The organism is Paenibacillus sp. V4I7 (genome assembly GCF_030817275.1).
GTDB lineage: Bacteria > Bacillota > Bacilli > Paenibacillales > NBRC-103111 > Paenibacillus_E.
Genome location: NZ_JAUSZD010000002.1, coordinates 115,343 through 173,013, shown reverse-complemented (window position 1 = coordinate 173,013; position 57,671 = coordinate 115,343). Strand labels below are relative to the sequence as shown.

Sequence of the window (57,671 nt, the reverse complement as noted above, 5' to 3'; positions counted from 1 at the left end):
AAATGAGCAGCATAACCAGCAACGGACTTAGTGAAACCAATATTGCTGCCTTTATTCGTGAGCTTCCAGTTAATCCTTTGATTTTGTAAGAAGCTATAAAGGGGATGATAAAACTGAGTGTCATGCTAATATAGCCAAATAAAAGCGCATCTCCACCAAGATACGTACGCATCAGCAATATCATAATATAATTAATAACACCTGCTAAGGGCCCCCAATAAATACTTGAAATGACAAGGGGAACATAGCGTAAGTCCCAAAACAAATCAAGTTCATAGTAAGAAAATAATAAGCAAAGTGAGGAGGCTGTTCCATAAAGTAAGCCCATCACAATCGGTGACGGATCGTTGCGCCATCGCTCTCCAAAGACGTTTTGTAATAAGACAGGAGCAAGGACGATAAGGATGTTCAAAAATAACTTTTCTATTAACATAGCTTACTCTGCTCTCCCCTCAATCCATTCCTTTCAATGTTTCTGCAAGGGTAAGCGTTATCCTTTTTTAACAGGAAAATAAATGTTAAAAAAGAAGAGTCGGGAGGGAATCCTCACCGACTCTTATCAGTTAATAGCTTTATTTGTCCTTGTCTTCGTCTTTATCCTTGTCGATGCCTCTCAACACAATAAGATTGTATGCTTTAGTCGAGATATCCTCAGCCGTCACTTGAATTTCAATCGTGTTCTCACCCTTTTTCAAGTGAATAACATCAGATGCTGCTCCACTTGCAACTAATGCTCCGTTTACTGTTACCTTTGCCCGACTATCTGCGACTGTTGGCGTGACGGTGATTTTACTAGTTCCATTTGACACCGATGTCGTGTATGCTGTTACATTCGCTCCGAATACCGGACTTAATGTTCCCTCACTAATCGTCAAGCTGCTTAAATTCGCATTGTTTGATAACAACCGAGTTACTGTCAGTTGATATGTCTTTGTTGAATGATCTTCGGCCGTAACAACAATATCGATCCTATTTTCGCCCACATTTAGCTGAATGTCACTGGAAGCCTCTCCGCTAACGACTAATGCTCCGTTCACCGTTATCTTCGCTTGACTGTCTGCCGCCGTTGGATGGATATTGATTTGATCTATCTCATTAGACACATTTGACGTATATTCGATTACAGCTGCATCAAATGCAGGACTTAATATACCTGCACTGAGTGTTAAATTGCTTAAGGTATTGTCGTTCGAAGGCCATATTTCCGTAGCCGTCACACCAGCTGCTTTTTCATAATTGGTCCCGATATTGTTTAAAAAGTTCTTACTGACCGTAATATTTGAGCCTGCTTGCAGCTGAATACCATTCGTATTTCCTGTTAGCGTATTTCCTGTAATTTGTACATTTTGAGGATCTCCCTGTCCCACACTATTGGCATTTTGGTCACCATTGTCGTGTTCGAGCAGAATTCCCCAGTAATTATTGGCTGTATTATTGCGAATTAGATTATTGATGATCCGAGTACCTGGTCCGTTTAAAATGTTGATCCCAACGCCGTTATTGACCGTTGTCGTGTTTTCAATTGTGTTGTGCTCGATCAATGTGTCTGGCGTCCCCATCGTAACGACAATGCCTTCACGTGAATTTCGAATGACATTGTCATGAATGTAGTTATTCGGCCCCGTTTTGCTGTGGTTGCTTGGCGCTGTACCGCCTGTGTTTCCAAGCCCTATGCCCCCGCCGGTGAAAATGTTTTCGATCGTATTCCCGTGAACTTCATTCAGGTACTCGAGCTCACCATGAAGATCAATAGCATCCAATTTGGTATTGGTATAATGATTATTTCTCAGAACGTTATTGTGCGCTACATTTTGGATGAGGGAACCATGACGCAAATACGGCCCTTCAAACGTAGAATCTTCCACCACATTCCAATACGTATCATTATCGAAACCGAGCCTATCGACCTTCGGCATTCCTTGAATGGATGTTCCATAGCCTGCTCCGCCGCCACCGAGATCGGTTGCATTACGGAATGTACTGCTGCGAACTACAATATCATGGCTGTTCTCAATCCGAATCGCCATTCGTCTAAACCGTTCAACAGTAACCTGATCAATGGTCACGTTATAGGATGGATTCTCGCCATAATTCGCAATGGCAATCATACTGTCGGGTCCCCCGGCCTCTGGATTATTCGTAGCATGCTCTAAGGAAAATGTACGATTCCAAGTTGAGGTTACTGTCAGGTTCGAAACGACAATATCGTGTTGATTGGATGATTTCAAAACTGAACTATTCTTGACGTCGTCAATACTTGATTTCAAAAGGGTGCCTGTTTGGCTTTCTCCCCTTACATTCACTCCGGATTTGAGTTTTATGTTAATAAACCCGTCAGGCGATGTTTTCAAATTATACACACCATTCGGTAAAAAGACTTCGTCGCCGAAAGCGGCAGCATTGATGGCATTCTGAATAGCTATCCGATCATCTTGTTCATTATCCGCTGGGTCGGCGCCATAATCTACCACATTGATGGTATTCCCTGTTACTGCGTTAGGTGTATGCATGGCATGCTCGGAACCATCTGGTTTCGTCAAGCCAGCCTTCGTGAAAGGAACTGTGCCTGGAGGAGCTGTAGGCGTAATATTCGGAACAATCGCAACCGGTGTATCTCCTGATACGTAAGGTGCATAAATCATCACTTCCGTTAAGCTGGTAAAAGTACTGCCATCCGAATTACCATGTCCTACAACTCTTAAGAAGCGAGCATTAGTGTCCGGGAAATCAAATGCCTGCATGTTAACCGTACTCGCGCGGCTGCTGCCACTAAATACATTCGTCCATGTTGTAGCGTCATTTGAAGTTTGAATATCGATTAGGGTAGAACGTTGATCTCCTTTATAAAAAGCTATCCCCACGTACCCAATACTCTTCGTTTGTCCTAAGTCAAACATCACATATTGACCATCGCCAGAAGCTGACCAACGGCTGTATAAATTGTTATCCAGTGTATTGCTCTCAACATTCCCATCGCTGCTGCTAGCATTAACTTCCACAACCTGCAGGGGAGTAACAGGAGAAGTTAACGTTGTCGCGCTGTAGGTCAATGGCGTTGAGGAATAGTTCCCAGCCGCGTCTCCTGCGATGATCTTAAAAGTATAGCTCGTATTTGGCGTTAATCCTTCGACGTTATAATACGTACTGCCATAAACGGTAGAAATTACGGAGTCATTTTGATAGACCAAATAGTTGGTTACCAAGGTATCATCTGTAGCTGCTGGCCAGGTTAATTGGACAAAGTCCGTTCCCAAATTACTAGACTTTAAGACAGCGTTTGACGGCCAAGTAGGCGGTGTATTATCGCCTTGAACCACTCGCTTCACCACCAGCTGCGGCTTAGGATTGGATGCCGTCGTTTCTTTGGAATACACATTAACCGATCTGCCTAAGCCTTGTGAATCACCAACAACGAAGGATACTGCACCATCCGATAAGTGCTGTCTTACATAGTCAGTCACGTCTACCGTATATAGTGCCGGCTTGGATATCGTATTAGGCTGAGTTACTATAATTTGCCCGAGTTGAGCTAATTGAGACAGATCCGTTTGGGGCGCTGTATTCCAAGTAATTGCTGCTTCCTGCCATGTAATATCGTTCTGAGCGAACACTTGTAAAGGTGTGTCCACGTCATTTGCGCCACTCCCCCGTTTTGCAGAAACCTGCAAATAATACTTGTATGCACTGTCCGAAACTGCAGCCACGTTAAATTTATAGTAGGCCTGTCTTTTGACTGTATGGCTGGACAAAATGTTGTATATACCAGTTGTTGAACTCGTTTTGGTATCAAAGTTCGTATTTGCGATTGCTGCATTCGTAGTGTCCATCGCGATAGCCGCGTCCGCTGTAGGCAGCAGGGCAGCCACATCCACCTCAACATCAATCGCCTTTCCTTGCGAAGGGATGAGGAGTAATGAGAAAACCATTGAAATCATTAACATCATGGCTAGCTTTCTTTGAATGAGATGAATTTTCATGTCAACAAGCTCCTTATTCTGTTTAATAGTTTGATAGTTTGAAACCTATATGTAAGCGTATACAAATTCCTTGTGACCATCATCATACTCCCTTTCAAGCTAATTTTATTGTCATTTATTTAGGTCTTAGAGGGGTATTATTAGGATTTGACCGCCTTAGCGGCAAGTCTCGGTCAGCTTAGTTGCAAAAAGTGCAGCAAAATGTCTCGCTCCACTTTCGCTCCATTCGGGCCTCCGAGACAGCCTTTTCTGCCTTCTCAGGCCGCAAACCCGCTAACTTGCCTGCTCTCGACATTGAGAGGTCTTTTTCAGACGTCTCGCTCCACTTTCGCTCCATTCGGGCCTCCGAGACAGCCTTTTCTGTCTTCTCAGGCCGCAAACCCGCTAACTTCCCTACTCTCGACATTGAGAAGTCTTTTTCAGACGTCTCGCTCCACTTTCGTTCCATCTGAGCCTCCGAGACAGCCTTTTCTGCCTTCTCAGGCCGCAAACCCGCTAACTTGCCTGCTCTCGACATTGAGAGGTCTTTTTCAGACGTCTCGCTCCATCTTCATCCTTGTTTTTCTGTACCTGTCACCCTTCCTCTGAGTCAAGTACACCCAGCTAGCTGCTCTAAGTGAAATAATACCAAAGTTGTGACCAAATTGGACGATCATGGAACAACAGGGGAGTTATCGAGGAACTAAATTGAAACTAGCAGCAGTTCGCTTTTTACTTTAAAGAACGGATAGCCCTAGGCAGTAAAAAGAAAAAACCGATCCATAGGGATCGGCGTTTGGAATCTATTTTTTAAAACTAATATAAAGGTTTCGTTTGGTACACAGGTGGTTGAGGCTGAGGGCATTGCGGGAACGGGAGAATATCCCGAATTTGATTGAATGCATAATGTTTGGTAGCAAATTGGGTGTGATATAAATATTCGATCACGTAAATAGACCCACCTTCAATACTACACAGAATACCAGAAACGCCGGTGCCGTCCACTAGGGATACACCTACTGGTCTTCCGATCCAAGCATACGCTTTGTGCTGTAATGACATAGGTCATCACCTCCTGAATTACCTTATGCGGCGAAGCGCCTAAGGGTTCAGTTTACTTCGCGCTTCTCTATCCTAACACGGCCCGAAAAGAACGTAGCGCCACCCCCCATATCGGCTACTCGGTCAGGCGTAAGCGCGTTAACCAATGCCTTGTTCCCCGGCAAATCCGCCCAAAGCCCTTGGCTTACAACCACGCCCGGCAGCACATCTGAGCCAGCCGTTACGACTAATTCGCACTCTCCGCGATCATTCCAAACACGGGCAACATCGCCACTGACCAAGCCTAATGCGGTCGCATCTGCCTCATTCATATGAAGCTTCGGCGTTTTTTCCATTCGGATATGCTTCTCATTATGAGCAAAAGTCGAATTCAAGAAGTTATGATTCGGTGCCGGAACGAACAAGAATGGCAGGTCCTCTTCGCCCACCAGTGGCGTATATGTCGGAAGTGGCGGGAAACCTTTACTCTCCATCTCATGAGAATACAGCTCGATCTTTCCGCTCGGTGTCTTTAATTCCCCAGGGAATAATGGCTTAACATCCGCCTTGATAAACTGTTTATCGAGCAGTGTTTCATACGATATTTGGTTCAGAGCCGGGTTTCCGGGATGATCCAAAGCCTGGCGAATCAAAGCTTCATCGGTATCCCTCAAAGCTTCATCCTCATAGCCCATCTTTGCCGCCAACAAACGAAATACATCCACATTCGCTTTGCTTTCCCCATAAGGAGACATGACGGGAAGCTGAAGGTGCACATATTGATGCCAATAGGAGCGATAAAAGTCCGTGTTTTCAAAGGAGGACGTTGCTGGAAGCACAATGTCTGCATACTTCGCTGTTTCGGTCAGAAACAGGTCATGCACAACCGTAAACAGATCTTCCCGTTGAAGCCCCTCTCTCACCTTATTTGCATGAGGAGCAACTAATGCCGGGTTGGAATTGTACACATAAAGCGAACGAATAGGCGGATCAAGTTCCAGTAAGGCGCTCCCCAATAAATTCATATTGATTTGCCTAGCTTCCTTCTCCCGCAAATCAGGTCGCTGTAAAGCTGGAATATTGTGCTCCAAGTAGGCGCCATTTCCTTTAATCGCGCCGCCGCCTTTATGCAGCCACTGCCCCGTTAATGCTGGTAAGCAGGCTATGGTCCGCACACACATCCCACCATTATCATGGTGCTGAATGCCGTTTCCAATTCGAATAAAAGATGGCGAAGTCTGACCGTATAAGCGAGCTAAGCGGTAGATATCTTCCACAGGTACGCCCGTTATTGTAGATATCACAGAAGGATCATATTGGCGCACATGTTCCCTTAGCTCCTCATGCCCAGCGGTATATTGATGCATAAATGCTTCATCTACTAAGTTCTCATCGAACAAGATATGCATGATACCGAGAGCAAGGGCAGCGTCTGTTCCTGGCAAAATCGGAATAAACCAGTCCGCCCAGCGGCCTGTTTGGTTCTTATGAGCGTCAATCACGATGATTTGCGCGCCATTCTTACGGGCTTTCTCAGCCAACATAACCTGATGCATATTCGTGCTGACCGCATTAATGCCCCACATGATGATCAGCTTGGCATGAACCGTATCCTCTGGGTCTGTCCCGAAGCTGCCTCCCATCGTATACTTGTAGCCTTCAGTTCCTGCCGATTCACAGATCGAATACAGCAGTCGGCTCGCACCCATCCGATGGAAGAATCGACGATCCATCCCTTCCGTCCCGATCCGCCCCATGTTGCCATAAAAGCTGTAAGGCAAGATAGATTCTGCGCCTTCATCCTCGATCAGCTTTTTCCACCGACTTGTAATGGTTTCGATCGCTTCTTCCCAGGTAATTCTTTCAAACTGACTGCCTTCACCCTTAGGACCTACGCGCTTCATGGGATACTGCAGCCTTTTATCATCATATATACGTGCCGTCATGTTCCGGACTTTATTGCAAATAGCCCCTTGTGTTACCGGGTGATTGGGGTCTCCCTCTATTTTAACGATCTTTCCAGCTTCTTTATGAAGCAGCAGGCCGCATTGATCTGGACAATCCAGTGAGCATACGGCTGGGAAAATACCATTTTGTTCATCACGCATCGTTGTAAGCATTTGGCACTCCTTTCAACACTTCAATTCTTTTTTACTATATACCGAAATGAAGCGAAGCGAAAGCCTCTTTGCAATTAGTACAACTGCTCTACGGCCCAATCCCCTTCCAACGGATCACAGCTTTCAAGGGGCAGCTTTAATGCCTTAATGGCTAGTTGCAAATATTCACCTTTGAAACAGATTTCTTTGGATGATGGAACTGATAGCTGCTGTAGAGCGTTCATATCTTTCGAATAAAAAGCAGCATCCCATCTAACTTTAGCGATTATGCCTGTTGTAATTTCTGGAGGAATTCCTTTGGCTCGGGAAATAAGCTCGGCAGCTGCATGAGGATTATTACGGATAAATGCATGGACCCGAACATGTGCTTTTAAGTAAGCAACTGCGTCTCCTTCATGATGTCGCGCCCAATTCTCATCTGCAACGATTCCTGTCAAATAATTCTCTCCCATTCCCTCTGGAAAAAGCACCTGACCTACGCCGTGGTATTGGGCCAAGCTAATATACGGCTCCCACATGACACTTCCGGCAAGCTTCCGCTTCACGATCCCCGCCATGCATTCATCCATTTCTTTATGTTCAAAATGATTCTCATGACCTCCAAGCGATTGAAGCAGCTTCGATAAACGATAACCCGCACTCGATTGCGCTGCCGATGAAAGCGGCCACCCGCAGATCTCCGAAATATCGTTGATCTCCAGCCCTTTGCGCATAACGAGTGAAATCCCTTGCCCACCGGAGGTTTTGCCGTCAAAGGCCAGTAGAATAGGGCGAAATGCAGGCAGCGTCTGACTCAGTGATTGACTAAGTACAATAGGATAATCTCCAAGGGAAGCAATCTGGATGTTGCCCCCAATCAAGCCCTGCAGCAGCAACGCTCCGTTAGCTGCATCCAACCATTTTACATGCACAGAACGGCTAGGATTGACTAAGATGAGCTCTTCCTCCAACCAGCCAAGCTCTTTCATGATGAGCGCTGTCCACATATGGGCCGTTCCGCTTTGATAACCAACCGTTATCGTCGATAGCTCCTGAGAAGTGATAGTTGTTGCTGCACCTGAGGCAAATGACGGATTCTGTATGCTAAAAGAGTGATGACGAACCCACTGCTCCAGTTCATTTTTATCAATTAGGATTTCTTTCCCTATTTTCACAAAAGGGAGCTGCTTTAATTTACGCCATCTGTCAAAGGTGGATCGGCTTACACCAAGCAAATCTATCGCATCATGCAAAGAAATGAGGTTGAATCGCTGGTTGGTCATGGTCATCGCGCCTCCTGCCGGGATTAAGATGGTCATTCATCGTCATTCATGTTCATGTGTTTCCAATTCATTGACAGTTGGGTGGGCTGAGATTATATTTCATTATAGAAATATATTCATAGTAAGTCTATAGGAATTATGTAATTTACGACCAGACCTCTGGAGATAACTTGGTTAGAAATCAACGAAAGCAAATTATCGTTAGGGGGATATGAACATGACTCATTTTGCTAAAAAAGGCTGCACGACAGCCATCGTATTACTTCTTGCTTCCTCTTTACTTTTGACAGCCTGCGGAAAAACAGAGGTCACTGCATCTGCGAGCGGCGGCACACCTGAAGTCACTGAGCTTCGTTATCAAGGAGGTGTTGGCTCTGTTACTTTTCCAGAATTAGCTGATGATCTGGGGTACTTAGCTCCTTTGAAGCTGAAATTTATCGGCAACACGATTAGTGGTCCTCAAGATATTCAAGCCGTCGTTACCGGGGATACCGACTTTGGCGGAGCTTTTAATGGGGCTATCGTGAAATTGATATCTGCCAAAGCTCCGATTAAGCCAGTTATTGCTTATTATGGTGTCGATGAGAATACGTGGACGGGATATTACGTTTTGGATGGCAGCCCTATCAAATCCGCTAAGGACTTAATTGGCAAAAAAATTGCAGTGAATACACTAGGCGCTCACCATGAGTTCGTCATTAAGGAATACTTGCACAGAGCCGGCCTAACGACGGAGGAGATTAAGCAAGTAACGCTAGTTGTCGTACCTCCAGTCACAACGGAACAGACGCTGCGCGCAGAACAAATCGATGTAGCCACCCTAGGCGGTGTGCTGCGTGACAAAGCGCTGGAGCGCGGCGGCATCCATCCTTTGTTTAAGGATATCGATCTGTTTGGCACCTTTAGTGCCGGCAGTTATGTGTTGACTGAGAAGTTCATCAAAGCGAATCCGAATGCTTCGCGAAAATTTGTGGAAGCAACCGCCAAAGCTATTGAGTGGGCTCGCACAACACCGCGGGATGAAGTTGTCGCTCGTTATGAGAAAATCATTAACGCACGAAGCAGAAAAGAAGATACTTCGACTGTGAAGTTTTGGAAAAGCACCGGTGTTGCCGGTAAAGGCGGCTTGATCTCAGACAAGGAATTCGATACTTGGATCCATTGGCTGGAGGACGAAGGCGTCCTTAAAGAAGGGCAATTGAAGATCAAAGGTCTGTACACGAATGAATTCAATCCTTTTGTAAATGAGAAAAAATAACTGCTTATGAAGCCAGTTTCCGACTGGTGAAACCGTTAAGGAGGTGCTGCAAATGACAGCTAAAATTAGCATTCAGCATGTGCAGAAATCGTTTCGAATTCAAAGAAACCTAGGGCATTTGAAAGAAGATTTACAGCCTATTTCCGCCCTAAAGGATATCAATTTGGAGGTGAAGAAGGGCGAATTCATGGTCATTGTCGGCCCTAGCGGCTGTGGTAAATCAACATTGCTCGACTTACTTGCGGGTTTGACGAAGCCAAGCAGCGGGCAGATTCTGTTAGATGGCAAGGCCATTACAGGCCCTAATCTCGATCGCGGTATCGTATTCCAGCAGTATGCACTATTCCCATGGAAGACAACGCTCGCGAATGTGGAATTTGGCCTCGAAGCCAAAGGGGTGGGTCGCAAAGAACGCCGCAAAATAGCCCTGGAGTTTATTCATCTGGTTGGGCTTGCCGGCTTCGAAAACCGTTATCCTCATGAGATCTCAGGAGGCATGAAACAGCGTGTTGCGATCGCCAGAAGCTTGGCCTACGATCCTGAAGTACTGCTGATGGATGAACCCTTTGCTGCGCTTGATGCGCAAACTCGTGAAACCCTGCAAAGCGAATTGCTGCGTATTTGGGAGGCTACAAAAAAAACGATCATTTTCATCACACATGGCATTGAAGAAGCGGTTTACTTAGGCCAGCGTGTCGCTGTAATGACCTCTCGTCCGGGGAGAATCAAGAAAGTGATTGATATTCCTTTTGAATCACGAAGAAGTGAAGAAGATTTGCGATCTCATCCTGACTTCGTCAATCTGCGCCATGAGGTGTGGGATTTGCTTAAAGACGAAGTAACGAGAGCCCAGGAGCAAGAGATAGCCAAGAGCTTGGATGGCTTTGAACACAATAAATCTGCGTTAAAAGGGGGCGTTATGAATGGCTAGTGTGAATGCGGGGAAAGCCCTGGTTCTTCGTGAAAAAGAAAGCTTTGATGTCGCCCTATGGTCCTTAGCGAAGCTGAGAAAGCTGTTCAAAAATGCCATTGTCATCGTTGCTTTGCTTCTCGTATGGGAAGTGGCGCCTCGCGTAGGGCTTGTTGATCGAACGTTCTTCCCTCCGATTTCCGAAATAGCGGCTGCTTGGTGGCAGCTTCTGCTGTCCGGTGATCTTACCGAGCATACGAAAGCCAGCTTATCGCGTTCTTTGGGCGGATTTACGCTGGCAATCCTCATCAGCATTCCTCTTGGTCTGGCCATCGGTTGGTGGAAGCCCGTATCGGAGTATCTCAATCCCTTGCTCGAATTATTGCGAAATACGGCCGCACTTGCCATACTGCCGGTTTTCATACTTTTGCTCGGTTTAGGTGAAACCTCGAAGATTGCTATCGTGCTGTATGCCTGTACCTTTCCGCTTCTACTGAACACCATAAGCGGCGTCAAAAATGTCGATCCACTTTTGATCAAATCAGCTCGTTCGATGGGTTTATCGTCAGTCAGCTTGTTTCGCAAAGTGATTATCCCCGCTGCAACCCCGACTATTTTTGTAGGCATTCGGCAGGCCGGAGCCGGCTCTATTCTAGTACTCGTTGCCGCTGAGATGGTCGGTGCGAAGTCCGGTCTCGGTTACTTAATTCAATACACACAATTCAGCTTTCAAATTACGAATATGTACGCGGGCATTATCTCTATTTCGGTTATTGGTTTAATTATTAATTACCTACTCGTTACGTTGGAGAAGAGATTGACAGGCTGGAAGCAAACCTATAGTGAGTAAAAAAATAAAAAGGTGCGTGAGTGATCATGAGCAAAGCGAAAAGACAACTGCATTTAAATGTATTCATCATGAATACAGGACATCATGAAGCATCTTGGAGACACAAGAACACAGAGCCGGAGAATATTACGGATATTCGATATTTTCAACGGATTGCGCAAATTGCGGAACAGGCTAAATTCGACTCTCTCTTCTTAGCAGATGGGTTGGCGGTCAGTCAAAACATTAAACATGGCGCGTTTGTTGGGCTTGAACCCTTCACTTTGCTATCCGCCTTAGCCTCGGTAACCGATCATATCGGGCTTATCGGCACCGTCTCTACTACCTATAACGAACCCTTTCATGTCGCCCGCAAATTTGCCTCGTTGGATCACATAAGCAAGGGTCGCGCAGGCTGGAATATCGTCACATCCGGAAGCTCCTTCGAGGCAAGCAATTTCAGCAAAGATGACCATTTGGAGCACAGCAAGCGCTATGAACGGGCCAAAGAATTTTTAGACGTAACGACCAGTCTGTGGGACAGCTGGGAAGATGAGGCCCTGATCATTGATCGAGAGTCGGGCACCTTCGCAGATCGAAGCAAGGTCCGGGAAATCAATCATGTTGGCGATACCTTCAAAGTACGCGGTCCTCTGAATATACCAAGGTCTCCGCAGGGATATCCTGTGCTTGTTCAAGCCGGTTCTTCCGAATCTGGCAAAGAATTCGCTGCTCAGTATGCGGAGGCCATATTCACGGCTCAGCAAACACTCGTAGAGGCCCAACAGTTTTATTCGGATGTAAAATCAAGACTTGCCAAGTATGGCCGATCTCCTGAGCAGTTGAAAATCTTACCGGGCATCTGCACTATTATCGGCCGCACCGAATCAGAAGCCAAAGAAAAAGAGCAAGAATTAAACGAATTAACCGTTCCGGAATATGGACTAAATCAGTTGTCCAATATGTTGAACATTGATTTATTCTCATATCCGTTAGATGGACCTCTGCCGGAGCTGCCAAGCCTGTCCGATATCAATGGGAATAAAAGCCGATTCCAGCTTGTCGCTGATCTAGCGAAGCGCGACAATCTAACCATTCGCGGGCTGCTTCATCGTCTAGCTGGCGGACGCGGTCATCGTACATTTGCTGGTACGCCTATCCAAATAGCTGACCAGTTGGAAGAATGGTTCTTACACGGAGGCAGTGACGGGTTTAATGTGATGCCGCCTTATTTACCAGCCGGATTGGAAGAATTCGCACAGCTCGTCATACCAGAGCTGCAGCGAAGAGGATTGTTCCGAACGGAATATTCAGGAACTACCCTGCGGGGACATTTGGGCTTGTCCCGACCTGCTAATCAGTATGCGACTGCTGCCGTTGGAGGCGCATAAATATAATTAACTGGAGGTAATTCGTATGCGTACAAATGAACAAGTTAAGGTAACTCCCAATCACATTGAGGTGCTTCCGATTGCAGGCAGAATTGGCGCAGAAATAAAAGGGGTGAGCCTTAACGCTGATCTGGATACTCAGACGGTTAAGACGATCCGCGAGGCGTTATTGCAGCACAAAGTCATTTTCATTCGTGATCAGCATCAACTGGATGACGCGGGACAGGAGGCTTTTGCTCGCCTGCTTGGCGACCCCGTTGCTCATCCTACGGTGCCAATTAAAACTGGAACTGATTACGTTCTTGAGCTTGATTCCGCTCATGGTGGGCGGGCCGATTCTTGGCATACCGATGTGACCTTCGTCGATGCTTACCCGCAGGCCTCTGTTCTCCGTGCTGTCGTGGTTCCCGCTTCTGGAGGAGACACCGTTTGGGCGAATACCGCTGCCGCTTATGAGCATCTCCCCTCTGAACTGCGTACTCTCGTAGATCAGCTATGGGCGCTGCATAGTAACGACTACGATTATGCCGCGCAGCGTCCTGAAGTCTCTCCCGAGAAGGAGCGTCATCATCGGGAAGTATTTGCCTCCACGGTGTATGAAACTGAGCATCCGATCGTTCGTGTGCATCCAGAGACGGGTGAACGCACCCTTGTGCTTGGTCATTTCGCGAAGAAAATCCTAGGCCTATCTTCCGCAGATTCTGCCCAACTATTGTCTCTACTACAGGGGCATATTACTAAGCTGGAAAATACAGTTCGTTGGCGTTGGTCTGCCGGAGATGTCGTGATCTGGGACAATCGCGCAACGCAGCACTACGCGATCAACGATTACGGTAACCAGCATCGGATTGTGCGTCGAGTCACCGTTGACGGCGATATTCCGGTGGGTATCGATGGCCGACAGAGTGTAACACGCATCAAACAGCCCTCCGAGTCGTTAACCAAAACGAGCGCTTAAATAAATGACCCACTACAAGGTTAATTGACCTTGTAGTGGGTCATTTATTTGCTAATCCAATACTCCGCCACCCAGAATAAAGCGGTGCTGCAAATGAAAATTCTTTTCAATAATCTTATCGATCCGAACCCCGCCAGTTTTCTTTGAAGCCGAATGAATGATCTTCCCGTCTCCTAAATAAATTCCCAAATGAGTAATCGGTTTCTGGGAAGCATCTAATCCTGCGTAAATTGCCTCGAAAACTCGTAAAGAACAATAAATCGCCCCGTCGGGCCTTGCTTATATCACGATATTTGCGTTTAGACAAAGCATCTACATAAGCGGCTTGTTTTCTAGCATCCCAAGGTAAATCCATTCCAAGTGCACTCAAATATACCCAACGTGTGAAATCAGAGCAGTCAAACGAAGAGGGCTCCAATCTGTTAGAACCATAAACATAAGGTGTCCCCAGGAAGCTGAGGGCCGTATCTATCACATTCTCTACATAGCCACCTTTTTTGGGAGCGATGTCGGGATTGGGGAAAGCCTGAATCAAGGGGAAGCCGTTCGGTAAGAGCGCCTGCTTCGCACTTCCCGTCGCCAAGCTCCTCACCTGGTTGATTGTATAGAGCTGATCTGCCCCCAAATCCCCTATATACAGCTCCGCATCGCTGCTCGTTAAATTCCAGTCCGACATTTTGTTATCGGTCTCACGCTCTATGGCAAGGTTCGAATGCTCCTTCATGCCCTGCTGCTCAATTTTTGATCTCTGGGAGCATCCGCTATGAATAGAAAATATGCAGGCCAGCAAATAAAGACGACCGCATTATCCAAGTCATCCAGTAAACCCCTTGTCAATGTGATGCAGTTAGGATGCCAAATTTTTGTAAAAACAAACAATGATGAAAAACATCGTTTCAGGAGCATTCTTCGTCCGAGGCGAATCCAACAACTTTAAACATGTTTTTCATTGTTACGGGAAACAAAAAAAAGCCCGCAGGCGAAAACCCCACCCACAGACTTGATTATTAACGCTGCTTCTTGCCCAAATTCAGCTCTTTCATGATTTGTTGACCTGTCGGTGTCTGGGCTAAGCCACCTTTGGCTGTCTCGCGGTGTTTCTCCGGCATAGCCGTGCCTACTTCATACATCACTTGAACGACTTCATCCGAAGGAATAACGGATCTGACACCGGCTAAAGCCATATCGGCTGCTGCCATGGCATTAACCGCCCCAAATCCATTACGGACGATACAAGGAATCTCAACCAAACCGCCAACGGGGTCGCATATGAGCCCCAAGGTATTCTTCAGCGCAAGCCCCACTGCGTGCATCGCCTGTTCCGGCGAACCGCCGCGAAGCTCCACGAGCGCACCTGCCGCCATACCAATGGCGGACCCAACTTCAGCTTGGCATCCTCCTTCTGCACCGGAGACGAAGGAGTTGTTGGCGATAACATAACCGATGGCACCAGCGCTTAACAAGCCATTTACCATATGGTCGTCATCCCATCCAAATCGCTGCTGACTGCTAATGAAAACACCGGGGATAATCCCACAGGAGCCAGCTGTCGGTGTGGCAATGATACGTCCCATGGATGCGTTAACTTCTGATACAGCAAGCGCATAAGCCATTGCTTTGCAGGCTTCTTCACCTAAGGACGCTTCTGTCGTTGTCATGTAGCTCGTAACACGTTGAGCGTCTTTCCCCGTCAACCCGCTTCGGGATGTTGTATCTTCAGTCAATCCTTTGGCAACGGCTTCTTTCATGATTTGGTAATACGCCCGCATCTTTTCGAATACATACCCAGGTGATTTACCCGATTCTTGACTTTGATCAGCAAGCATGACTTCAGCAATGGTTAATCCTTCGGAAGTACAGACTTCCGTTAATTGTTTCAATGTCCGGAATCTCATTTATTCGCCTCTTTCTGCGAGGTCCACTTTTTTTATTTCGTGTATCATACTTAAATTCTTAAGCTCTTCTATAAGCGAATCCGGAATCGATACATCCGTTTCGATCACTGTCATCGCTTCCCGATCGCGACCCTTCCGATCCAAATCCATGAAACCAATATTGATTTGGCTGCGCCCCAATAAGGCTGTAATATCTGCAATCATGCCTGGACGATCATGATGGGAAATAACTAATGTAGGGTATACCGCAGTAAATTTTACATCAAATTGATTCACATTTACAATCTCAACATTGCCTCCGCCGATCGATGCTCCCGTCATACTCAATTCCCGTGTATCGGATGTAAGAATGAATCGAACGGTGTTGGGATGATCAGCTTTATCTTTACTTGTAAGAAAGGCAATCTCCACACCAAGCGCTTCTGCCTCTTCAGCAGCAACAGGAATACGCGGATCATCGGTTTCATAATCCAGTAGACCGCCAATGAGCGCCAAATCGGTGCCATGCCCCCGGTAGGTATCCGCGAAAGAACCGTATAGGGTGATTTCAACCTTCTTCGGCTGTTCGCCAAGCAGTTGTCTGGCAACACGTCCTAGCCGGACCGCTCCTGCGGTATGAGAGCTTGATGGACCGATCATAGATGGTCCGATGATCGAAAACACATCTTTAAAACGCATCATGCAGCTCTCCTAACATATAGTGTTGTTACCTTTACTCCCATTGTATGAAGCCAATACAATAAAGACAAGTCTTCAATGCGTCCTTATATTACCATAATATCACAATCTGGAAGCATTTTGGGGATATCACGGCCCCTTCCAAACTGCTGTGGAAATTGCGGGCAGCAAAGGCATCATTCGAAACGATAGTCAAAAAAGCAGTTCTCTGCAAATCTGCAAAGCCCCTTCCGATTCAGATAGACGTTTCGCCGAAGTTCCGCAAAGTCCAGGATTCTCTAGCCCCTATGACTTGGAGATAGCCTATTTCATTCAATGCATTCGAGATGGAAGCGAATCCATCGTAACGGCTAACGATGCTTATAAAGCATTGGAAATTACCATGGCTGCGCTGGAATCAGTACGTACAGGGAAGTCCGTTCAACTGCAGCTGAGCTCAAAGCTCGGGGAGGAAACAGCATGAAGAAATTAAAAGTAGGTATGATCAGTTTTGCACACGGCCATGCATACTCTTATTTGAATTCGCTCAGGGCCATGTCGAATGTCGAAATTACCGGTATCGCTGACGAGATTAAAAGCCGCATAGAAGAAGTAACGACCAATTATGGACTGCCCTATTATGAAAATTATGAGGATTTGCTCGCCACAGATCTTGACGCAGTCGTCATATGCTCGGAAAATGCTCGTCACGCAGAGTTAAAGATAGCGGCTGCGAGATCCGGCAAGCATGTGCTTTGTGAAAAGCCGCTTGGCATTTCCGTCTCCGAAATGGAATCCATGATTACCGCTTGTAAGGAAAACGGGGTTCAGCTTATGACTGCGTTTCCATGCCGGTATTTGGCTTCGGTTATTAAAGCGAAAGAAGCAGTCGAACAGGGAGAGATCGGCGATATAAGGGTACAAATCGCGGTTCACTTCCTTCAGGTTGGTTCCTCCAATCGGAGTTATCCGGTGGCGAGGCTTTGTTGGATCATACCGTACACGTCATGGACTTGATGAATTGGATGACCAAATCCGAAGTGAAAGAAGTCTACGCCTATTCAGCCACTTTATTTAACGATAATCTGGATATTGATGATGCTGGTATGATACATGTCAAGTTCGTAAGTGGGGTGTTTGGCGTCTTAGACACTAGCTAGTCGCGGAACGCGTCATTCCCTACCTGGGGAGACGTGACGATGACGATCATCGATACGAAAGGAACCATTTCGGTCGATGGTTTTGCTCAAAAAAACGAGCTATATAGTATGGAAAATGGAAAAGGCGTATGGAATTTCTAGGGTGACTCCATGGATGATTACTTGGTGAAGGCATTTGTTGATGCCCTGCTGAATGGCGAACAGGTGCCGATCACCGGGGAAGATGGATTACGTTCAACCGTTGTCGCCTTAGCGGGTTACAAATCTGTGGAATTGGGGCAACCCGTTTTGTTATAAGGGCGAAATTGTAAAAAAAACACCTTTTCAAAATACGCTAAAATGCGTCCATGAAAAGGTGTTTTCAATTACTCTGGAAAATCATTATTTCGTCTTTTTCGTTCTCTCATCCAAAGCATTCAGTTGGTCCACATGATAGTGCATATCCTGTAAGATCTCACTTACTTCACTATTTATCGTCGTTTCAACTTCCCCAATTTTACTCAGATCAATTTGCGCTTGGTGCTGGCTATCCTTGATGTGGTTCAGTTCGGTACCTAGCTGCAGCGTGTCATTGGCGATCACTTTAACTCCATCCGATATGGTAAGGATATGGGCTGAATTTACGGATATTCGTTCTCTTACCGTATTCATCGTTTCTTCAAACGTAGAAAAAGACGAAAAGCTTTCATTAATTTTCTCATCAATCGCTTGCAGCTGCGCTGTGATATTACCTGCCGACTCCTCCGTTCCATGAGCCAGTTTGCTCACTTCCTGGGCGACAACGGCGAAGCCTTTGCCATGCTCTCCTGCACGAGCAGCTTCAATGGATGCATTTAGCGCTAGAATTTTGGTTTGTCGGGAAATTTTGGAGATGACCTCACTCATCTCATTAACGACAAGGGTCATACTAATTAATTCATCCATCAATCCGCGTGTCGTTTGAATGTTATGACTTAATTGTTGATTCAACTGCTGAATATCCGTGAATTCATCGGATGTTGTGTTCAGCTGATAACTATATTGGTTTAATTCCTCAGACTTTTTCTCATAAACACTGACAAACTCCTCTAATTGCTCATAATTACCTAGAGAAGCTTTCTTAAGTCCTTCAATATTATGTAGATTGTCCTCTATACTCTTCGTCACATAGGCAGCAGAAGTATTCACGTGCTGAAGAGTGGATTTCATATTCGCTAAGAAAACCGGAAGCTCCTCTTGGATCGAGTTACCTTGGTCAGATACAATAGAAAGGGTATCTATCACTTCTAAAATCTCCTTCGCAGACGGTCGATCCGCTTGGTTCTCACCAATATAGGAATAACGAATGGTTTGATGTTCATCAATAATATACGTGCTTGGAATCGCAATTCGGAATGAGTCCCATTTAATTGGCGTGAAAACCTCATAAGACTTTATGACTTCTCTCGTTTCGTCCGAAAGAATGGGGAATTTGATGCCATTGGCATTAACATAATCTTTGATGTTGGCTAGCTTTTGACCAGCGATGGCAATAAGATTGATGCCCTTTTCCAAAAATCGTTCATAATACTCATTTAACTCTGGCATCTGTTTCTGGCAATTATGGCACCATGTTCCACGTAAAAAAATAATAACTAGCGGCTTGCCCTTGAAATCTTCCAGTCCCTTAATACCTTGTGTAGAATCTAGTCGAAATGGTGCTGCCTTTTTCCCTATAGATAAACCTTTTTTAGCCATGCTGCCACCCCAATTTAACATGATATTCGTAAATAGCTTCCTTCAGTCTAGCTGAAAACCAGAGGGAATGCTACCATATTTCGGATATAAAGTTGATATATTCGACAAAAAATGACCCACTTCTAGGCCAATAGCCTTAGTGGGTCATTTCATATTTCTATCCGTAAGGTTCTACCTCTGCTAAAGACATCACATAGCGATTCGCATCCACCATATCAACCAGATAGGAGTTTGGATCTGCAATCGTCATATTATCACACTCATTTCTGATGGATAAACCGTACATCACCCGAAATGCCCCATTTGACGAAATGCGACTCCTTCACCTTGGTTAACTCAGGAGCATCAGGGCGATCTGCAAAATTTTTGATTCCTTTATATTGGTCGGGACTCGTCAAGTACCGATCACCGTCGATGTGACGATGGGGGCCATACATGTTGAACGTGCTTGGATAAAGATTAACCTTCAGTTCATAAGAACCTGCAGCCAGCTCCTTCGGAGTTGGCACTTGAAAGTCCGGTCCCCAGCACCATCCCAGCTCTTCACCCGCCAACCAAACACGCGCTGCAGAGGCCTGAACATCGGTTAACTGCAATGTTGTGACGCTTTTTTCATCCATATGGATCATTTTGCTCATGGTAATCGGTAAGCCAGCGAACGGGAAACCGGATGATATGAGGTTAGCCCCGTCAATAGCTGCAGGCATGGGAACTAGCTTAAATGGTCCCTTTAGCATCCACTGATGTTCATCCTTTTCCATCGGCTCATCTTGACTGATTACTGCAAATCGGCCGCGCAGAAAAGCAATTGGACAAGCTTCCCCTCCCTCTAACGGAGAAACCTCGATGGTGAGCTTGCTTGCTAAGGCAAAAACAATCTCTGGCACATTGACTTCAAAACCGCCATGCTTAGGAACGATCGTAAGTGATTGTCCGTTAATCCGAACTTCCTGTACACGATCGTGTACAAAGAGCAGCATACTGCCGATCTTTACCGGCTGTTCCAAGGACAATTCCGCCGTTAATTTACCATCTGACTGATCTTGAAACTCTACATAGATTTGATTCGTTTGCGGAGGTTGAACGGTCCAAGGTGACTGTCTCACACGAGAACTCACTTCATCGTTCGGTATCTCAGGTACTCTACTTGGCAGCAGTTCTTGCCAGTTGTCCGAACCGTAAACAAGGATGCCGGCTGATCGCATCTTATCTTCCATCCCCGTATCGTTCCATCTGCAGCCATCTGCCACCAGCACATGGTTATAGTCACGCTTTCCGATCCGTAGAGTGCCATTCATGAGGATACCGTCTTCCTCGATCACCCGCTCCTCGGATAATTCGTAATGAATCCCAGACGCATAACAAGCTTCCACTAGTGCCAGCAGCTTCTCATTGATGATACCGGAGGCTGATCTCGGAATGTTGGAGCCATCGTGTTCATTCATTTGCATGGTGTCTTTTGGGTCGAAAGTTGCCATAATGCCGCGAGTTGGCGTAACGATCAAGACATTTGGTTTCGCCTTCAAATCGGGCAGCATCGCCGCTTGCTCTTGGAGCGATGCCAGCAGTGCTGGAAAGGCATCTTTCCACGTCACATGGTTGGGCATAGACGGCGGCCAGTCTTGAATGGCTTTCGTATTCAGCTTTAGTTGATTTAAATGAAGCACGAATTGCTCAATACCGTGACTCGCCAGCCACATGACATAATTCGTGAAGGATTCAGGGGAAACACCCCAACCGCTGCCGCCCATGGCTTCAACGAGAGAAGCGCTCCGTCCCTGCTGCATAGCAACAGAGTGAACGATCCGTGGATAGTAATTATTCCCTGGGTAACGCTCCAAAGCATCGATGGCCGGCGTTTCAACCGCTTTTAGCACCTGAAAGCAAGAGCCACTATAAGAGAGCTGAAAGAATGGACTTTCCTCCGCTTTAAGATGAGCTGTAAACTTCTTGCCATAGGTTTCGCACCAATCTGCCACTGGTTGATAGAAACCTGCAAGGATCGCGTCTGTCAACAGCTCCCAGTAGCGGACACGGAAGCGCTCGTAGCCTTCTCCTTCGATAAACAGAAGCGGCAATAAAGGAAGCAGCGCTTCCCCGTATTTCGCTTCATATTGCTGCGCGAACCGATCATCCCAAGGAATTGCACCTGTTTTGACCGTGATGCCATGCCCATCGAGAAACGCCACCTCGTCAGAGAAGAAGCCAGTCACATAGTCGAACGCTTCAGCGGATAACCCTTTGCGATAACCATCATAAGTGATATCAATAAATGTGTGCGTGGCTACCGGATCTAAGGAGGAGACCGCCAATTTCGAGCCAAACGAGATGCGGCCTCCATGTTCATCCTGATCTGAAACCCATTCGACCCACTTACATGTTGAATTCGGAAGTCTCTTCATGACTTCACCGCCTGCCGTACCGGAAGGCCAACCATTTTCATCATACATCCAGAAGATCATCCCCGTAGTCTTCGCGTAGATAATTAAGTCAGATATGATGTTCAAATACGATTCACTCATATAAGCGGGCGTATTCGGATAAAACCTCGGATGAAAAATGACGCCGTCTACTCCTGCAAGACGAAGCTCATCGATCCCAGCTTTCAGTTCTTCCAGATTTAGAGCGTCATTGATCGACCAAAGACTAAGAAATGACAAACGATTTCGCACGATCATTCACACCTTTACCCGACAAGGGGCTTTATTGTTAATTTTGGCCCATTTTTCAAGTTGGAGTTGCAGCATGTACAACATTTCTGACCTATTTATGGGAAAATGGCCTGTATTCACTCCGAATTGTTGCATTTTATACAGCAAAAACAAGGAGGAAAGCACGATAGAGGTCCAATTGTTGCACTTTTTACAACAACATACTTCCAGCGTCTTGATAACTTCAATTCTGGTAGCCTCCACTTAGGACATGTGGCGATGGAATCGATTACTGTCTTTCTTTATCCTAGCTTGCCGAGTTTAGCTTTCTCTCCGCTTAAATCCACAGAAAAAACAGACTGATCTTCCAGCGTTTTCAACTTAATCCGATACGTATCGTCTTGCAGCTCAACAACAACAAGATCAGCCGAGTTGGCAGCTTTTAGTCGTCCTCCATGATCCGGGTCATAACTAAGCACCTGCACAAACAGGACTTTATCCTCAATGGTGACTCGTTGAATCAGTGATGTTCGGTCCACAGTCAGTGGATTATCCGGCGATAACGCTGTATATATATCCGACGTCTTCGAACACCAGATTTGCTGCTCTAACATTCCTGCTTGCATCCCATAGCAAAAGGAACGCGCGCCAGATACCAGCATTTGTTTGTCTTTCAGCCACTTCTGATCAAGCTTGCTCAGCTGTTCATCCGTCGACTCCCACCGAACAAGAGAATTCTGTCTCATTTTACCGCTAAAATGACTCGTCAGATGAACTTCTCTTGCATCCGGAACAGTTACGCTAACGATATCCAATAGCTGCTCCCCCATAAGCACGTTAATTCTTCGGATAACGGCGCCTTTATAGGACTTATCATCCCATGGGCTAAGCTCACGAGGCAGGATGATTCTCTCTTTCATCTGGTAATCCTCAGACAGCCAATCAACAGCCGTCTCCGCCCATACGCCCCAGTTCTCCTCAACGAGCTGAACAATCCGTCCATCACGTGGCGGCTGATCGGCCCCGTTCAGACTTACCGTATTATGCGAATAAGTGTGCTTAAACCAACCATAGTGCGTTGGAATGCCGTACGCCGTTGTACCCGGGTCGATCAGCAAGGGAACCGTTCCGCGGACAACGGATAACCCAAGCCGATCCATATGGTCGTGCTCACCGCCGAAGCGACTATGCTTGAGGATGACCTGCCACCCTTTTTCATTCACCAATTTGGTCAAGCCGCTGGACGTTAAGGACCGGGTATGATGAGCTGTATCCCATAGGGAAACGCCCTTCTCGGCATTCGAAGTACTCAGCTCCTGACCAAACATCAAGGCATACACGGAATCCCGCCTAACGTGGTTCATCCCAATAAATTGCTGATCTGCCCAATCCGTTCCATAGGCCGTATGCAGGAGTGAACGGTACATGTCATCCCCGTAAATATCCAATGCAATTTCATAATAAGGGGCATAGGTGCCCATATGGTCACCCGGACCTGCGTCGTTAAGAGTTGGCATAACACCACTCGGTAATAGGAGGTACAGTGGGAAATCAAACATGCTTTTCAATGCTTTATGATGCCAAAGCTCCCACTCCGTGCCTTCTGCAATCAACGCATAATGCAGCATCGATTTGAACGCATAGAAGTGATATTGAACATTGCCTTCGTACCATAACCCGTCCTCAAATATCCCGTGACTGATTTGGTCCAGCAGGCCATATTCTCCTTCCAGTCCTAACTGCCTAATTTCGTTATCATGAAGCAGCAAACCAATAGCAGCTATTGCCGATGTAATCAACACAGAGTGATTATGAATTTGCTTTTCTTTGTGTTCAATTAGAAATCGTGCGCAAGGTTCAAGCAAACCACTACAAATGTGGGCCTCTTCTTGAGGCGTTAAATGCTCTTTAATAACATCGAATCCCAGAGCAAGATCTGTGATCCAATGGGCTTCATCCAGCGTTTGGGCAAACAATTTACCTGGACCGTTATACGGAATATCACCATGGATAAGATACGTTCCATAATGACTTGCATAAGCCATTAAATAGGATTTCACCATATCTAAGCGATGCTTATCGGATTCAACAGCGTACAACAAAGCAATATGGTAAACCGCCTGGCCGATCTTACTATGCGCAATCGAGGTCCATGCTGAGTCAAAAGGTTCACCGGTACGCTCCTTGCTGCATGTTGGACAATGATGTATGAGTGGCGTATCCCAATTGAATGTCAATCGAGTTCCGTCCTCATGACAATGATAATAATGTGTCCACTGCCCCTGCTCATCTGACTTAATCGCATAAGTAATTCGGGAAGCCTCGTCCGCTTCCTGCTGCAGGAAAGCCAACGCTTCACTAAACTCCGACTTGCTTGCATTTGCACGTAATCGCTCTAAGCGTTTCTTATCCATGTCTGCCCCTCCTAGCCTTTCAGTGAACCAGCTGTCATTTGCATAAACGATTTATTCGCGATCATATACACGACCAGCAGCGGTAAGATCGATAAACAAGCCCCTGCCAGCATATAATGCGTTTGAACCGCAGCCGATGCCCCATAGCGAAGATAGGATAATCCGACAGTTAACGTTTGGAGTTTGGGATTGGTCATCGTAAACACTAAAGGGCGTAAATATTCATTCCAAGCTCCGCAAAAAGTAAACAGTGCCCCTACACCTAATCCCGGGCGCATCAAAGGTAAAATAATTCGCCAAAATATCCCGCCGTTGGAGCAGCCGTCAATTCGCGCAGCCTCATCTAATTCCCGGGAAATACCTTGTAAAAAGCTCAGCAAAATAAAGAAAATATACGCATGACCACTCACCAGAATGAGGACAACCCCCCATAAATTCGTGTGCAGGTGGAGCTTGACCATAAGCTCAAATTGTGGCCGGATGACAACAGCGCCTATCGATATGAACATGGTAGATGCCTGAATCGCGACGAAAATGGCTTTACCCGGAAATTTAATCCGGTCAACCACATAAGCGGCCATCGATGCTACGATCAGCGTTCCGATGGTTGTTGCTCCGCTCAGAAATAGACTGTTCCATGTAAAACGAGCGAAATTAGCTTGCACCCAGGCTTCTTTGTAATTCACGAGCTGCCAGGAGGATGGGAAAATCTTCCCGCCTTTCGTAATCTCGATATTGGACATGAAGGAGCCAAGAAAAGTCACGGCAATAGGAAACACAATCAGTAAGGCTGTTACCAGTAAAAAGATCCAGAGCAGTACTCTTCCGCCTATTTTCGCGAATGAAAATGGCTGGGTTTGTTTATTTATCCGTACATTCGATAACGTTTCAGTAACTTCCATTTTTCCAGCACCCTCCCTCATTGAAGTTTGTTCAGACGTCTAGACATCGCATGATAAGCTAGTGTGATGATGCCTACAATGACGGCTGTAACGAATCCAACGGCACTTCCGTAGCCGAATTGTTGGTCCACAAGTACCCCTGATGGTGTCGGGAAGAAAAGCTTATATACGTACAAATACATCACTTCCGTCTTTCCTACCGGGCCGCCTTCGGTCAACACCATAATACTCTCGTACCCTTTAAGCGAATTAATAATCGCTAGCATGATTACGATTTGCAGCACTGGTCCTAACATTGGAATGGTTAAGTACCAGAACTGCTGCCATTTATTGGCGCCGTCCAGCGACGAGCTTTCATAAACATCATTCGGGATATTTTGAAGACCGGCAAGGAACAGCAGCATGTAGTTGCCTACCGCGCTCCATACAGCGATAATGATCGTTGTAAGCATGGCGTGCTTGGGACCGAGCCAATCGATTCTTTCAGAGATGATGTGAAACTTCAGCAAATATTGATTGAGAATGCCGTTATAGGAGTTGAAAATAATGAAAAATACGACAGCCATGACAGCAGAACTAATAATCGTCGGCATGAAATAGATGGCTCTTAGCCAATTGCGGCCCCGCAGCTTTTGATTCAGAATAACGGCTAGAACTAAGCATAATGGCAAGGTAATAATTAACTTACCTCCTGCGTAAATGAATGTATTCAAGACAGAATGCCAATACTCCGTGTCCTGCCAGAGCCTTCTGAAATTATCAAGCCCAATAAATGATGCTTCCCCGAAACCCTTGTATTCATAAAACATATATCGGATAGCCCAAGCAATCGGATAGACGCCCAGCACCATGGTCAGTAGTAAACTTGGAAATAAAAATAAATATGAAAACCCGATCTGGCGTGTCCTGTTCATCCCGTTCCCTCCTGTAACATCTATACTTAGAGAGCGAGAGTGGAGCTATTCACTCCACTCTCGCGATATCATGGCTATTATTTCATCATCAGCTTCATCGGATCGAAGCTTGGATTTGGCTGCACCTTCACTGAACCTTTAGCTACAGCTTTATCAAGAGCCTCATTGTAGCGCTTATTCAGATCTTGAATAATTTGATCCAAATTACCTCCACTGATCATGTATTTGAAAAAGGCATCATCTTTTTTCATACCTTCAACAGTTACGGTAGGCTGTAGCGGCCAAGTGCCGTCGTTTCCAGCTGGAAGGAAGCCATCAATGCCTTTGATTTCCGGTTTCTTAGCAACGGCAGATACGGATGGCACCATGGATAGACCGAAGCCTTTTTCATGATACGTTTTCAAAACTTCCTCATTATACATATACGCCATGAACTTCCAAGCTTGGTCTGCATTTTTGGTTGTGTTGCTCAGGGCTAACCATTGACCGCCCAAGAAGGAGGTAGCGCCTTTAATCGTGCCATCGATTGTCGGAACCGGTGCAGCTGCCCATTCGATTTTGGCCGGGAACTGATTCGCATACACGCCGGGTTCCGATGAGAATGAGATGTACATCCCGATTTTGCCTTCTGCGAATTGCGCGCGCAGCGGGTCAATATCCAGTGATTCCATACCTGGCAGCGTGCTGCCGTCATCTACCATTTGTTTGAACGATGAAATGACTTCTTTGAATCCTGTGAAATCAAACTTTGCTGTTTTGAAATCATAGCCAAATCCGCCGTAACCGCTCGCTTCAGCAATAACTCTTGCCGAACGACCTAGTGCGCTTTCCGGGCTTTTGAAGTTTTGAGCAAAACCATAAGAGCCAGTTGCTTTGCCTATCGCTGTAATTTTCTTCGCATCTTCGACCATTTCTTTCAATGTTTTCGGAGGAGCAGCAATCCCCGCTTTGGCGAAAAGCTCTTTATTATAAACAAGTCTCAGTGTTGAACCATAGTTCGGAAGGCTGTACATTTTCCCATCAATCTCGTTGAAATCATCAATGACTGGGAATTTCTTCTTGATTGCATCATCTAAGTAGGAATCAATTGGCTTCAAATATCCTTTTTGCGCAAAAGGCTGGATCGTGTTTTCCTTCACGCGGATAATATCAGGCGCCTGTCCGGAAGCGAAGGCCAAATCAATCGCTTGGTTGAAATCTTCTGTCTTCACAACCATTTCGACTTCAATGTTCTCGCCGTTCGTTTCGTTAAACTTTTGCACAACACCTTTAATGTAATCCATATCATGACGGTCACCCGTCCAATAAGTAAGCTTCGTCTTATCTTTCTTCACAGGAGCTGCGCTAGCAGGTTGTTCAGATGGCTTGGTGGATGCTGCTGTACTAGTTGCCGCATTGTTGCTGCCGCATGCTGCCAAACTGCCTGCCAGTAAAACGCTTAAAGTGACCGTCCCAATTCTTTTTACCATTTGTAATCCTCCCTTTTTGTTTGCAAAAACTTGTGTTGTTCTGTTTCTGTCATAGCTTTTGTTTACACTTTTATACTAAAAGAATTCGTTCCTTCTGATAATGTGGTCAACTCATGAACAAGGGCAGATATTTCTACATGTTACCCCATCCCGTAAAAAAAAAGGCAAACCCTCATGGCTTTGAGGACTTGCCCAGAGACATATCTTTAAATTCAGTCGGCGTCAGGCCCGTTTGTTTCTTGAATACTTCACTGAAATACCGCCTATGCTCATAGCCCAGCTGCTGCGCGATTTCCTGCACTTGGTAGTCTTCAATGAGCATTGATTTCGCCCGTTCTATTTTCGCTATGGTAACGAACTGCTGGAAGGCAGTTCCGGTTACCTTTTTGAACAAATTTGAATAATAACCCCAGCTTAGGTTTGCCTGTTTCGCGCAATGCTCCAAGGTCAAATCCAAATGAAGATTCGATTTGATGTACTCCGCAGAACGATAAATGATTTTCTGCGACTCGCTTGCTCTCTCCTGATTAATCAAACGGCAGCCGATTTCGCACAATTGAATGAACCATTCTCGATACTCTTGCAGATCTGCGCCGCTCTCACCTCTAATTTCATGGACTTTCGACTCGAAATCGACCATGCTCGCCCGAGGAAATTTTTCCAATAGAACCCGCAACATCCGTAACACGAGTCCTTGCAGCAAACGTTCGACAACACCCGGCTCAGGTAAGACAGACGCTTTACCCATCTCGTTGAAAATGCCCTTCGCCCATTCCACACATTTATCCAGATTACCTGAACGGAAAGCGAACAGAAACTCATTCTCGCTGTCCTCCGTATAAATCCACTCCACGGGGAGATCTGGCGAATCAGCGTTGTAACTGAACGCACCATTGCCGCCTGTATAGAAGTGATAAGACAATGCGCTCAACGACTGTTGATAGCTTTTCGGAAGCTCCTGCACCGCATTCACTCTTTGACCGATACCAATTGAAATCGTGAACTTGGTGTGTCTAGCGATATTTGCACAGCAATGATCCGCAATTTCAACCAGAGGCTCATCCGACTCCATATTCAAAATGCAAATATATCGATTAAACGCTTCCCTAAACACAACTGCCGTCGTATAGAAGGAGATGGTTTCCTCTACGATATTTTGCAGAGAGAACCGCGCAAGCTCAAGCTCCTTAACGGGGACCTCACCGTATTTGTCCGTGAATTGATCAATCTGGATCGTCATCACCGCAAAGGGAGGATTCAACTCATTAATGTCCAGGAAGTCTGATAATCTAGCCAATTCTGCTTCACTGGTTTGATGATGGACGAGCAGAGATAAGTATTCCTGCCGCAGGGCTGGCATACTTTCTTTGATCTTCTTCTGAAGCCCGAGCACGTGCGTGCGGTTAAGATTTTCCTGCTCCCACACTTCTTTGGCTTTCACAATGGCTTTCACGATTTGGTCGACAGAGAAAGGTTTTTTCACATAATCAAGTGCGCCATATTGAATAGCCTTTTGTGCATATTCAAAATCCGTATAAGCACTTAAAATAATGACCTTACTGTTAGGCAGCACCTCTAATATACTGCGTGTCATCTCTAATCCGTCCATCTTAGGCATCCGAATATCGGTGAGGATAATATCCGGCAAGCTTTCACGAATGACGGATAACCCTTCCTCGCCATTGGTTGCGCTTCCCACGATTTCGATGCCGTGTTCGTGCCAAGGGATCTTCTTCGTAATCATGTCCACAACGCTTCGGATATCATCAACGACACATAATTTAACCAGTCGGTTCATGTTCATGGAAATCCTCCTCTCTTACATAACTTGGGATCCACAGTTCGATTCGTGCTCCCCCTAAATCGTTATTCGTAATCTCCATTCGTTGTTGATCGCCAAAATACAGCTGTAAACGGGTATAAATATTGCGCAACGCGTAGCCATGCTTGGATGTTGTCGGGTGAACAATACCCTGAAGGAGCTTCTCAGGCACTAGCCCCTGCCCATTGTCTTCCACCGTTATATGCAGCCAGTCCCCTTCAGCATGAGCGCTAAACTGAATGTCCCCACCTGAAGTCATATCTTTAAATCCGTGTAAAATGCAGTTTTCAACAAGTGGTTGAATCATAATCTTAGGTACCAAGCATGTGAGCAGTTCCGATTCCACCTCGAATTCGCATACGAACAAATTCTCATAGGACCTTTGCTGAATGGCCAAATATTGACGAACATGCTCCAATTCATCACCCAGTGTAATCAGATCGCGCCCGCCGCTAAGGCTTAATTGGAACATTTGCGATAGAGCCAGGATCATTTCGTTCACGTCGTCGTTTTCGCCCAAAACCGATTTGCAGTAAATGGTATTCAGCGTATTATAGAAAAAATGAGGGTCCATCTGGGCCGACAGCGCCTTAATTTCAGCCTTCCGTTTATCACGCTCACGGTTCTTCACGTCTTCGATCAACTGCTTAATTTCATCCAGCATCCGGTTAAAACGGAATCCTACCTGGGATACCTCATCCTTATAAACGCTTTCAAAACGAACCGAAAGATCATTCTCTTCCACTCGCTTCATTAGCTTTTGAAGTCTGTACAGCGGTTTTAAAAGTAGATAAGTTAAATTATTCGTTATGAATAGCGATAAAATAATAAACCCGATAATCACATAAGTGGTTGCTCTTTTAATCCCATTTAATTTGGCCAATAAGTCATCCTTCGCTTGAACACTGACAATCATCCAATCGTCTTTTACATCCAAACGCGAATAATTAACTAAATAATCCTTTTTATCATTCGTGTAGAAAAAAGAGCCCTTCATTTGATCACTCAATTGCTCAAAAAATGCGGGCTTTTGAATAAAATGGTCTTTACTCGTCCTATCCGCGTAATTCACATCTTCTCCTTTGGCATTGATGAAATAATATTGTTTATTCGTTTTGGTCAAATTCTCCATAAAGAGATCACGCAGGTCATCTTCTTTCACATTTACTACGACGTATACATTGATCGGTTCATAAACCGTAAAAGAGTCTTCGCCTACGCCTTCTGTAACGAGTGATATCACCCTTTGCTTGCCTGTAAAAAATGGATCGACATGCCCTTGGCTCCAGAAACCACGATTCAATTGTTTGAAATGCTCATACATCTCCGATTTATAAAATGAATTCGCCGTGTTCCGCACACTGGAGGTTGGATAAAAATCCCCGATCGGTGTGGCGATCAGAATGCTATCAATCATCGAATCATTGAATTTCACCTGGGAAAAGACATACTGCAATGAGGTTAATGACTTGTAGTAGCTAGATCTATCATTAGCTTGTACATCCTTCATTAATTGTTTGAAGGCATCGCTGAACATCAGCGCTCTTACGGCAATACCAATGTTCTTCAACCGTTCATTCACGATTTGCGCTGATTGATTTACGGTATCTTGGCTAGACTGCAGGGCATTACGCTGAATCTCCTTTGAAGCTATCAAATAAGCAATACTGCCCGTTGCCATAAGACCTAAGGTGATCAGAACAACAAAGGTAAGCCATATTCTTTGCTTTAAAGAGAACGAATGGAATACTTTTTGAATGGGCGACCACATGCGAGACTTATTCATTGGTGTCTCCATCACCTTTCGTGTTGTGAGAATACGGACTTCATCTATTTTATTATAGTATAGGACGCTTATTTTCGACATGAGGGAAAATAATGAAGGAGGGCAGCTTTTTCGAGATGCAGATGAAATCGTGAAATTTTCGTAAACGCAAACATATGTTCTTTATTTTTCAGCGGAATTATGGTAATAATAAGAGGTAACCTATTTTAGTGTGAAAACCAAGGAGGCAATAATAATGTCAGTGAGATTAACCCCTTATCTAGTAATGGACGGTACTGCAAAGGAAGCTATTCAATTTTACGAAAAAGCATTAGGTGCCCAAGTTCTATTCACCCAAACTTTTGGTGAGATGCCGGAAAACCCCGATTTTCCTATGACGGCTGAAGCGAAGGATCGCATAGGACATGCCATGTTGCAAGTTGGCGAATCCAACCTTATGTTTTCCGATACATTTCCGGGTCAACCCCTTCAAAAGGGCGATAACGTTACAATCTGTATTACAACCAAAGATGCGGAAAAATCAAAACAGTTTTATGAAGCCTTGCAGCAAGGCGGTCAAGTAAAGATGCCGCTTCAAGAGACTTTTTTTAGCCCTGCTTTTGGAGAGGTAACCGATAAGTTCGGTATAACATTCCAAATTTTCACTGAAGGAAAATCCATGAATTAAGGCTATTAGCTCAAAACGGCCCTGTTCGCATCCACTGCGACAGAGCCGTTTTATGTTATTCAGGAGTACCAAAAAAGCGCATACTCGGTCATCACAGACGCGTATCCCATTTGACGCAGCATAGCCGTAATATTACCGCGGTGATAGGTTCCGTGATTGACGACCTGCAGAACCATTTCAGATAAGCTGGTATCACGCTGTCCCGCATAAGGATTATCGAGCATAATTCTCTTTTCCATATTTTCCTGTTGGTTCAATAGCGTCTTAAACCGCTCTGATATCTGGACGTACAGCTTCTCCATTTCCTCCATGCCTTTCGACTCCACGCCAGCAGTCAATGGGGCTGAATCGGCCATCGCTTCCTTCATGCTTTTACCGGAAAGAATGTCTAACCAGCACGCATCAACCAGGTAAATATGAGCGATCGCCTTCGATATCGTAGGAAAAACGCTTTGAATCTCCTTATTGTAGACGTCCTGTGGAAGTTCTTTTAATCGATTCAGTATGGTTTGGTTCGCCCATACGTGGTAATCGTACATTTCTAGTGCTGGATGAGTCATAGATATCGTCTCCTTTTCACTGTTCTTACGTCATTTCAAGTGTTACCTTAATCATACTGCAAATACCCTGACAGCATTATGTCAGGGTATTTATATCAATAGTTACTATATTATGCTCACTTGTCCCTTACTCTTTGAATCTCGTAAGAATAAATTATATGAGATTGAGAGAGGGAGGAATTATATTGACTATTAAAAAAGTTTCTAAGCTACAAAAAGGACGCTCGTTACCCAAGGCAATTACTCAGGAAACAAAAGCAAAAAGGGTTCGCCCTACGACAATGTCATTAAGTTAAGGCGAAAGGCCAAAATCAAGAAAAAGAGCAGGTTATCGAAAAGATAACCCGCTCTTTTTTTACGTCCAAAAGAAAAAAGAACTTGACAAGCAGTTGGAAATGTGTGGCGAAGCCCCTTGAAAAAACGAGGAGGTTACGCCAATGGATGAGTACTCGAATTCGCTAAAAGAAACACTGACATCCCTCATACGAGAAATGTCAGCTGCACCAGCACCTTTTGTCAAAAACCCCGAAAAAGATTTTACCCGAAAGAAAAAGCTTCCCTTTGAAACGGTTATGCAACTCCTGATCTCAATGGGGGGCAACAGCTTATATAAGGAACTCTTGGAATCGCAGGGCTATGACGTAAATACCGCAACCACCTCTGCATTTGTCCAACAGAGGAATAAAATCCTGCCATCTGCTGTGGAATTCTTGTTTCACGAATTTACGCAATCGTATACCGATATCAAGGACTACCGTGGGTATCGATTACTTGCCGTTGACGGTTCGGATTTGCATATCGCAACTGACTCTGCGGACACGGACACCTATTTTCAAAGTCAACCGAACACAAAAGGCTATAACCTTCTGCATTTGAACACAGCCTATGACTTGTGCAATAGACTTTACGTGGATGCGATTATTCAGCCACGAAGGTTGAGCAATGAGGGAAGGGCGCTGGCTGCTATGGTTGACCGTTCCCCCATCAAGGGCAAAACCATTGTTACTGCCGATAGAGGTTATGAAAGTTACAACAATTTCGCTCATATTGAACGAAAAGGGTGGAATTATGTCATACGGGTAAAGGATTTGGATTCCAGTGGTATTCTTTCGGGTTTGTGTTTGCCCTCTGGCGGAGCGTTTGATCTGGACGTTCATCTGACACTCACCAAAAAACAAACCAAAGAGGTCAGGGCTCATCCCGAGATTTACAAGTTCGTCCCTTCCACGTCTACCTTTGATTTTTTGGATTTGCATGAGAACTTGTTTTACCCGATTTCCTTTCGGGTTGTTCGTTTCGTCTTGCCAAATGGCGCTTATGAAACCGTCATTACGAATCTTTCTGCCGCTGATTTCCCACCCGATGAAATCAAGTCCATTTACAACATGCGATGGGGCATCGAAACCTCTTTCAGGGCATTAAAATACACGGTAGGTCTGACGAATTTTCACGCAAAGAGACAAGAGTCCATCACCCAAGAGATTTTCGCAAGAATGATCATGTACAATTTCGCTGAAATGATTACCTCGCACGTAGTCATTTCCCAAATGGATAAACGGCACCAATACCAAGTCAACTTCACAGTTGCCGTTCACGTTTGTAGACATTTCCTGCGCTCAAGGGACGATGAACCCCCGCCCGATGTTGAAGCACTGATTCGCAAAAACATTTTGCCGATTCGACCCATCCGCCCAGGACAGCAGAATACGCGCAAAATCCGCTACAAATCCGTTGTTAGCTTCGTCTATAGAGTAGCATAATTCGTTTCATATGAACATTTTTTTAAGCGGAAAGTTCATCCGCTTTGTTTGCTGTACGCTTTTTCCTTGCTGGCGCAAGAAAACAAACGGCACAGGGCTTTTCCCATGCCGTTTTGGATTCTATTTTTATTCACGGTCTTGTCTTTGAGCCTAACTTAATGACATTGCGCCCTACGATGCCCTTTTGCGTAAATGTGTATGCTATTGTTACTCCTGGATCCACTGTGAATACCGCCTCCAACAACATCCAAAGGAAAAGGAAAATCATGTGGATGTAAATAAGCAAAATTGTATACGTCAAAGCCAAAAAAGCCCAAGAAGATTCCCTTGGGCTTACTTTTTTTACCTAGATCTCTATATATTCGTATTCGGTGTATAATTCACTCTGCTTTACTCAAAAAACCACGGACAATCCTTACATACTCCTGGGTTTCTTCTAAGTAACTCACATGAGAGCTATGTTCGAAGACATGAAGCTCAGACGCTGGGACGAGGGATTGATAGTAGTGAGTCGACTCTGGCGACGCTTCATCATAACGTCCACAAACGAATAACGTGGGTACTTGGATTTCATGAAGCTGTGGCGTGCAATCGTATGTTTTCAGATTGCCTTGCGGACTGAATTCAGAAGGTCCCCACATCGTCATATAAACATCTTTATTAGCTTTTGCACGGCTCTCAGCAATGATTGAAGGAAGAGGATCCAGTCTACACACATGTCTCTTGTAGTATTCTTCCATGGCTGTTTGATACTCTACTGAATCGGTTGTACCTTGGTCTTCGTTACACTTGATCGTGAGTTGAACTTCTTCGGGTAAATTAGCCAAGAAATGGTCCGCGTCTTTTTTCCAACGCTCCGCACTGAGACATGGACTTGATAAAATGACGCTGCGAACACCCGAAGGCTTGCGGTCTATTATGTAAGATGCTGCCAGCATGGTTCCCCACGAATGGCCCAAAAGATGAACCTCTTTCAAATCGAGCGCTTCCCTGAGAGCTATTAACTCATCTATAAATCGTTCGGTTCTCCACAATAATGGATCCGTTGGTCTATCTGAATTCCCAGAACCAAGCTGATCATAGAAAATGACAGGCCTCTCGTCAGCCAAGACATGAAGAACAGATTTTAGCGGATCATGTGTATTACCAGGTCCACCATGTAGGACAACTAAAGGCGTTTTATTTCCATCACCAATTCGCGTATACCAAACCCTGCCTCCAGGGACGTCTAAATAGCCTTCAATTTGTTTCAAAATACTGCCTCCACTTCATTTCCCCATTTATCTGGCCGTCAAAATCGATTAACCTCCCCGAGTATATCAAAAAAATCAAATTCAAAAAAATACAGGAATTTGTCGATTCATAGCGAAATAAATTTTTAGGGATCGTACCTATTTATTTTTGGTAAGGATGTGGAGAATTGAAAAAGTTAAAATTAAGTCTCATTAGCTTAACTTTGTTAGGCATATTAGGCAGCTCGGCCGTCCAAGCAGCAGTACCCTTTGACTCTGACGGCGACGGAATTCATCTAGATGACATCGTTACATACATCAACACTTACGGAGTTACAGACATAAATGATGACGGAGTGAGCAATAGCTTGGATGTCAAGGCGATGGTTAGACAAATATCACCTGTAAGTATTCCGAATTATGTATCCACAGGTGCGGTTACGGGGCTTGTTGTTGACCAAATCGGCGAACCGATGAACCTTGTTGCTGTGAATTTAAAAGAGTCTACAAAAGCAGCATTAACTAATGAACATGGCCGCTTCACCATTTCCGATATGGAAGCATCCACCGGTAACACGGTTACCTCAGCCGTATATGAGTCAGACTCAACACCATTCACTATTTTATCGGGAGAGGTGACAAACTTATCACAGCCGATACAAGTCACCTTGCCAACGGGCACTGTAACAGGAACCGTATACGCCGCTAACATGGTTCCGTTAGCAGGTGTCTCCGTTAAAATCAATACGGGCGGCGCTGCCTCTGAGGTGCTGCCTCCAACAGTGACGGACAGTCAAGGACAATTTGTGTTTCCGAACGTTCCGGTGGGAAACCGCAGCTTTTTTACTACTTCCTCTTATGGAATGAGCGGCTTTGTCGTCAACGTTAAGGAAGGTTTAAATCAAGTAACGGATGTAATGGGTGTGCAGTTTGTATCGGTTTCAGGGATAGCAACGGATTCTCGGTATAATCCTCTATCTGGGGCAGAGATTACGATGGAGATGAGCAACGGGCTGAGAACTACTGTCATCTCTGGAACGGATGGAAAGTTCATATTTACCAATGCGATACAGGATATGTATTTCTCTTGGAAGATGAGTAAACCTGGTTATTTGGATGCCACCCTCAACTATTTAATGGATACAGCCTCAGCTCATATAACGAACCGTTCTTTCATGACTTTAAGCACTGCCCCCGTGTCCTCCGATTCAGAATTGGCGTATGCGGTTGGCGCAAATGTCAATCAATTTAACGTTAATCTCGGCGGCTACTCCGGACCTGTTAAACGCTCGTATTCATCATACTCATTCCTCATTTCAGATAAAATGGATGAGCCGAATAACCAAGTTGCCTTTATTGGCGGTTCTGGACAGGCAGAGGCAGGAAACGTGGAAAGGCTTAATGCAGCACTACTAGATTCTAGAGTCAGTACAATCTATATCTATAAATCCATCGTTGGTTTATCGTCTCAATCGCTTGTAATTCCATCACGTCCGGTCACGATCGTCAGCGACGCTGACGTGTTTATACAAGCAAATGTTCCAACCAATCATACACTGACATGGACGAATGTGAAGCAGGTTAGTTACGGAGACATTTTCGGATTTGTAAAAGGTGAGAATCATGCACCGGTTTTCGGAGCTACAGTAACATTGACCGGAGCAACTTCCAGAACCACAACAGCCGATATAAATGGATTCTACCATTTCAAAAATTTAAACGCGGGTTCGCATACACTGTCCGCTTATAGATCCAGTGACTACAGCACTCAAATTTATCCGACTTTGGTGGATAACAGCTCACCTGCTTTCCGCGACTTCACGCTTGAGCGTTCTGCGCAATACATTGCAGCTACAATGGTCATTACTAATCCGTCTATCGGACAGACGCTGTTGACTATGCCAGTCGTACCAGCAGGTTATACAGTTTCTATTGAGAGCAGCAATGATATTATGAAAATTTCAAACTCCGGGATCATTACTTTGGGTGAAGCATCACAGAGTGTAAACGTAATTTTCAAGGTCATGCATGGAGAATCTGATGTAGGCTATCGTTCGGCTACTCTTACAGTCCCTGGCCTACCGTAATAGAAACATAAAATGAAGTGCCTACTGTTGCCAGTTTGCACTTCATTTTTTCGTCAACAGAAATCGATTGATCACTTACTTTAAAAGAAGCCAGAATCAGCTTATTCATCCATAAGCATTAATTCTGGTAAAGACAGCGCCATCGAAATATTGCACAACATCCCCCTAGCAAGAAAAATCATCGTTCTCTCATGAGGTTTTTCGAAACCTGCCCGCTTAAAAGCTTCTAGCACCACCTGCTGAACATCCCGAAATCCCTTCTGCATGACCTCAGCGATCTTATCCTCTTTAATCGTTTGAGCTTGCATTTGCAGCAGAGTTTCATTTTGGTAAGATTTCATAATATGAATATAAGCTTCTACCAGTTCTTTCTCAAGCTGTTCAGGAGCAACGGTCTCGATAACTGCCCGGAAAGCCTCAAGAATTCGTGTCCAAGACACTTCGAGCGCTTCTTGCAGCAGGGCTTCTTTCGTTGAAAAAAACCGGAAAACATAAGGCTGAGAAATTTGTGCGCGTTCCGCAACTTTTGCTGTCGTTGCACGGTAATAGCCAATTTCAGCAAATACTTCTATTGCCGCGGATACAATATCTACTCGTCGATTGACTGAAATTAGAGAATTCTTCGTCATTATTCATTCCACCTTTAAGTTGTACATATTAGTGATTGATCAATTACTAATCTAATAATAACTTATCGGACCTTAATTTGCAATCTTTCATTTTACGCAAAAATGGAGAGCCAACTTGAGTTGGTTCCCCATTTTATTAGTAATCCTGTTATTTGGTCCTCATACGATACCGGAAGTTCTTTGGTAGTCATGTGCCCGTAACTACTTGGTCAATCTCATTCATAACCCATTGGATTTCTGTTTCTGCAACGCTTTTTCGATGACTAAACATGCGCAAGATCTGGGTCCTCTTTAAATCGGGTATTTCCTGCTTCAAGGTAACTTGTGATTCATAGTCCATTATATATTTTAAATTGTATTGCAAATACTCCAAATATTGCTCGAGAGTCGCCAGACGCAGATCTGTTGAAACATAACCAAAAAAGTTCATCTTGAAATGAAAATGCAACTCAATATCCGTATTCTGTTCCAAAGGTGCTGTCATTAGAAGATGAAAACGCTGACGGCCAGCTTCCGTCAATTCATAGATTTTTCGCGTGCGGCCACCTTCTTGCGGCTCATTGCGTTGACTGATCAAGCCGCTTTCTACCAGTCGAGAAATGAGTGGATAAAGTGTCCCTGAACTGATTTGTCGAATGGGTCCTACAGTCGTTTTTAAAATGTATTGCAACTCGTATCCATGCTTAGCTTGTATGGACAACTCCCCTAAAACAAACAACTCGTACATACGGTTCCTCCATTAGTAAACTCCATCATCATAAAATTAGCCGCGAACGTTCATTTTCTTTGCTTGCAACAATGATTTATAGCTTTCCATGTAAGCAAATAGAAGAAAGATATGAAGGCTACCGACTACCAAGGCAGGTACAATCCCCTGAACGTCCAGAAATGCATGAAATAATATCATATTGACTGAGATGGGGACAAATACGATAAGTGCCAACGATACAAAATGGCTTGTCAACAGGGATACACCCACAAAAACTTTCAATAAACTGACAATGACCATGATATATTTGGTGTCCAAAAGAGAAGACATGAACGTGTTAGCTGGTTCAGGGTATCTCATAGGAGGCATAGCGCCTGATAGATTAGCCAAACCAATTCCTAACAGCAAAACTCCAAATACAATACGTATAATTGTTGTGGTTTTCTTCATCTTTTTTTTCACTCCTTCAATTTTATATATCGCAACGATATATCTTCACGATACATAATACATCGTCACGATATATATTTCAACACTTATACAAAAAAATATATTGCCCCTTTAAAATGACAAAGAGGCACATTGCAATAGCAACATGCCTCTAACTATTTCGTTATTAATCAAAATCGTATCTTTGCTCTTTAAAGGGATCTCCGTACATATGATATCCATTTCGCTCCCAAAAGCCCGGCTTATCCTTCGGCATAAATTCGATGCCGCGCAGCCACTTCGCGCTTTTCCAGAAGTAAAGATGCGGCACAACCATGCGAACCGGAGCCCCGTGGTCAGGTGTCAACAGTTCACCATTGTGCCTGATGCCCAGAAAAGAGGTCTCACGGAGGAAGTCCTCAAGCGGAAGATTCGTCGTCCAGCCATGCTCAGCGTGCAGCATGACATGTGTGACTTCAGGCTTCAGCTTCACTTTGCTCATAAGCTCAGAAACAGCAATGCCTTCCCACACATTGTCCAACTTGGACCATGTCGTTACGCAGTGAATGTCGTTTGCGAACTCTTTGCGTGGAAGAGCCATGAAGTCTTTGTATGAGATCTGGAACTCCTCTTCAACCAGTCCAAAGACACGCAGATTCCATTTGCTCATATCATTATAATAAGGCACGGACCCGTAATGAAGCACAGGCCAGCCTTGTGTCAGCGTTTGGCCAGGGGGAACACGATCATTCTGCTCCTGTGGCTTTTGCCCAAATAACATGAGAAAACCTCCATCTTTCAAGCTTAATATAGGGATCTTTGGTTAAGACCAAAGTCTCTCCTTTTTAAGGGATCTTTGGTTGGAGGCCAAAGTCACTCCTTACTAGTCGTTACCGATGTAAGATGCATATTCAGCTGGAGTAAGTAAGCCTTCCAAAGCTTCAGCACCTGTAATTTCGACTTCAACCATCCAACCCTCACTGAATGGTGCACTGTTGACCAACTCAGGTGAACCTTCCAGTGAACTATTTACTGCAGTTACTTTGCCCGAAATAGGCGAGAAAATATCCGAAACTGTTTTAACCGATTCCACACTGCCAATGCTTTCATTCGCGGTAACGGATGTTCCGACTTTAGGAAGCTCCACAAACACAATATCCCCCAATTGATCTTGGGCAAAATCAGTAATGCCTACGCGAACCACTGTATCTGACAGCTTCTCTACCCACTCATGCTCTTTGGTGTATAACAAATTGGCTTGTACTTCACTCATCGTTTAACGCCTCGCTTACCAACAAATTTTGCTTTTAGCTTAATCTAATGGGAACATCAAAGTCAAGGTGGTCGAAGTAAATTTTACCAACACAGCCGGACTAAGACGGCCAGTCTCATTTTTCAAAAGTTGCTGTTGACAATTCACACCAATTTGGACACATAATAATACTATAAAGCAAATTGAATATTGGCGAATGATGGTATAGGGAGAGACCGCAGGGCAAGCTCGCGGCGCCGAAGGAGTAAGCCCAAAGTGGTGAATCTCTCAGGCAAAAGGACCTGTATCGGACGCAACTCTGGAGAGCTTCGAATTTCCGCGAACAGCGGGAAAACGGACACCCAAGGGGAAACTTGACGGACATGAAGTTCGCGCGAGGTAACTCTCAGGTAAAAAGGACAGGGCAAAAGGTATGTTTGTGTTGCATACGTTTTGCTCTTTTTTGCATTTTCTGCCTTATATTTTGGGCAAAATAGCAATGTCAACAATCGAAGGTGAGGTTACGAGCATGCTAAAACGAACACCGCTCTTCCCGATTTATACGGAGCATGGAGCGCGAGTCATTGATTTTGGAGGCTGGGAGCTTCCCGTACAGTTCGCTGGTATTCAGAAAGAGCACGACGCCGTCAGGCAGCATGCTGGGCTTTTTGACGTGTCCCATATGGGGGAAGTCCGAATAAGCGGAGAAGATGCCCTCCCTTTTCTCCAAAAAATAACAACGAATGATGTGTCCAAGCTGGAAGCAGGTCAATGTCAATATAGCCTTATGTGTTATCCGACTGGTGGCGTTGTTGACGATCTACTCGTTTATAAGCTTGGTGATAACAACTACATGCTGGTCATCAATGCTTCAAATATCGATAAAGATTTGGAATGGATGCAGCAGAACCTCACAGGCAAAGTAGACCTCACAAACATCTCTGAGGAAACGGCGATGCTCGCGATGCAGGGACCGCATGCGGAACTGATTTTAGCTAAACTTACAGAAGCGCCTATCCAATCATTGAAAACATTTCGCTTCCTTTCCGATGTAGAGGTTGCTGGAATTAACACTCTCCTTTCGCGCACAGGATACACAGGGGAAGACGGCTTCGAGCTCTATGTCGATCAAAAGGATGCTGTAAAGCTGTGGAAGTTGCTTCTTGGAGCAGGTCAAGAGCACGGACTCGTACCAGCAGGTTTAGGCGCTCGCGATACCTTGCGTTTTGAAGCTCGTCTCCCCCTCTACGGACAAGAGCTCTCCAAAGATATTACGCCTCTAGAGGCGGGGCTTTCCTTTTTTGTGAAGCTGGATAAGGGAGATTTCATAGGTCGCGACGTGATCGCTGGTCAAAAGACAAACGGTACGCCTCGCAAGCTCGTCGGCATCGAAATGGTCGAACGCGGCATTCCGCGTCCGCATTATGCCGTTTTCAATACGGATGGTAAACAGATCGGTGAAGTTACAACAGGGACACAATCGCCTACTTTCAAAACAAATGTGGGTTTGGCTTTAATCGATTCCGCTTACAGTACGCTGGGCACGGAATTGAATGTGGAAATTAGAGGGTCGCAGGTCAAAGCTAAAGTCGTTGCCACCCCTTTTTACAAAAGAAAACCGTAAAGCCATTCGCTCAAGAGAGGAGCAAGCCACCATCATGAAGCACCGCTATTTGCCAATTACGGAGCAGGATCAAAAAGAAATGCTGGAGACCATCGGCATCTCATCCATGGAGGAGATGTTTCAAGATATACCTCAGAAGGTTCGCTTTCAAGGCGAACTGAACGTATCGAAGGCGCTGGATGAGCAAGGACTGCTGCGCTATATGCGCGGTCTGGCGAGCCGCAACGCCGACTTTGACAGCTATGCCAGCTTCCTCGGTGCTGGCATCTACGATCATCACCTTCCGGTGGTGATCAATCATGTCATCTCGCGCTCAGAGTTCTACACAGCGTATACGCCCTATCAACCGGAAATCAGCCAAGGCGAGCTGCAGGCGATTTTCGAGTTTCAGTCGTACATCTGTGAGCTCACTGGCATGGCCGTAGCGAACGCCTCGATGTACGATGGCGCAACGGCGCTGGCCGAAGCCGGCGCCCTGGCTAGCGGAGCGACGAAGCGCAGCCGTCTGCTCGTCTCGCGAGCGGTGCACCCGGAAGCGCGGGCGATCCTGCGCACGACCGCCCGCGGACTGAACTTGGAAGTAGTCGAGATCGGCCTCACGCCAGAGGGCGTGACCGACTTCGAGGACCTTACTTCCAAGCTTAGCGACGACGCGGCAGCCGTCATCCTCCAATCGCCGAATTTCTTCGGCTGCTTGGAGGATATCGGGGCCGCTGAGCCCCTCGCGCACGGCGCGGGCGCACTGCTCGTCGTGAGCGCGAATCCGCTCACGCTCGGGCTGCTCGAAGCGCCGGGCAAGCTCGGCGCTGACATCGTCGTCGGCGACTGCCAGCCGCTCGGCATCCCAGCTGCGCTGGGCGGGCCGACGTGCGGCTACTTCGCCGTCGCCGAAAGCTGGATGCGCCGCATGCCTGGGCGCATCGTGGGCCAGACCGTTGACCGCGATGGCAAACGCGGTTTCGTCCTTACGCTCCAAGCGCGGGAGCAGCACATTCGACGTGAGAAAGCCACGTCAAACATCTGCTCCAACCAAGCGCTTCTCGCGCTTTGCGCATCCGTGTACTTGTCCACGATGGGCAAGCAGGGCATCCAGGACGTTGGCAAGCTCAACGTCCAAAAAGCCCACTACGCGGCGAACCGCCTAACCGCGTCAACTAATTTCTCGCTGCCATTCGCAGGCAGCTTCTTCAATGAATTTGCTGTCAAGCTACCGGACGGCACGAACGTGCAGGAGCTGAACAGTAAGCTCCTGCAGAAGAACATCATCGGCGGCTACGACCTCGGCCGCGACTACCCTGAGCTCGCCGGCCATATGCTTATTGCCGTCACAGAGCAAAGAACGCGCGAAGATATCGATGCCTTCGCAGTTGCATTGGAGGAACTCGTATGAGCGAAAACAACATGAATGTGAAATCAGACGGCAAAGCGCTCATCTTTGAAATGAGCCACCCTGGTCGAGTCGCCTATTCACTGCCTGAATCAGATGTGCCAGAAGTCAATTTGAATGTTCTTCTGCCAGCCAAATTTCAACGCCAGAACGAACCCGATCTGCCAGAAGTATATGAAGTAGACGTCATCCGTCACTATACGGCACTTTCGCGCCGCAACTTTGGTATCGATAATGGCTTCTATCCGCTCGGTTCGTGTACGATGAAATACAACCCCAAAATCAACGAAGATGTGGCCCGCTTCTCTGGCTTCGCTAAAATACATCCATACCAACCGGAAGAATCGCTGCAAGGCGCGATGGAGCTGCTCTACAATCTCCAAAATGACCTTGAAGCTATCACCGGCATGGACCGCGTAACCCTGCAGCCTGCGGCTGGGGCTCATGGCGAGTGGACCGGACTGATGATGATCCGTTCCTACCACGAGAGTCGCGGTGAGAAGCGGACCAAAGTCATCTGTCCCGACTCTGCGCACGGCACTAATCCAGCCAGCGCGACTGTTGCCGGGTTCGAAACGATAACCATCAAATCGGGCGAGCGCGGCCTCGTGAATCTCGATGAGCTTCGCAAAGCCGTTGGTCCCGATACTGCAGCGTTAATGCTTACGAATCCAAACACACTCGGCTTGTTCGAAGAACAAATCGTCGAGATCGCTGAGATCGTGCATGCCGCAGGCGGACTGCTTTACTATGACGGCGCTAATGCCAACGCCATTATGGGCATCACTCGCCCCGGCGACATGGGCTTCGACGTCGTGCATCTCAATCTGCACAAAACCATGAGTACCCCGCACGGCGGAGGAGGTCCTGGAGCAGGCCCCGTTGGCGTAAAAGAAAAGCTGATCCCGTTCTTACCTACTCCGCTCGTCACGAAGCGCGAAGACGGCAGCTTTTATTTCGACTACAACTACCCGCAAACGATCGGCCGCGTCAAAGGCTTCTACGGCAACTTCGGTATCCTTGTCCGCGCGTATACCTATATTCGTACACTCGGTCCAGAAGGCTTACGCAAAGTATCCGAGTATGCCGTCTTGAATGCGAATTATATGCTGGCTAGACTGACACCATACTTTGATGTTCCTCACCCCCGCTTCTGTAAGCACGAATTCGTGCTTTCTGGCAACCGCCAGAAGAAGCTTGGTGTACGCACACTCGACATCGCCAAAAGATTACTCGACTTCGGTTATCACCCGCCAACGATCTACTTCCCGCTCAGCGTTGAAGAATGCATCATGATCGAGCCAACAGAAACCGAAAGCAAACAAACCTTGGACGAATTCATTGACACAATGATCGCCATCTCCAAAGAAGTCGAAGAAAACCCAGATCTCGTCAAAAACGCTCCCTATACCACCGTCGTCAGCCGTATGGACGAAGCGCTTGCTGCCCGCAAGCCTGTCCTGAACTGTACTTGCGGATAAATAACCAAGATACAACATGCCCGCCATTCTAGCTGTTTCAGCTGAAGTGGCGGGCTTTTATTTATTTTCCTAATGGCACTGTCCCTTTTACTCAGAAAGAAAGAGTAAAAGGTTTCGCAGTGCTTTATTATTGATGTATATGGTTCGTTGCGGCGACATCCTGAACCAAAGGGATAGTGCCTGTAAGGTTGAACATATAGAACTTCCAGTATCAAGCAGATTCATGTATACAAGCATGATCCCTGAATATTTTGCATATAACGTACGACAGTGAACGGTCGCAAAAGGAACGCGGCAGAACTGTTATTTCATTTCATATGGATTATTCAAGAGGAGCGTTTTTATGACCAAACCATGGTTTTATCGGCTTCTATTCTCCTATTTGCCTGTATTTTTCATGATCACTTCCGTACTCATTGTGCTTATTATTCTTTCGATCAGCCAATTGTCCAAAAAAGAAGCTGAAAATGCAAATAAGACGTATGCTTTGCATATCATGCAGTCGGTTGACTATGCCTTAAAGACGATAGATGAATATGTGATCAAGGAACTACAGACAAATAAGCGAATTGACCAGTTTTTTGACAACAAATTTGAGGGAAATCCCTATTACTCGGCTTATGAAGTCACAGAATTGATTCGGGGCATGATGAATTACAACAAGTTTATTGATTCGGTTTATTTTTACCGGGTTTCTGATCATATGGTCATTAGTCCAAACACGATGATAACGTCAGACCGTTTCGGCGATAAAGTGTTTATAGAAGAGATGATGAAGAGCCCTTCTCAGTATCAGCTGACGAATCAGCGGGTCTTTAAAGAATTTGCTGAGATGGATCAGCGTAAAGTCGTTATTTCTTTAGTACGAAAGATTCCTCTGCTATCCGGGCAAAAAGGCATCGTCGTTGTCAATATCAGTATGGAGTCTATTGCAAGAATGGTCGGTGATATGTCCAATTCAAAAATCAGCTTTATTGAAGTATACGATCCCGAAGGGAAACAGCTGATTGCATCCGGAAACGCAGATGTAGCCGTAGGATCTAGGAAAAGAGGGTCTGAGCTTACTCGAATCCATTCCAATTATACAAACTGGGAATACCGAAGCGGTCTCAACGATGACTATTTATTTACTTTCACCTCTGTATTTTCTTATGTATGGATCGGATTGGGACTAGTTATGGTTGTCCTTGGCGGGGTCTGGATGACCTATGTGACACATCGCAATTATCAGCCGATTAAGTTGATTATGTCCCGTATCCATGCCTATTCCGAACTGAAATCGATGGGCGCCCGTGGCAAGAAACAAGACGAATTCCAATATATTGATCGAGCCATAGGCAACCTCATGGAGTTATCCAGCCGCTATGAGAAGCAGCATGAGGAAGATATCGTATTCCGGCGGCGGCACTTTTTCAAAGAATGGCTGGAGGGCAGCCGGGCGGTCGATCATGAAGACTGGAAAGCCGAGATGAATCGGCTGCAATTGCCATCTGGTTTCGGTCAACTTGCTGCAGCAGTCATCGAGATGGATAAGTATATGGAAGTATGCAGAATGTTCTCTCAAAAGGATCAAGAGCTGTTGAAATTTGTACTAAGCCGTGTCGTTTATGAAACGGCTGAACCGCTTGGCCTGACAGTATGGGCGGAATGGACGGCTACACACAGGCTTAGTGTTGTGATATTTGCCGATGAGAATGTCAAAAACAGTGAGAAGCTCGCAGCCAATCTGTGCGAAAATGTTCGCTCCTGGGTCGAGCAGCATCTCCACTTTCGCATTACGCTTGGTGTCGGACATGTGGTTGGACAAGTACAAGAGCTGGTTCATTCCTACGAGGCTGCCGTCCATGTTCTTCGCTTTAAATCGACCTTAGGAACGAATCGAGTCCTGTATCATTGGGAATCCGAAGCGTCCGCTGAGAAGGAAATGTATAAGCACTTGCCCCTGGTCAAATCACTAGCTCAGTCGTTTCGCTTGGGGGACAAGGGATGGAAGCCGGCCTTGGAGCAAATTTTCACCGAATTAAAAGTCGGATTATTCTCATACGATGAGATTCGCAATCTCATGAATTATTTGGTTTATCATTTACACCGGGAAATGATGGAGCTCTCAGCCGAGCTGCAGGAGTTATGGAAAATCGCGCTTCCCCAGCTGAACGACGCCATTGAACAGTTCGATACGATCGAAGAATTATATGCAGAGTGGTTTCACCTGTTAGAAGAAGTTTCACAGCGGATGGCTGGTATTCGTGAAGACAGAAGCACACATGCAGTCATGAATCAGATTCGCACCTACGTGGAGACCCATTATGCTGATCCAGAGTTGTCACTTACCTCGCTAAGCGAGCAGTTTCAGCTTCATGCCTCTCATGTCAGCCGCGCATTCAAAGAGGAGTTTGGCGAAAAATTCGTCGATTATCTGGTTAAGATCCGGATGGAACAAGCGAAAAAGCTGCTCCAGAGCAGCCGTGACTCCGTCCAGGACATCGGTAGCAAGGTTGGTTACACGCATGCTATTTCGTTTATACGCGCCTTCAAGAAGTATACGGGCGTCACGCCCGGCGATTACCGGAAGCAAGAGTAATCATGCCATTTTTCAAGAAAAGTATATCGTTAAATGTTGTTTATACACCTCTGCATCAAATCCATTAAAGCCTTGTACAGCAAGGGGTTTAAAAAGAGTTTATTCGCTAATTCATGTATATTGAGAATGATTGCATCTCTGAGGTACATTGATTCCATCGACGGCAAGGGAGCAAGAGATGGATCGATTTATATACCAAAGGAGGTGACACACGATGCCGCATACACCGCTAGACAACATTCAATCAGCCCCCATGATTTCTACACGAGGATTTACCCACCATACCACCAAGTCGCTGCAACCCCGTCGTCGTTTCAAGCAAAATATGCCGCTGTTGATCATGTTTGTACCGGTTATCGCTTACTTTATTATCTTCAGATATTTTCCAATATTAGGGAATGTCATTGCCTTCAAGAACTATAACTTGATGGATGGCATATGGGGAAGTCCATGGGTTGGCCTAAAGTATTTCAAGGCACTTTTCACCCAACCCCAGACGCTGACCATCATCCGCAACACCGTCACATTGAGCTTATTAAGCATTGTCGCTGGATTTCCATTTCCGATTATCATTGCCATCCTGCTGAATGAAGTTCGCGCCATGCGGTTCAAACGAATTGTGCAGACGCTGATCTATGTCCCTCACTTCTTCTCATGGGTCATTGTTGGGGGCATTGTCGTTACGATATTCTCCCAACAATCCGGTATCATTAACAAGCTGTTGGAGCTATGGACGGGTCACACCACTGCCTTCTTGTATCAGGAGCATAGCTGGATAGCTATCTTCCTCGGATCTGGAATTTGGAAGGAAGCCGGATGGGGAGCGATCATTTATCTGGCTGCGCTTACCTCGATCGATACGCATCTGTATGAAGCGGCCAGCATCGACGGTGCGTCCAAATGGAAGCAAATCTGGCATGTTACGCTGCCCGGCATTCGCAGCACGATTATTCTCATGCTGATTCTGAGTATGGGCAATGTCATGGAAGTCGGGTTTGACCATGTGTACACGCTCCAAAATGCAGCCGTTTCGGATGTCTCGAATGTCATCAGCACCTATATCTTTATCGTGGGTGTCCAGGGAGGACAGTTCAGTTTAACTACGGCGGTCGGGTTGTTTGAATCTCTGGTCGGCTTCTTCTTCGTCGTCCTTGCGAATCAACTTGCCCGTAAATTCGATCAAGGACTGTGGTAAGAAAGGAGCCTCCCCATCATGAAATCAACATGGGATGAGAAAATCTTTTACACAATCAATTATATGTTCCTTGGCCTTGCAGCTCTAAGCTGCGTTCTTCCCTTGATGCATATCATATCTTTATCTCTGAGCAGCTATCAGGCAATTGTTTCGGGGCACGTGACATTGTGGCCGCAGGGCTGGACAATCGAGGCATACAAAGCCTTATATGATGGCACGAATTTGGTCAAAGCCTTTCGTAATAGTATCGTGATTACTGTTGTCGGCGTTGCGCTGAGCATGTGGTTTACGATCATGGCGGCCTATCCATTAGCCAAGAAATATTTCTACGCGCGGCGTTTTTTTACACTGGCTATCGTATTTACCATGCTGTTCGGAACTCCGTTAATTCCTCTGTTCCTGATCGTGAAAAGTCTCGGCTTACTGGATACGTACGGCGCCATATGGATGCCGGGACTGATCAGCGCGTTCAATATGCTTGTGCTTCGGACCTTCTTTATGAATGTGCCTGAGGAGCTTGAAGAGGCAGCACGCATGGATGGCTGTGGAGAGTGGAGACTTCTCACCCGTATTATTCTCCCTTTATCCATGCCAGTCTTAGCTACGTTGACTTTATTCTATGGCGTCGGATATTGGAATTCATTCTTACACGTACTCATGTTTATCAATGACAGCGCACGGATGAATTTGGCGGTTATGATTCAACAAATGGTGGCCAGTCAATCGGTTCTTCAAGAGCTTAATTCCGTAAGGCAGGATGATTTGCAGCAAATGACACCGGAATCCATTAAAGCGGCCGGTGTGATCGTACTCATTGTGCCTATGCTGATCGTCTATCCTTTTTTGCAGAAGTACTTTGTTAAAGGGGTCATGATCGGTGCGATTAAAGGATAACACGAAGAACAACATCACCTAACTTGAGCTGTTTTAGGAAACGAATTTAAGGGGGGTATATCCATGTTTATGTTACGCAGGAATCATCGGAAAGCTCTATTCTCCACACTCGCTTGTATCGCGGTATTGGCAGGCTGCTCCACAGAGAAAGTCAACGATCCAGGAGCATCGTCAAGTCCGAATGCAACCTCAGCACCCGAACCTGCTAAAAGAGGAGCGATTAACGTTTCCGTCTATGACCGGGGCAATATTCCTCCGGAGGAAGGAAACTGGGATAAAAACCGCTGGGTAGAGTGGATCAACAAGAACGGTCCTGTCGATGTTAAATACACACCCGTTCCCCGTTGGGAATCTTTCCCGAAATTTAATGCCTTGCTTGCCTCGGGAAGCGCTCCGGATTTAATTCTGGAGTATGATGCCAACTACAGAAACAGCTGGTATTCGCAAAAGCTGCTGATGCCGATCGATGAAATGGTTGATAAATACAGCACAAACTACAAGCAAATTTTGGAGAAATACCCGCTGCTGCGCAAGATTGGAACGAAAGAAGACGGCAAATTGTATGAAATCGGGCGCTTAAATGTTGTTGCCCCGCATCACCGTCTCTTAATCCGTGAGGATTGGCTCCAGAAGTTGAACCTTCAAGTACCTCAGTCGACCGAAGAATTGTATAACGTAGCCAAAGCATTCGTGAACCAGGATCCAGACGGCAACGGTAAAAAGGATACCTTTGGTATCAACCTGAGCGGCGTCGGCTTCTCCGTGATCAGCCACATCTTTGGACGTTCAATCGATTGGGCTGTGCAAAATGATCAATTTGTACATGATTGGGACCGCCTCCAGGCATCCGTAGAATTTCAGAAGCGTTTGTTTGACGACGGTTTAGTCGATAAGGATTTTCTCACAGATAAAAACGGACAAAAAGGCATCCAAGATTTCATGAACGGAAAATTGGGGATTTTCGCAATCGACAGTGCTTGGTTTACCATTTCGAACTATGAAACATTGAAGAAGAACAACCCTACGGCTAAGGTCATTCCGATGGCTTTACCGAAGAGTCAATTCGGGCAGTTCAGCCCGATTATCAGCACACCTGTGCAAATGGTCGGCGTGGTCAATGCGAAAGCGAAGGACCCGAAAGCGATTATGCAATATGTTGACTGGATGGTGGATCCTAAAAATGCAAGCCTGCTGAAAAACGGAATTGAGGGTACACATTCGCAAAAAGGCTCGAATGGGTGTTTACAGCCTATCGATACAGAGAAGAATAAGAAAGAGCTGTACACCGACGATTTGAATATGATGAGATCTGATTTGCTGCTGGGCAAATGTGCGGAAGTGTACCTGGTGAACTTGCGCCCAGAAGTGCCAACCCAGAAAGAACTGCTCGATATCAACCTTAAATCCAAAGAAATTTATATTAACAAAGATCGTCCTATTCCTTCGCTCGGCTATGACTTCTTACCGGTCTTGCCGGATGATCTCCAAGCAATTGTCAAAAGCACTAGTAAATCCAATAACATCGATAAAGGAGACATTTGGTTGAAAGCTCTGGTAGGCGGCACTGGCTATACCGCACAGCAAGCTGTGAAGGATGCCAAGGATGTATGGGAAAAAGCTGGCGGCAAACAAGTCGACGATTATTACGCCAAATGGTATGAGAACAACAAAACAAAGGCATTTAGTATCGATGATCTATACAAATTCGCTGAACAGTCTCAGAAAGAGCTGAAATAGAACAAAGGAGGAGCGGCGCTCCAAATTTAGTCGTGTCGGAGCGCCGTCTACACATGACGTGACCCCGGATAGGATTAGGGAATCCTATTGATAATCTCATTAACCTGGAGGTAATTATGAGATCCCTACACAAGTCAAAACTCCTAGTTTCAATCCTTCTGTCGGCAATCATTGTCTCACTGCTCCCGCTCTTTCCATCTTATCGTGCTTTTGCTGTGGGAACAGGTATTACCCAAGACTATTGGAATAATATTCCTGGCGGGAAAGTAGAGCAGATTCCATTAAAGACGCCTCCATCGGGTTCGAGGTTACTCGCTAGCTTCGAGACACCGAACAATACGGGAGATCTTTATGGTTCTCGCGTTTATGGTTTTCTGACGCCGCCAGTCAGCGGAGGCTACACCTTCTGGATTGCAGCGGATGACAGCTCCGAGCTTTGGCTGAGTCCGGATGGCGATCCTGCGCACAAAGAGAAGATAGCGTCTAATACGGTCTTCGCCAAGCCCAGAGAGTGGGGTAAATCTCCAACTCAGAAATCAGTGGTCATTCCGCTATCAGCAGGAAAAAGATATTACATCGAGGCGCTGCACAAAGAAAACACCTCTAATGACAATTTGGCTGTCGCCTGGCAAGGGCCGGGAATAGCCCAACAAGTGATACCTGGGACTTACTTGACACCTTATGTGCTGCCTGATGCGCCAACAAATCCCGTGCAGGACGACACAGCGAATACATTCGGATGGACACCCGTTCCTGGTCATGAGGATATTTCCTTATATGAATACAGCACAGATCGCGGTTACAACTGGCAAACCGTAACAATGAACCCGCTTCAACTGGACAATATTAATTATACGACAGGACAAATACAAGTTCGGTTGAAAGAAACAACAGCGCAGCCTGCCGGAAAGATCCTGTATTCAACTGCCTTTTACACGCTAACAACAGTGGAACAGCCTGCGCCGGTTTATACGATGCTTTGGAAGATTGGGCTTGATAATCAGCTGTCGACTGAATTTAGCGATTATAAATCAACACCCATTGAGTCCTTCAGCCTTCCTACTGACTGGACCACTCGCACCGATTGGAGTTCGGTATCCAAAGGGTTGAAACTTAGCCGCAACGGTTCTATGGTTGTTGCTTATAACTTGCCTGCGATCCCGGAGCATGGGGTACAGTTTAGCTTCAGGAGCTTGGATGCGTATGTATCTGTTCCGCAATTAGCTGTATTTTCTAATGATACGATGGCTGGTTTAATCCAAATCGTCGGCTTGAACGGCGGGAATACGACTCGGAAATTTAAAGAAACTTACGAGTTATATATTCCTAAGGAAATGCTGAAGGTTGGACCTAATGAACTTAAGCTGTCTTTGGATCGAGGCTTGTATGCTGGTACCGGCGGTGATGAATTTCATTGGTTTGAATGGGATTATGCCAAGCTTGAGGCATTAGAAGCTCCGGCTGCGGAACCGATTCACGGGCGGTATACCCGACTGGGAACAGCGCTAGTCTCTCATGTTTTGAAAGATCGAGATCTGCAAACGATGGAAGTAACGAAGTGGCTGGGACTCGCCTACAGCGGGAACGTGATTCGTTCCGGTCTATACTCGCGGGAATGGCTGACTGCTTTGCGTGATCTTAATCTAGCGCCAGTGCTGCTGCCATTCGGAACCTTCATTAAGGATCCTGAGCTATCGTCGGGTGTCGTCCCGCAGAAACTGAAAGAGTACTATAACAATCTTATTGCGGAAAACGGGGATTTGTTCGAATACTTGGAGCTCGATAATGAACCCGGCGTGTTCAACAACGCATTCGCCGCCGATTTGGCTCTTGCTAAGTATGTTAGTGAGCAGAAGCCTTTGCTAAACCCATGGTTGAAAGCGGTTGCTCCGGGCTGGGCCTACTGGCCCTCCAAAGGAATTCCCGATGGCTGGGAGCGTGACCCCGCCTACCGCAGACAGATTGAAGACTACATGGATATGACAAACGGTCACAGCTATACCTTAAGCGGGATTACACTTGGTGACGGAGGCGCTCTCGTTGAGACGTTAAAGACTTATCCTGAGTATCAGGGTGACGGATTGGCAAAGCCGATGATGATGAGTGAAACAGGAGCTAACGATTTTCATACTGATAATAACCGCTACGATACATTCACACACCGCTTCGCGTCCCTCTTTGATCGCGAAACGCGCAGTACCATCGGCTATCTCGATTACATCATGCAGCATGCGGCTTACTTCCGAGAGTACAGCTTGCTCAAAGAAGACATCGTGATGAAATCCGCTGACGATGCCGAAGCATGGATTAACACGAGTGATCCTGATGAAACGCGGTTGAAGGTTTTCCGCCGTTTAGCGCTAGCCTACAGTACGCATGGCAAACCGCTCCCTTATGAGTATACAAATCAGAATGAGCTTGCCGGGAAAAAAGCGTATTTCCGTGCGGTGGATACATCTAGTCTTGGTGTGAGCAGCACTGGAGCAAAATCCAATAAAATTCTGCTCAATTTTGTTAATTTTGAAACGACACCGGTTACGATGAACGTCAACGTCGCGCTGCCTACTAACGCCCAGTATGCGGCAGAACGCTTTGGCGCAGGCAACACGTATGCGGCTGCACGCAGTTTTACGACCATTGACGCGACTTCGGGAGCGCAGCTATCGGAAACGTTACAGCCCGGTGAAGCCGTCCAGTTTATTTTGACCCCGTTTGAACAATCAGCACCAAGTAAGCCTATGCTGCAAGCACGGGCCGTTTCATACAAACAAATCAAGTTGACTTGGCAGCCTTCTACGGATAATACAGAAGTAGCCGGATATAAGCTCTATGATAACGGCGTACTGCTCGCTAAGCTGCCGAAAGCCGTAACCCGTTATTCGCACCAAGATGTTAGACCGGAAAGCGCACACTCGTATACGCTGATCGCTTATGATGATTCGGGCAACGAATCCGTACCGAGCGACCCTTTTGCCATATCCTCCTTATCTTTGCCGGCCTCTCCTTTTACCACTACGTCTACGGGAGCTTTGCATGTTGAAGCAGAGCAAACGGAGCTGGAAGGAGTGACCCATCATGGCACATTCGTCGGCATGTACTTTACACAAGGGCGGATGAACATGCTGAAACCGCCTGTAAAAGCAAATACCAATTATATCCTTAAGCTTAAATATAGTTCGGCCGCGAACAAAAAGGTGAATCTCGTTATCAACAACCAGCTGATACGGGCCCTTGATCTTCCGGGAACGGAGCCCAACACCTATACGACGATCGACTATAACGTCATGATGCCGGCAGACATAAGCAACCTTGTTCTATCCATTGTGAAGAGCAGCGATAATGTCTTCGCAACCTTCGATTGGTTCGAGCTGAAAGAAGGCATTTTGGATGAAACACCGCAAGCACTCTGGACGAATGTCATTCACAGCAGTACGAATATGTATTATTCCGCTCCTACCTTCGCTCTCGGCGCCAATGGAGCAAATCTTCATGAAACGACAACCCCGGGCGATTACACAGCTATGGGCTTTAAGGGTACGGGAATTCGTTGGTATTCCGATATTGAGTCTACATTAGGCGAGGCAGATGTTTATATCGATGATGTCCTGCAAGCAACAGTAGATTTGAAAACAGCGAACACACAAGGCGTGAAGAAGGTTGTTTTTGAAAAGACAGGTCTCCCTATGGCAAACCATATCATCAAAGTTGTCGCTAAAAACGGCCGGATCATCCATCAATCGTTCGAGTTTTTGAGTTTGGAACGACAGCCCTTAACACCAGGTCCCGATCTTATTGTAACTGGCCTTGGAACGGATCCAGCGGATCCGTATGCCGGGCAAACGGGAGTTCGGTTCTATGTCACGGTGAAAAATGTCGGTATTCTCCCGACCCCAGCCGGCAAAATAACCGGAGCTGTATTTGGTTTGAACGGCGGCGCATTCGGATACACGGATACGTATAATCAATCCATACCTGTAGGCGGCAGTGCAACGCTCTATACGAACGCAGGCGGTGAGAACGGCTATTGGGAAGTACCGAACGGCGATGCCACCTATCAATTGAGCGTCCATATTAATGATATTGGTCGATTCACTGAGATGGATCGTACGAACAACACCAAGGAGATTACTTTCCAGGTGAAGAAGCGAGATGTCACCCCTCCTGTGACAACAGCGACAGCGGATGGGGCAACCGGGGCAGGCACATTCAACAAGCAAGATGTACATGTTACGTTTACGGCCGTGCATCCGACGGTTGGTGTTGGAATCAAACAAACGGAGTACCGAATTCAGGGTGGAACCTGGCAGGCTGTCACAGCTCAGCCGGTCACCTTCAGCGATGAAGGGGTGCATCAAATCCAGTACCGCTCAATTGATGTGATGAATAACGAAGAAGTGCCCAAGGATTTGATTATAGGCATCGATAAAACGGCACCTGCCACTACGCACACCTCATTAGAGGGGTGGCAGCGAACACCGCAAACCGTCACATTAAACGCTTATGATGCTCTGAGCGGTGTACAACAGACCTTTTACATGCTAAATGGAGGAACTGCCGCTGCTGGAACCTCGGTTACGGTAAACACTTACGGTGTAAACACCATACACTATTACAGTGTTGATGCGGCAGGCAATCAGGAAGCTAGTCATTCTGCGGAGGTACGCTTCGATCCGCAAGCTCCTGAAATCAACATTGCCGGTCCTTTAACTGTATATTGGACGGATCCGATTGTATTGAATGTTGGTGTCACAGATTCTCTCAGTGGAGTAGCATCATCTGTGGTTAAACTGGACGGTGCCGTTGTTAGCCCTAACATTAACCTCCAACCGCTCAGCTTATGGTTAGGTCAGCATACGATTGAAGTAACGGCAACAGATAGCGCTGGCAATACGATCGTACGCACCTTTGTGTTGAAGGTGATCATGGATCTCGATCATTTGGACGATCTGCTTCGTTTATTGTTGAAGTTAGGTTATTTCCAAAACCAAAACATGTATAACAACTTGCAAAACAAGGTTGCTCAGCTTCAGAAGCAGCTAAGCTCAAGCCAGCTTAAAGATCCGACTATTTTTGATGCGGTCATCAAAGACGGCAAGTATACGGATAGTACGACCGCCAAGCTGCTTCGGGATGCCGTTCTATATCTGCAGCAAAAATCAGGGAAGTGAATCAAAAAGAAGGGGCCTATCATCCAAAGTCACTTTTGGATGATAGGCCCCCTTTTCTGTACGATTTTATACGGACAATCGTTCCACTAGTTGGTGTGACTCTAGAACAAGGTCTCCACGGATGCTGCAGGCATTCGGATTGTCCAAGCTGTTCAGGAAATGCTGAACAACACCAGCAAAGCCTCTTCTTTCAAGCACCGTGTCCCAACTTCCGAAGGAGCGCACACGTGGGGCGGCCCCTTTTTCATAAAAAATGGATGACTCTAGGTTCGTTACTTCTACCGATCGGCCGCTGCCGTGCAGTTCAACTTTTTCTAAATCAACACCAGCAAGTCTAACCATACTGTAATTGCCCAGCGAAGAACAAAATGCCAACGTCCCTGAAGCGTGGAGCAGTTTGCCTGCTTCATCGACTTGTTGGTTATATGTACGCACTTCGTACGGGCTCTCTCCAAGCCATAGCAAAAGGTCCAGCATGTGAATCAGATCATCATACAACGTCTCTTTGGCGCTATGCCCTTGCTGCTTAATGCGGTGCTTAACAGCTGAACACCAATCGAAGCCACCTGCCTCCTGCAGCCATTGTTTAGCCTCCATATAAAGGGGAGCAAACCTGCGGTTAAACCCCGCTGCCAGCAAAACACCTTTTCGCTCCGCATAAGAAGCCATCTGGACGGACTGAGCCCAATCGTAGGACAACGGCTTGTCTACATAAACAGCTACACCCTTCTCCATACTTTTCATAGCTATATCGTAATGGGTAGATGTCGGACTATGTACGAAAACAGCATCCAGCCCTTGTGCAAGAAGCTCATCTAAATTCGTTGTCCCGTAAGGAATGCGATACTTTGCCTTCATCCGTTCTACCGTCGCCGGGGTTGAGCTCATAATCCCTACGATATCTACTTGCTCGTTGACCGATAAAAGCGGCAGATACACTTTTTGTGCGATATCACCTAGACCAATTAATCCAATTCTTTTCCTTGTCATTTATGCTTCACTCCTCATTTGTTTTCCTAGCACCATACGTCCAACTACCAGTCCAAGTACAAGTAAAACAGCGCCAACCACCGTAGAAACACCATATATTTGCACCCACATCGGGGCATTCGTAATCAGGGCATATAGTTTTCCGCCAAAAATCGGTCCCAAGAAAGCCGCAAAGCCG

General features: G+C 46.0%; 43 protein-coding genes, 1 pseudogene and 2 riboswitches (2 of these 46 running past the window's edge). Of the genes and pseudogenes, 18 read left to right on the top strand and 26 right to left on the bottom strand.

Annotated features, from left to right (window positions below; all coding sequences use genetic code 11):
• The 6 genes from QFZ80_RS02010 to QFZ80_RS01985 form a co-directional block, all read right to left on the bottom strand.
• Positions 1-433, bottom strand: partial view of an ATP-binding protein gene (locus tag QFZ80_RS02010; protein ID WP_307556999.1) — the start only. The gene continues 812 nt to the left of window position 1, outside the view; only the first 433 of its 1,245 coding nucleotides appear in the window; its start codon is at positions 431-433; the stop codon falls past the left edge of the window.
• A 139-nt stretch (positions 434-572) separates the two neighbouring features.
• A complete protein-coding gene (locus QFZ80_RS02005) occupies positions 573-3,977 on the bottom strand; it encodes a cadherin-like beta sandwich domain-containing protein (protein ID WP_307556997.1) in 3,405 nt (1,134 codons plus the stop codon).
• 178 nt (positions 3,978-4,155) lie between these two features.
• The gene (locus QFZ80_RS02000; protein ID WP_307556995.1) at positions 4,156-4,425 is read right to left on the bottom strand and encodes a hypothetical protein; all 270 of its coding nucleotides are present in this window, start codon (positions 4,423-4,425) and stop codon (positions 4,156-4,158) included.
• Positions 4,426-4,772: 347 nt separating this feature from the next.
• Positions 4,773-5,018: a hypothetical protein gene (locus QFZ80_RS01995; RefSeq protein ID WP_307549338.1), complete on the bottom strand. Its 246-nt coding sequence runs from the start codon at positions 5,016-5,018 to the stop codon at positions 4,773-4,775.
• 47 nt (positions 5,019-5,065) lie between these two features.
• Entirely contained in the window at positions 5,066-7,117 is a 2,052-nt protein-coding gene (locus QFZ80_RS01990) for a molybdopterin oxidoreductase family protein (protein WP_307556993.1), read from the bottom strand.
• 74 nt (positions 7,118-7,191) lie between these two features.
• Positions 7,192-8,379 (bottom strand): helix-turn-helix domain-containing protein, encoded by a 1,188-nt coding sequence (locus tag QFZ80_RS01985; RefSeq protein WP_307556991.1) that lies wholly within the window; start codon positions 8,377-8,379, stop codon positions 7,192-7,194.
• A gap of 217 nt (positions 8,380-8,596) precedes the next feature.
• On the opposite strand from QFZ80_RS01985, the gene QFZ80_RS01980 reads away from it, so the two are divergent.
• The 5 genes from QFZ80_RS01980 to QFZ80_RS01960 are packed head-to-tail and all read left to right on the top strand — an operon-like array spanning position 8,597 to position 13,725.
• Complete coding sequence (locus QFZ80_RS01980) at positions 8,597-9,637, top strand: ABC transporter substrate-binding protein (protein ID WP_307556989.1); 1,041 nt, start codon at positions 8,597-8,599, stop codon at positions 9,635-9,637.
• Positions 9,638-9,689: 52 nt separating this feature from the next.
• Positions 9,690-10,568, top strand: a complete 879-nt coding sequence (locus tag QFZ80_RS01975) for an ABC transporter ATP-binding protein (protein WP_307556987.1) — start codon at positions 9,690-9,692, stop codon at positions 10,566-10,568.
• Positions 10,561-11,397, top strand: a complete 837-nt coding sequence (locus tag QFZ80_RS01970) for an ABC transporter permease (protein ID WP_307556985.1) — start codon at positions 10,561-10,563, stop codon at positions 11,395-11,397. Before QFZ80_RS01975 ends, QFZ80_RS01970 begins: the two co-directional genes overlap by 8 nt.
• 26 nt (positions 11,398-11,423) lie before the next feature.
• Complete coding sequence (locus QFZ80_RS01965; RefSeq protein WP_307556983.1) at positions 11,424-12,767, top strand: LLM class flavin-dependent oxidoreductase; 1,344 nt, start codon at positions 11,424-11,426, stop codon at positions 12,765-12,767.
• Positions 12,768-12,792: 25 nt separating this feature from the next.
• On the top strand, positions 12,793-13,725 hold the full coding sequence (locus QFZ80_RS01960) for a TauD/TfdA dioxygenase family protein (RefSeq protein WP_307556981.1): 933 nt from the start codon (positions 12,793-12,795) through the stop codon (positions 13,723-13,725).
• Between the two features lie 115 nt (positions 13,726-13,840).
• Here QFZ80_RS01960 and QFZ80_RS01955 read toward each other — a convergent pair whose 3' ends face one another.
• The 3 genes from QFZ80_RS01955 to sdaAB form a co-directional block, all read right to left on the bottom strand.
• Entirely contained in the window at positions 13,841-14,449 is a 609-nt protein-coding gene (locus tag QFZ80_RS01955) for a C40 family peptidase (RefSeq protein ID WP_307556979.1), read from the bottom strand.
• A 283-nt stretch (positions 14,450-14,732) separates the two neighbouring features.
• Positions 14,733-15,620 (bottom strand): L-serine ammonia-lyase, iron-sulfur-dependent, subunit alpha, encoded by an 888-nt coding sequence (gene sdaAA / locus QFZ80_RS01950; protein WP_307549350.1) that lies wholly within the window; start codon positions 15,618-15,620, stop codon positions 14,733-14,735.
• Positions 15,621-16,298: an L-serine ammonia-lyase, iron-sulfur-dependent subunit beta gene (sdaAB, locus tag QFZ80_RS01945; RefSeq protein WP_307555748.1), complete on the bottom strand. Its 678-nt coding sequence runs from the start codon at positions 16,296-16,298 to the stop codon at positions 15,621-15,623.
• A 151-nt stretch (positions 16,299-16,449) separates the two neighbouring features.
• On the opposite strand from sdaAB, the gene QFZ80_RS01940 reads away from it, so the two are divergent.
• Positions 16,450-16,761: a Gfo/Idh/MocA family oxidoreductase gene (locus QFZ80_RS01940; RefSeq protein WP_307556977.1), complete on the top strand. Its 312-nt coding sequence runs from the start codon at positions 16,450-16,452 to the stop codon at positions 16,759-16,761.
• A pseudogene (locus QFZ80_RS01935) lies at positions 16,758-17,734 on the top strand (Gfo/Idh/MocA family protein). The gene QFZ80_RS01940 and the pseudogene QFZ80_RS01935 overlap by 4 nt, the downstream one beginning before the upstream one ends.
• Before the next feature lie 84 nt (positions 17,735-17,818).
• Here the strand turns inward: QFZ80_RS01935 and QFZ80_RS01930 are convergent.
• The 8 genes from QFZ80_RS01930 to QFZ80_RS01895 all read right to left on the bottom strand — a co-directional run bounded on the left by QFZ80_RS01930 (position 17,819) and on the right by QFZ80_RS01895 (position 31,111).
• A complete protein-coding gene (locus tag QFZ80_RS01930; protein WP_307549352.1) occupies positions 17,819-19,153 on the bottom strand; it encodes a redoxin domain-containing protein in 1,335 nt (444 codons plus the stop codon).
• Positions 19,154-19,413: 260 nt separating this feature from the next.
• Entirely contained in the window at positions 19,414-21,825 is a 2,412-nt protein-coding gene (locus QFZ80_RS01925) for a hypothetical protein (RefSeq protein WP_307556975.1), read from the bottom strand.
• A gap of 281 nt (positions 21,826-22,106) precedes the next feature.
• Positions 22,107-24,218 (bottom strand): heparinase II/III domain-containing protein, encoded by a 2,112-nt coding sequence (locus QFZ80_RS01920; RefSeq protein WP_307556972.1) that lies wholly within the window; start codon positions 24,216-24,218, stop codon positions 22,107-22,109.
• Positions 24,219-24,229: 11 nt separating this feature from the next.
• The gene (locus QFZ80_RS01915; protein WP_082588218.1) at positions 24,230-25,120 is read right to left on the bottom strand and encodes a carbohydrate ABC transporter permease; all 891 of its coding nucleotides are present in this window, start codon (positions 25,118-25,120) and stop codon (positions 24,230-24,232) included.
• Positions 25,121-25,137: 17 nt separating this feature from the next.
• Positions 25,138-26,034, bottom strand: coding sequence for a carbohydrate ABC transporter permease (locus QFZ80_RS01910; RefSeq protein WP_307556969.1), 897 nt, complete (start codon positions 26,032-26,034; stop codon positions 25,138-25,140).
• A gap of 77 nt (positions 26,035-26,111) precedes the next feature.
• Positions 26,112-27,503: an ABC transporter substrate-binding protein gene (locus QFZ80_RS01905; protein WP_307556967.1), complete on the bottom strand. Its 1,392-nt coding sequence runs from the start codon at positions 27,501-27,503 to the stop codon at positions 26,112-26,114.
• A 172-nt stretch (positions 27,504-27,675) separates the two neighbouring features.
• Positions 27,676-29,307, bottom strand: a complete 1,632-nt coding sequence (locus tag QFZ80_RS01900; protein WP_307556965.1) for a response regulator — start codon at positions 29,305-29,307, stop codon at positions 27,676-27,678.
• Positions 29,285-31,111 (bottom strand): sensor histidine kinase, encoded by a 1,827-nt coding sequence (locus QFZ80_RS01895; protein WP_307549365.1) that lies wholly within the window; start codon positions 31,109-31,111, stop codon positions 29,285-29,287. The genes QFZ80_RS01900 and QFZ80_RS01895 overlap by 23 nt, the downstream gene beginning before the upstream one ends.
• Positions 31,112-31,346: 235 nt before the next feature.
• On the opposite strand from QFZ80_RS01895, the gene QFZ80_RS01890 reads away from it, so the two are divergent.
• Positions 31,347-31,778, top strand: a complete 432-nt coding sequence (locus tag QFZ80_RS01890) for a VOC family protein (protein ID WP_307555750.1) — start codon at positions 31,347-31,349, stop codon at positions 31,776-31,778.
• A gap of 59 nt (positions 31,779-31,837) precedes the next feature.
• Here QFZ80_RS01890 and QFZ80_RS01885 read toward each other — a convergent pair whose 3' ends face one another.
• Complete coding sequence (locus tag QFZ80_RS01885) at positions 31,838-32,338, bottom strand: DinB family protein (protein WP_307556963.1); 501 nt, start codon at positions 32,336-32,338, stop codon at positions 31,838-31,840.
• Between the two features lie 437 nt (positions 32,339-32,775).
• Here QFZ80_RS01885 and QFZ80_RS01880 point away from each other — a divergent pair, with 437 nt between their 5' ends.
• On the top strand, positions 32,776-34,098 hold the full coding sequence (locus tag QFZ80_RS01880; RefSeq protein ID WP_307556960.1) for an IS4 family transposase: 1,323 nt from the start codon (positions 32,776-32,778) through the stop codon (positions 34,096-34,098).
• 380 nt (positions 34,099-34,478) lie between these two features.
• Here the strand turns inward: QFZ80_RS01880 and QFZ80_RS01875 are convergent, their stop codons facing one another.
• Positions 34,479-35,351, bottom strand: a complete 873-nt coding sequence (locus QFZ80_RS01875) for a proline iminopeptidase-family hydrolase (RefSeq protein WP_307556958.1) — start codon at positions 35,349-35,351, stop codon at positions 34,479-34,481.
• 167 nt (positions 35,352-35,518) lie between these two features.
• On the opposite strand from QFZ80_RS01875, the gene QFZ80_RS01870 reads away from it, so the two are divergent.
• Positions 35,519-37,417: a carboxypeptidase-like regulatory domain-containing protein gene (locus QFZ80_RS01870; RefSeq protein WP_307556956.1), complete on the top strand. Its 1,899-nt coding sequence runs from the start codon at positions 35,519-35,521 to the stop codon at positions 37,415-37,417.
• A gap of 101 nt (positions 37,418-37,518) precedes the next feature.
• Here QFZ80_RS01870 and QFZ80_RS01865 read toward each other — a convergent pair whose 3' ends face one another.
• From QFZ80_RS01865 to gcvH, 5 genes are all read right to left on the bottom strand, one after another.
• Positions 37,519-38,046 (bottom strand): TetR/AcrR family transcriptional regulator, encoded by a 528-nt coding sequence (locus QFZ80_RS01865; RefSeq protein WP_307556954.1) that lies wholly within the window; start codon positions 38,044-38,046, stop codon positions 37,519-37,521.
• A gap of 187 nt (positions 38,047-38,233) precedes the next feature.
• Positions 38,234-38,773 (bottom strand): PadR family transcriptional regulator, encoded by a 540-nt coding sequence (locus tag QFZ80_RS01860; RefSeq protein WP_307549375.1) that lies wholly within the window; start codon positions 38,771-38,773, stop codon positions 38,234-38,236.
• Between the two features lie 36 nt (positions 38,774-38,809).
• Positions 38,810-39,205 (bottom strand): hypothetical protein, encoded by a 396-nt coding sequence (locus QFZ80_RS01855; RefSeq protein WP_307556952.1) that lies wholly within the window; start codon positions 39,203-39,205, stop codon positions 38,810-38,812.
• Between the two features lie 166 nt (positions 39,206-39,371).
• A complete protein-coding gene (locus tag QFZ80_RS01850) occupies positions 39,372-39,965 on the bottom strand; it encodes a sulfite oxidase-like oxidoreductase (protein ID WP_307556949.1) in 594 nt (197 codons plus the stop codon).
• Positions 39,966-40,067: 102 nt separating this feature from the next.
• A complete protein-coding gene (gcvH, locus tag QFZ80_RS01845) occupies positions 40,068-40,457 on the bottom strand; it encodes a glycine cleavage system protein GcvH (protein WP_307556947.1) in 390 nt (129 codons plus the stop codon).
• A gap of 196 nt (positions 40,458-40,653) precedes the next feature.
• A riboswitch (glycine riboswitch) is annotated at positions 40,654-40,750 on the top strand.
• A gap of 3 nt (positions 40,751-40,753) precedes the next feature.
• Positions 40,754-40,861: riboswitch (glycine riboswitch) on the top strand.
• A gap of 104 nt (positions 40,862-40,965) precedes the next feature.
• Here gcvH and gcvT point away from each other — a divergent pair.
• The 8 genes from gcvT to QFZ80_RS01805 all read left to right on the top strand — a co-directional run bounded on the left by gcvT (position 40,966) and on the right by QFZ80_RS01805 (position 56,503).
• Positions 40,966-42,060: a glycine cleavage system aminomethyltransferase GcvT gene (gene gcvT, locus QFZ80_RS01840; RefSeq protein ID WP_307556946.1), complete on the top strand. Its 1,095-nt coding sequence runs from the start codon at positions 40,966-40,968 to the stop codon at positions 42,058-42,060.
• Positions 42,061-42,094: 34 nt separating this feature from the next.
• On the top strand, positions 42,095-43,450 hold the full coding sequence (gcvPA, locus tag QFZ80_RS01835; protein ID WP_307549384.1) for an aminomethyl-transferring glycine dehydrogenase subunit GcvPA: 1,356 nt from the start codon (positions 42,095-42,097) through the stop codon (positions 43,448-43,450).
• Positions 43,447-44,928: an aminomethyl-transferring glycine dehydrogenase subunit GcvPB gene (gene gcvPB / locus QFZ80_RS01830; protein ID WP_307556944.1), complete on the top strand. Its 1,482-nt coding sequence runs from the start codon at positions 43,447-43,449 to the stop codon at positions 44,926-44,928. Before gcvPA ends, gcvPB begins: the two co-directional genes overlap by 4 nt.
• Before the next feature lie 343 nt (positions 44,929-45,271).
• Positions 45,272-47,509, top strand: coding sequence for a helix-turn-helix domain-containing protein (locus QFZ80_RS01825; protein WP_307556942.1), 2,238 nt, complete (start codon positions 45,272-45,274; stop codon positions 47,507-47,509).
• A 253-nt stretch (positions 47,510-47,762) separates the two neighbouring features.
• Entirely contained in the window at positions 47,763-48,704 is a 942-nt protein-coding gene (locus tag QFZ80_RS01820; RefSeq protein WP_307563980.1) for an ABC transporter permease, read from the top strand.
• Positions 48,705-48,722: 18 nt separating this feature from the next.
• Positions 48,723-49,598 carry a carbohydrate ABC transporter permease gene (locus tag QFZ80_RS01815; RefSeq protein WP_307549390.1) on the top strand — a complete coding sequence of 292 codons (876 nt, stop codon included), beginning with the start codon at positions 48,723-48,725 and terminating at the stop codon, positions 49,596-49,598.
• Between the two features lie 63 nt (positions 49,599-49,661).
• The gene (locus QFZ80_RS01810) at positions 49,662-51,335 is read left to right on the top strand and encodes an extracellular solute-binding protein (RefSeq protein WP_307556940.1); all 1,674 of its coding nucleotides are present in this window, start codon (positions 49,662-49,664) and stop codon (positions 51,333-51,335) included.
• Between the two features lie 116 nt (positions 51,336-51,451).
• On the top strand, positions 51,452-56,503 hold the full coding sequence (locus QFZ80_RS01805; protein ID WP_307556938.1) for an OmpL47-type beta-barrel domain-containing protein: 5,052 nt from the start codon (positions 51,452-51,454) through the stop codon (positions 56,501-56,503).
• Between the two features lie 66 nt (positions 56,504-56,569).
• Here QFZ80_RS01805 and QFZ80_RS01800 read toward each other — a convergent pair whose 3' ends face one another.
• Entirely contained in the window at positions 56,570-57,493 is a 924-nt protein-coding gene (locus QFZ80_RS01800; RefSeq protein WP_307556936.1) for a Gfo/Idh/MocA family protein, read from the bottom strand.
• Positions 57,494-57,671, bottom strand: partial view of an MFS transporter gene (locus tag QFZ80_RS01795; protein WP_307556934.1) — the final stretch only. It continues 1,103 nt past the right edge of the window; the window shows 178 of its 1,281 coding nt (coding positions 1,104-1,281); its start codon lies beyond the right edge, outside the window; the stop codon is at positions 57,494-57,496.

Bases quoted from the DNA above. Each gene is read 5' to 3' on its own strand.
- QFZ80_RS01815 (WP_307549390.1), top strand. From the start codon at position 48,723: ATGAAATCAACATGGGATGAGAAAATCTTTTACACAATCAATTATATG.
- QFZ80_RS01880 (WP_307556960.1), top strand. From the start codon at position 32,776: ATGGATGAGTACTCGAATTCGCTAAAAGAAACACTGACATCCCTCATA.
- gcvPA (WP_307549384.1), top strand. From the start codon at position 42,095: ATGAAGCACCGCTATTTGCCAATTACGGAGCAGGATCAAAAAGAAATG.
- QFZ80_RS01885 (WP_307556963.1), bottom strand. From the start codon at position 32,338: ATGACTCATCCAGCACTAGAAATGTACGATTACCACGTATGGGCGAAC.
- QFZ80_RS01820 (WP_307563980.1), top strand. From the start codon at position 47,763: ATGATTTCTACACGAGGATTTACCCACCATACCACCAAGTCGCTGCAA.
- QFZ80_RS01825 (WP_307556942.1), top strand. From the start codon at position 45,272: ATGACCAAACCATGGTTTTATCGGCTTCTATTCTCCTATTTGCCTGTA.
- QFZ80_RS01800 (WP_307556936.1), bottom strand. From the start codon at position 57,493: ATGACAAGGAAAAGAATTGGATTAATTGGTCTAGGTGATATCGCACAA.
- QFZ80_RS01995 (WP_307549338.1), bottom strand. From the start codon at position 5,018: ATGTCATTACAGCACAAAGCGTATGCTTGGATCGGAAGACCAGTAGGT.
- QFZ80_RS01975 (WP_307556987.1), top strand. From the start codon at position 9,690: ATGACAGCTAAAATTAGCATTCAGCATGTGCAGAAATCGTTTCGAATT.
- QFZ80_RS01920 (WP_307556972.1), bottom strand. From the start codon at position 24,218: ATGGATAAGAAACGCTTAGAGCGATTACGTGCAAATGCAAGCAAGTCG.
- QFZ80_RS01955 (WP_307556979.1), bottom strand. From the start codon at position 14,449: ATGAAGGAGCATTCGAACCTTGCCATAGAGCGTGAGACCGATAACAAA.
- QFZ80_RS01805 (WP_307556938.1), top strand. From the start codon at position 51,452: ATGAGATCCCTACACAAGTCAAAACTCCTAGTTTCAATCCTTCTGTCG.
- QFZ80_RS01905 (WP_307556967.1), bottom strand. From the start codon at position 27,503: ATGGTAAAAAGAATTGGGACGGTCACTTTAAGCGTTTTACTGGCAGGC.
- gcvPB (WP_307556944.1), top strand. From the start codon at position 43,447: ATGAGCGAAAACAACATGAATGTGAAATCAGACGGCAAAGCGCTCATC.
- QFZ80_RS01855 (WP_307556952.1), bottom strand. From the start codon at position 39,205: ATGAAGAAAACCACAACAATTATACGTATTGTATTTGGAGTTTTGCTG.
- QFZ80_RS01895 (WP_307549365.1), bottom strand. From the start codon at position 31,111: ATGAATAAGTCTCGCATGTGGTCGCCCATTCAAAAAGTATTCCATTCG.
- gcvH (WP_307556947.1), bottom strand. From the start codon at position 40,457: ATGAGTGAAGTACAAGCCAATTTGTTATACACCAAAGAGCATGAGTGG.
- QFZ80_RS01960 (WP_307556981.1), top strand. From the start codon at position 12,793: ATGCGTACAAATGAACAAGTTAAGGTAACTCCCAATCACATTGAGGTG.
- QFZ80_RS02005 (WP_307556997.1), bottom strand. From the start codon at position 3,977: ATGAAAATTCATCTCATTCAAAGAAAGCTAGCCATGATGTTAATGATT.
- sdaAA (WP_307549350.1), bottom strand. From the start codon at position 15,620: ATGAGATTCCGGACATTGAAACAATTAACGGAAGTCTGTACTTCCGAA.
- gcvT (WP_307556946.1), top strand. From the start codon at position 40,966: ATGCTAAAACGAACACCGCTCTTCCCGATTTATACGGAGCATGGAGCG.
- QFZ80_RS02000 (WP_307556995.1), bottom strand. From the start codon at position 4,425: ATGGAACGAAAGTGGAGCGAGACGTCTGAAAAAGACTTCTCAATGTCG.
- QFZ80_RS01910 (WP_307556969.1), bottom strand. From the start codon at position 26,034: ATGAACAGGACACGCCAGATCGGGTTTTCATATTTATTTTTATTTCCA.
- sdaAB (WP_307555748.1), bottom strand. From the start codon at position 16,298: ATGCGTTTTAAAGATGTGTTTTCGATCATCGGACCATCTATGATCGGT.
- QFZ80_RS01865 (WP_307556954.1), bottom strand. From the start codon at position 38,046: ATGACGAAGAATTCTCTAATTTCAGTCAATCGACGAGTAGATATTGTA.
- QFZ80_RS01990 (WP_307556993.1), bottom strand. From the start codon at position 7,117: ATGCTTACAACGATGCGTGATGAACAAAATGGTATTTTCCCAGCCGTA.
- QFZ80_RS01970 (WP_307556985.1), top strand. From the start codon at position 10,561: ATGGCTAGTGTGAATGCGGGGAAAGCCCTGGTTCTTCGTGAAAAAGAA.
- QFZ80_RS01890 (WP_307555750.1), top strand. From the start codon at position 31,347: ATGTCAGTGAGATTAACCCCTTATCTAGTAATGGACGGTACTGCAAAG.
- QFZ80_RS01810 (WP_307556940.1), top strand. From the start codon at position 49,662: ATGTTTATGTTACGCAGGAATCATCGGAAAGCTCTATTCTCCACACTC.
- QFZ80_RS01860 (WP_307549375.1), bottom strand. From the start codon at position 38,773: ATGTACGAGTTGTTTGTTTTAGGGGAGTTGTCCATACAAGCTAAGCAT.
- QFZ80_RS01850 (WP_307556949.1), bottom strand. From the start codon at position 39,965: ATGTTATTTGGGCAAAAGCCACAGGAGCAGAATGATCGTGTTCCCCCT.
- QFZ80_RS01985 (WP_307556991.1), bottom strand. From the start codon at position 8,379: ATGACCAACCAGCGATTCAACCTCATTTCTTTGCATGATGCGATAGAT.
- QFZ80_RS01965 (WP_307556983.1), top strand. From the start codon at position 11,424: ATGAGCAAAGCGAAAAGACAACTGCATTTAAATGTATTCATCATGAAT.
- QFZ80_RS01915 (WP_082588218.1), bottom strand. From the start codon at position 25,120: ATGGAAGTTACTGAAACGTTATCGAATGTACGGATAAATAAACAAACC.
- QFZ80_RS01930 (WP_307549352.1), bottom strand. From the start codon at position 19,153: ATGGCTAAAAAAGGTTTATCTATAGGGAAAAAGGCAGCACCATTTCGA.
- QFZ80_RS01980 (WP_307556989.1), top strand. From the start codon at position 8,597: ATGACTCATTTTGCTAAAAAAGGCTGCACGACAGCCATCGTATTACTT.
- QFZ80_RS01900 (WP_307556965.1), bottom strand. From the start codon at position 29,307: ATGAACATGAACCGACTGGTTAAATTATGTGTCGTTGATGATATCCGA.